This window comes from Morganella sp. Je.2.23 (assembly GCF_051129855.1).
In the GTDB taxonomy this organism is placed as follows: Bacteria; Pseudomonadota; Gammaproteobacteria; order Enterobacterales; family Enterobacteriaceae; genus Morganella; species Morganella sibonii.
On record NZ_JBCPSQ010000006.1, the window covers coordinates 173,014 to 226,822 of the forward strand.

The window sequence follows — 53,809 nt, forward strand, 5'->3', positions numbered from 1 at the left end:
GGCGCGGAAATGTTGTGCGTGATTACTTTGATAATTTATTGCCGGACAGTGAGGATATCCGCAGGCGTCTGGCGATGCGCTACAGGGCGGAGAGCCTGGAACCTTTTGATCTGCTGGCCGAACTGGGAAGAGATTGTGTCGGGGCAATTCAATTGCTGCATCCGGATGATGAACCGGCAGACTTATTTTCTGTCAATTACCGGCCGCTTTCGGAAGCGGATATTGCAGCGATACTGCGTAATACCACAACGTCAATTCCCGGTCGTCATAACAATGATGAAGAGTTGCGCTTGTCTATCGCCGGTGCGCAGGAAAAAACGGCTTTACTGTGGAATGATGGACAATGGTGTTTACCGGAAGGTAATACACCGACGACTCATATTTTCAAGCTACTGCTTGGCTTAGTCGGCAATATGAAGGCTGATATGAGCACATCAGTTGAAAATGAATGGCTGTGTTCGCTGATCCTTGAACACTATGGTATTCCTGTCGCAAAAACACAGATTGCGCAGTTTGAAGACCAGAAAGTCTTGATTGTTGATCGCTTTGACCGGCGCTGGTCAACTGACAGACAGTGGATTGTCCGTTTGCCGCAGGAGGACATGTGTCAGGCACTGGGTGTTTCACCTCTGCGGAAATATCAGGCTGATGGTGGCCCAGGTATCACAGATATCATGGGAATATTGAGTCATTCCGAGCAGGCAGAGCAGGACAGAGAAACCTTTTTTAAAGCACAGATTATTTTCTGGCTGATGGCCGCTACAGACGGGCATGCCAAAAACTTCAGTATTTCCATGGAACCGCAAAACCGTTACCGCCTGATGCCTTTGTATGATGTTCTATCTGCATGGCCGCTGATCGGTAATGGTAATAACCAGATTGCCTGGCAGAAATGCAAACTGGCAATGGCCGTCCGGGGCAGCAGTAACTATTACCTGATGAGCAAAATTCAGCGCCGCCATTGGATCAAACATGGTGAGGCTGTGGGATTTGAAAAACAACAAGTTGAAGCAATGCTGGATGAGATTATCGGCCGGACACCAGAAGTGATTGAGCGTGTGAGAGCGTTGTTGCCGGAAGGGTTTCCGATTGGGGTTGCGGAGAGGGTTTTTGAAGGAGTGACGAAAGTTACCAAACCTGTGTAGCTGTGAATAACAAACTTACTTATGAGCTGAGGCAATTAAAAAGATAATATATAGTTCATAACAAGATATATTTTATTTCCTCCAACCCCAGTTAGTTTATTATTATTTGGATTTATATTTTAAAATAATCTAAAAAACAGAGTTTTATTTTGATGAGGTGTGTCTAAATTAGGGTTCAAGTACAATTTTGTGAAGTGTATACTAAAATTCAATGATTTATATAAATAATAGTTACTATTTTAGTTTAAAAATAGTATTAATGAACTATTATTTAAACCTTATGTATTGGAAAAATTTTATAGGCACGTAAATGAGTTCAAAAATAAAAGAAATATCGTTTAAAGCAAAGTCACATTTGCTGAAACTACTAGGTGATGAGCTGATTGGTAATGACCAGTTGGCTATATTTGAGTTAGTAAAAAATGGATATGATGCAGATGCATCATACGTAGATGTCACATTAGATGTAACTTCGAAAGAACCAAGTATTATTGTCGAAGATATTGACGGAAACGGCATGACTTTTGATGATATAGAGAATAAATGGCTATTGATAGGTACTGATAGTAAGCGGGGAAAAAATAAAGTTAGGACGAAAAAATATAATAGAATGCCTCTAGGAGAAAAGGGTGTTGGTAGACTAGCTGTACATAAATTAGGTGAAAGTCTTCAATTAAATACTCGTTCAATAAATGAAAGAGAGTTGGAAATAAAAATTAATTGGCCGACTCTAATAAATGATGTTGAGTTCATAGATCAAACACAGGTTTCTATTAAAGAATTAGAAACACCTAAATTCTTCAAAGAGAACACAGGGACTAGAATTAAAATTTATGACTTATATAAAACAGAATGGAATAGGAATGACATCCGGAAATTAAAAAAGATGTTAGTAAGCTTAAACTCGCCTTTTTCTAAAAAAGAAACGTTTACAGTTAATTTTAATGTACCTGGGCGAGAGAGTGACTTGATTAATGTTTTAGATATTGAGGATATTTTAGAACTTGGGTTGTGGGAGTTTAAATTTCATATAGATGATAAAGGGATGTTAGAGTATGAATATATATTCAATCCACCATCATCATTCTCGCCAGTCAAAAAATCACATAGATATAAGACAGATAAGTTTCCAGTAACAAATAGAAATTATAATAAGGAAAATTCATCTGAACCTATTTTTTTAAAAGAAGCTGATTTGGATGGGATAGGTCCAATTTACGGTAGTTTCTATGTTTTTTCTCTACAAAAAAACATAATAGATGCAAAAAAAACAGGAGTGTCACAGCAATTAAGATCATATCTAAAAGAAAATGGAGGAATGAAGGTATTTAGAGATGGAATTAGGGTTTTCAATTATGGTGAACCAGGTGATGATTGGTTGCGATTAAACTCAGACCGAGTTAATAATCCAGGGAAAACAATAAGTAATAACACCATAATAGGTGAGATTGATTTGGATTTAGAAAGAAGCAGTGGGCTGATAGAGAAAACGAATAGGGAAGGGTTCACTGAAAATAACATATATGAAGTATTTCATTGGATATGTGAAAATATAATAGATGTTTTTTTGCAAATACATCAACCAGATAGAGATAAAATTAATGAATTTATTAAATCAGGACGAGTGTCTGATCCAAAAATAAAATTTGATGAAAATATAAACAAGATTAGAGAAGTAATAACTAAGAATGGATTAAATAAAGAGTTAGACGGTAGAGTTGATTCTTTAGAAAAAGAGTATAATCAGATGAGGAATGTTATGACATCCTCTGGGTTAAGCGGTCTAAATATATCAGTTATATTCCATGAGGTTGAGCGTGAAATAGATTCTCTTCATAGCATGATTATGCGACACGATAGTAATATAGAAAAAATTAGAGAGCGTTCTACTAATTTAATGACAATATTAGAGAGCTTTAGTACTTTATTGAAGAAAAGAAAATCTGAGAAATTTGAAGCTAAAGAGGTAATAAAAAAAGTTTTTGATCTTTGTGAGCATAGATTTAGATTTCATAAAACATCACTATCTGCACCAATTTTATCAGGAAATAATGAGGATGAAAATTTTTATTTAAATGCACCATTTGGCATTATACAGGCGGCTATAACTAATATTGTTAATAATTCACTTTATTGGTCTCAATATAAAAGAGAAATTTCTAATGATGACGGCTTTATACCCGGTGTCGGTATTTTTTGTCGTCAGAATTGGTATGAAGATGGTCCTGCCATTATTATTGCAGATAATGGTACAGGCTTTAGTCTTCCTCCGGAGAATGCTGTTCAGCCATTTATTGGAAGTCGTCCAGGAGGGATGGGACTTGGTTTATATTATGCGAAAACAGCAATGGAATCAATTGGTGGTAAGCTAATTATAGAATCATTTGAAAATATGGAGTTGCCACCAGCTTATAATGGAGCGGTTGTCTCATTAATTTTTAAAGGGAATAAATAATGTTACCTGAAACGTCTATAATATTAGTCGATAACGACCAAAGTGAACTTGATATTTTATCTTCTGCATTTTTTAAATCAGGGATTTCATGCCTACCATTATTATATGACTCAAAGACAGGTGTTAATTCATATAATTTAAAGCCAAGTGTAAATATTAGATGGTTATTTATGGATTTAAATCTTGAAGATTTACCTAGTAATGAAGCGGCATCATTTATCGGGCCTATAGTAAATGTTATTGAGAGTTTAGTATCAGGTGGAATGTATTCCTTGATATTTTGGTCTAAGCATGAATCTATCATAGACGATATTGTAGAGAGAATAAAAGTTGATAGTTACTTACATCAAAAAATACCTTGCCCAATACAAATATTGAAATTAGATAAAACTTCGTTTAAAGATTCTGATGATTTAAAAAATAGCCTATTAAAATATTTAGATTCCCCTCCGATGATAAAATCACTTTACCAATGGGAAGAGTTAACAAATAAATCTGTAGATAATGTAATTAATAAAATTCATAGCTTGGCCAATACAAATAAAACGTGGGATATTGAGTCTTTAAAAAGTAATATAAGCAATATTCTTAGTTTGTTGGCATATGAATCTACTGGGATTAAGATGGCTAATGATGAATCAAAGAAAAGTCTTAATAATGGACTTCTATCAATTGTTGAAGATGAGTATAATAATATTTCATCAGAAAATATATGGGATGATTACTGCTTGATTCCATATAAAAATCTTGATTTATCTGAATTATCAAAATCAAATTTAAATACGTATTTGTTTGTTGAAGATGTTGACTTTAATAATTTAAATGATAAAACCTTTGATAAAGGTGTTATGACATTTGTAAAAAATAATAGGGAGTTTATTAATGATTTTATTAATAATGAAAATTGTATAAATGAAGAGTTTTTTAATTATAATAGCAATGGTGATAAGTACATTGATGACTTAATTATTGGTTCTCTCGAGGTTTCTCCGGATTGCGATCATGCAAACAGAAAAGTAAAATTAAATAGATTTTTATTAGCGGCACTAATTCCTAAGGATAAATTTGAAGAGTTAAATAAAAATAATAAATATAATGATGGTGTTTTTGGAGAGTTGCCATATTTTATGTATAACAATAAGCAGTACAAACTAATGATATCATACAAGTATTTATTTTCTATCAGCAAAAATGATACTGCATTGTTAAGTTTGTTTGAAAGTAATGGTATTCGAATTAAAGAAAATATTTTATCAAAGGTAAGAAGCGAAATGTCAAGGCATATATCAAGGCTTGGGTATATGGCTATTCACTGAAGAAGATATCGCATAGAACTAGCCATTTAACTATAATGGCTAGTTTTAATAAAATTAATTAGATAGTCATTTTTTATAAATTTCATCTCAAAAGGTCAATAATATAGTCAGATACAGCTATGAAATATTATTATTAATATAAATCAATGGGGTATAGTTCACTGCGATTCCGGCCTTCGCACCATCGGAACATCAATAGACGTAAACGGACGTCTTTTTTTGTGCCTGAAATCCAGTATCTGCAAGGCTTTCCTCGCTTTTTCACTCCACCTAAGTCAACCTGATTCAATCTACAGTCATTACGCCCAGGGAACACCAGTGGATATTGCCCAGACATCACTTTTAGCTGCTGTACGATTTCCAGCGCTTGGGTAGAGAGGGGGACAAGATGAGGCCGTTTCATCTTCTTCCGCTCGGCAAGAATTTCCCACACCCTGTCGCACCAGCACTGGCGCGGCCTGAGCCACTTCATGCACCTGCATTAAAAGCGCCCCACGAAGCGGGCAGGCGTGGCGGGGAGAGCATTGAGCGCCAAAGTGTAATAATATAGTTTCAGCATTTTTTGACACCCCCATCTGCAGGATAGGTCACCACTTAACGTAGGGTTTTCCCAGGTTTCGATAAAACCATTTAGCATCAGGAGCTGATTTACTTAATATCGAACAATAAATATGAACCTTTCAGTGAAACCGTGTGGTATCAAACTCATAAATTAGCAAATGGGTAAAAGTGGGGATATGTGAGGGGTGTATGAGCTTTACTTATTGGGTTTAGTTGAAAATGGTGATTTAATGGCTCTTGAAATTTATCATTATTTAGCTAACCCTGAGGACTTATGGCAATTATTGATGAAAAGCGGCATTTGTACGAAGCCTTGCTGAGATATAATTACTTCCCCAATCAAAAAGGTTCGATAAGTGAAATTCCACCGTGCTTTTCTTCCAGAACATTCACACCAGAAATAGCGGAGTTAGTTTCATCTGACACATCAGGACGTAGAAACTTACAAGGTTATGATTGCATAGAGTATTACGCTACCAGATATAACAATTTCCCAAGAACACTCTCAATTATCCATCCAAAAGCGTACGCAAAATTAGCCAAGCATATACATGATAACTGGGAGGAAATACGGCTTATAAAACAAAATGAAAGCAGCATGATCAAACCAGATATGCATACTGATGGCCGTGTTATAATCATGAATTATGAGGATGCAGAAACTAAAACCGTAAGAGAACTGAATGATGGTTTTGGACGTCGATTTAAAGTTAACGCAGATATATCAGGTTGCTTTACTAACATCTACTCTCACTCTATTCCGTGGGCAGTTGTAGGTATTAATAATGCAAAAACAGCCTTAAATACTAAAGTAAAAAATCAAAATAAACACTGGAGCGACAAACTCGACTATTTTCAGCGTCAGACCAAGAGGAATGAAACACATGGTGTTCCTATCGGCCCTGCAACATCAAGTATTGTTTGCGAGATTATTTTAAGCGCTGTAGATAAACGACTGAGGGATGATGGATTTTTATTTAGACGTTATATAGATGATTATACATGTTATTGTAAAACACATGATGACGCCAAGGCTTTTTTACATTTACTGGGTGTGGAGCTTTCTAAGTATAAATTATCACTAAATTTACATAAAACTAAAATAACTAATCTCCCTGGGACTTTGAATGATAACTGGGTTTCTTTGCTTAATGTAAACTCACCAACAAAGAAACGTTTCACAGATCAGGAACTAAACACTCTAACTTCTTCAGAAGTAATTAACTTCTTAGATTATGCTGTGCAATTGAACACTCAAGTTGGTGGTGGGAGTATACTAAAATACGCTATTTCACTGGTTATAAATAATTTAGATGAGTATACAATCACCCAGGTGTATGACTATCTCCTGAACTTATCATGGCATTATCCAATGCTTATCCCATATCTGGGCGTTCTTATCAAACATATTTATTTAGATGATGGTGATGAGTATAAGAATAAATTCAATGAGATTTTGAGAATGTGTGCAGAGAATAAATACTCTGACGGTATGGCATGGACTCTTTATTTTTGCATCAAGAATAACATTGATATAGATGATGATGTTATAAAAATGATTGTATGTTTCGGTGACTGCTTGAGCTTATGCTTGCTAGATAGCATAGACATATATGAAGAAAAAATTAATGATTTTGTTACGGATATTATTAAATTAGATTATGAATATGATATAGACAGATATTGGCTCCTTTTTTATCAGCGATTCCTTAATGATAAAGCCCCAAGCCCTTATGATGACAAATGCTTTGACATTATGAAAGGTTATGGCGTTAACTTTATGCCAGATGAAAATTATAATACCAAAGCTGAGTCATACTGTCATGTCATCAATAACCCATTTCTCGAAGATGAGGATGAGATTGTAAGCTTTAACGATTATATGGCGTAGTTTTCAGGCCTCATTTCAGAGGCCTAAGTTTCTTGCATACCATTGAAGCATTTCTCTCCTTTTCTCAATGTATAGATCATGATTATAAGTTCCTCGTATACTATTTTTATCAACATGAGCCAGCTGTGTAAGTACCCCGCATAATCGTGTCATTCACACTTAGAGATCTTTCTACATACTCAACATTAACGACTTGAATATATCCCGAAGACTCTTTCTCAATAGGGTATTTGAATTCGTAGTATTCCTTTCTCGGTGGAAAGATCGGTATTTCATTGACTCGCGGATACCTTACAGCGTCCCATGACCACCAAGTGTCACCAAACTCCTGCTGATACCATTCCTCTTTTACAGCCCGGTGCTGTAAATAGTCCTCAGAATCACGCCCCCATACTTCCAGGGGAACAAAATCTGAACCATTGACATCTGTGAGTATGAAATCAGGATGGTACTGATCTTCGGCTGAGTCATAGATCAATGGCTTGGTAAACTGACGTCGTTCTTTAGCCAACTTTTCTTCAATAATCCCTTCGTAAGATGAATCGAGAGGGATCCATCGATCACTCACCATCATTAAAACAACCTGGCGAACACATGCGGAAAAATATACCCGGTTTGACTTCGCAGATTTCCTCTCCTCTGGCACGTCGGTAACAGCAATGGCGATAATTTTACCGCCATGCTGCCACCATGCTGCATCACGTGGAAATCTGGCTAAGGAACGTTCCCAGCGGGAGTTATCGATGGTCAGATATGGCATTCAGGCAGGGGGACTATTCTTCGTGGTTCCGGCCAAAGGGAGATTATTACCGGCAATCATAGCCGGAGACCATTCATTGAGTTCTGAGATGACAATCAGGCGACGACTGTTCGTGCAGGCGTAACTTACAGCCTTCTTATTGGCATGCTCATTCCCTTGTAGTAATAGAACATCTGACAGAACTGTACGGCCTTGTTTAATGTTACTGGCTTCTTTTTGCAAACGGCTCATGACTGTTATGAGCCTTCTTTTGCCTTCGAACCATGGAGCCCATTCATTTAATCCCGAGTTCTCCCAAAGCAAATGAAGCAGACCCAGCATTTTCATCTTCCCAAGGCGGTTAACTTGTTTTTTTTCCCTTGGAGGATACATTGCAGCCGGAGCTGCGCGTTCAGGATCAGCCGCTGATACGCGTAACGAAAAATCTAATCCGATACGCAGAGTACCATCTTCCTCTTCCCTGACAGCCGATGAGGAATATGATTTTGCACCACCATCTGTATTCAGGTGTGAGTGGTAAGAGCAGAAAGGTTTATGCCCGGGGCCGGTGTTTGGGTTACGACAGAGAGTAAATGGACCGGAACCTTTATTGCTTCTTATATACAGCTTAAGTTCCCGGGACGGGTCACAGCAGCAGGTTGCAATGTAATTGTGATTATCCCGGGCCAGTTTCAACGTATGTTGAAAAAAGGAGTCAGCAGTGGTTTTTTGCTGTTCTGGTCTAAAGTAATAAGGCTTATCTTTTTCAAGAAGATGTACGCAGACCTTGATTTGTTGCTTCCTTTTCATTGACCTTTCCTTTTTGTTTCTCTCTCAATCAATGTTTTACCGTATTAGTTGTGATTGTTCAAATTTCCGACAGTGAAATTATGGGTTATAGCTTTACATATTGCTGGCCTGTAATTTTATATCTTCAGATCAGATAGTTATGTATTAATGGTATAGAGCCAGTCTCATTTTTGGTGATTTATCAGACGCTGACGGTGGTGTCAGAGGTGTGATAAGTGGTATCTCACAAGGGCTGAGGGCAGTCTGTGCAGCGGCGTCACTTTCGCTGTGTAAAAGTGACGCCTGAGACTCATTGTGTCAGTCAGACATTTAACAGTATTGTTTTACTACATAGCGGGTCATTCGGAGGCATTTCTTGCTGGTTACGGGAAACATTGGCTTTGGCTGCTATCACTGACAGCGGAATTACGCATCCTTAAAATATCCGGAATAAGGTTGCTAATAATTCGTATCAGTAATTGTATTTTGGCTTTAAACGGTTTAAGGAGTAGATCGGGTGATTTAAATTTGAGGGGGATGTATGAAAAATTTCAAAACAACTTATGAAGATAAGATGATCTGTTTTTCAGAGCAAGAAGTGATGTTATTATGTAGTCGTAATAATAATTTTGGATAACGTGGTGGTATTTTTCATATTAAAGGACTTTTTTTATGGCATATCCTGTTTATTTGGTTTTAAGAGGTAAGAGTCAGGGGTTGATTTCTGCGGGATGTTCATCTGTTGATTCTATAGGGAATCGTCACCAAATTGGTCATGAGGATGAAATTCAGGTACTTAGCTTAACGAATGGTTCGTTTCGTACACAAAATGCCTCTTATCAGCCAATTACATTTACTAAACCGATAGATAAATCATCACCTTTACTTTCTGCTGCTCTGGATACTAATGAGATTTTAGAAGCTAAATTCATATTCTACAGAACGAGCCAGCATGGTCAGCTTGAAAGTTATTATGAGATTAAACTCACCGAAGTGTCACTGACTGAAGTATCTGAAATATATCCGGATTCAATTAATAATAACGAATCAATGCCATATCAGCGTATCCAAATGAAATTTGTATCTATCTCGAGGAATCATTTAAAGGGTAGTACATCCGGGTACAGTATTAACAGTGATATGATCAGGTAAATACACGCCTGCCTGTTTTTACAATGTTCATTTTTCGTTAGTGTACTTGATGAAACGTATTGACTATCTGGTGAGAACAGCAATTATCATCAGATAGTTAATAGCAAAATATATAGTTTATCTACACATGCTTTTTGAGATAACATATTCATTTGGAGAGAATATGGATTTTTTATCACAGGTAAGATAGCCTTTTGAGGTTAAGTTTACATTTATATAACCTGAAAAAAATAAACTAAAAACCATACCGGCTATCGCTATTCCCGCCAGGTATTTTGCGGTGGATATTGTTTTTTTTGTTGGTTTTATATTGCGGGATAAAATAAATCCGAAATATGCGAAGTAAATAATAAGGGGAGAACCAAAGCCAAACATTCCGGTCAGGAATGAGAACTCTATTTTATCCTTCATCAAAAAATAATCAAGATAATGAGTTATTGATACGTATATGCCATAGCTAGCCAAAAGAAGTAAAAATACAGATGAAAAAAGTAATTTAACAGGGGCTGTTTTAACCACGACTATATCTCCCTAACAACGTAAAAAATTGATCCGGATGGTAAGGTGTTTCAGGTTTTGGCGGTCTGTGAGATTTTAATGCTTTAATGATTGCTTCACTGATTCCGTATTCATCATCGAGTTTATAGAGAGCGTAGGCAATCAGTGCACCAACAACAAATACGCCAACCGCGACAGCGATAACACTGACCCCGGCTGCTAATGCCCCTGTTACAATACTTCCGGTTACTAAGGTTGTTACCTGAGTAGCAACAGCTAATTTTGCCATATCCATTGTGACATTAACAAAAAAATCAACCAGGGTATATTCTTCTTTGAATATCAATTCAACCACCCGGTAAGCTAATGAAAACACGATCGCAAACCGGGTTGCTCCCGCTGAGACTGCCCCCATTCCCTGAGTGCCTACGCCCATGTATAAAATGCGGGGATTATCAGCCAAATATCGGGTTGCATTCAGATAGGCTCTTACACCAGGGTGTCCTGATAACCGAATATAAGTATTACCATTCGGTCCGGTATACTCAATTGCTGTTATATTGAAATTCCTGAACTCATTTATTATTCTTGTAACCCTGTGTGCCTCATACAGGTTTCCGGAATAATTTGAAATAAAATCACCAATACCAAATAATGTATCTTCAGGGGATGTGAAAGGGGTCGGTGTGATTTGATTTTTTAAAACATACTCAGCTTCTTCAATAGTAATTACTGCCGCAACGTTATCATCATCTTCTGTCTCATCGAGTATTCTTTTGATTTGGCTGTAATTGATATATGCATTAGCTTTATCTCAATCAATTACATTCGTTTCGTAAATGTACCCCATTTCAACACCCTCTGAGATTAATTTGGGTTAGGGTAATAAAGTTTTCATTGATATGCAATTCTGAATACGTCGGTAATCCGAAGAAATGGCTGAAAGACTATTTCTAACTCAATATTTTTAATGTAATCAATCGATTAAGAATGGAATTGTTTTTGTTTTTTAAATATCGACGAGATAATTATGTTATATATGAAATAAATAGATTAATGAATAGTAAGTACCCCCTATAGTCGTGTCAGTCACTGCAGCGGTAATATTATTTCCTCACACCTTAAACACCTGCTTACGATGCCAACCGATGTATTTTTCTGCCGGCCATAAGGATTCATCATGCGGAAGATACAATAACTGTCCGTTTCGCTGCCAAAACAGGTTGTCGACGACAGGGCTGCGGCTGACACCGGCGGAGATGCGGATAGTCAGATTCTCATCTAATCCGAATGCGCCCATATCAAACGCATCGTGGTGAAGAGAGCATAACGCCAGGCCATTGTGTACCACACACGGGCCGCCGTAGGCTTTCCAGTGAATATGCGCGGCTTCAATACCCACCAGCGCACCATCCAGGCGGAGGTCATAACCGCAGAAAGCGCATCGGGAGTGATAAGCCCGCAGTATGATGTCTCTGAAATGCGGGTCGCGGTTTTTTGTCCGGTCAACAAAATCCAGGCCAAGTTGGTTGGCAAGTATCCGCTGAACACTTTCCGGAAAACGGTTTGTCAGAATCTGCTGGGCCAGTTTATCAATTAATTCCGGATGTTCACGTAATTGCCGGTAAGCGGCCTCATCAAAGCCACCGGATACGTGATTATCGATCAACTCTTTTTTTGTCGGCTGTGTGTTACCTCTGCGGGGTTTGCAACCTTCTGCATTGGTGATTTCCCAGAAGCCATCTCCCCTGAGCCGCCAGAAAGGCATATTAGGATAATCAGTGCGTCTCTTGGGGCCAAACTCTCTCAGCAGGCGGGTCAGTGGTTCGTGGATTTCCCGGCCATAATTAAACAAACGAGGATGGCCCGCCTTATACTGAGAAAGTACATACAACAGCAGTAACGGCTTATGTGGGGCGCATACGTCACCCTGGCGCCATACCGACACGTTGGCGATGGCGGATTGCAACGTTTCAATAGATATCATAAGGGAATGAACCGGGTAACTAATTTATATAACTGCGATCATGCTCGTAAAACCGGAGCATTTCAATGCTACATTCACACATGCACAAACATCAAACTCACCGACATTATAAGCGATATGTAAGCAGCCATAAGAATATAGGGTGTTATTAACAGGAGTGATAACAGAAACAATATAATACGTAAAAGCCGGTCGGATGAGATGGATGAAAGCCAGAGGATGAACAGGGAGGCGATAAAAATCACTGAGATATCAATGTGTTTGTATACAGAAAAAATAGTATCGGCCAATATAATTTCTCCCGGATGATTATTATTCCGTTGTCATCCTTAACATACTCAAAAATTGAAATTTTTCAATGTATTCAAAGCGTTCACTGTTACGAAAATAATAATAATTTCAATAGAATATTGATTATATTTACCGCATTGATATCTGCTGTAAACCAGACTTCCCTGAAAACAAAAAAGACGAAGATCCCTCTTCGTCCTTTTACTTACAGCACCTCACAGATTAAAAGCTGAAACGGTATCCGCCGTTAATCTGGTACTGATCAAACCGGTTGCCTGTTGAGCTGTCAGCCTCTGCATACAGGGTATGTTTTTTGCTGATATTGGCGCTGATACCCAGTCCGTTGTTCCACCAGTTTCCTTTGAAGCTGTGTGCTTCACGGGAGCCATTCAGTTTATAGTCCGTGTTGCCCTGAAACTCTCTGACAAAACCGGTTTTCAGGTAAACGTTGATCTGGCTGTCACCTGTGGTGGTTTCATAGCCGATCAGTGTACCGGCGCGTCCGATGGTGGAATCATAGCTGCCGAGGTCGATTTTCAGGCCATTACTGGCGTGAATACCGGTTGAGTCCTGATGGCTGTAAGTCAGCTGCGCCTGTGGTTCGATATAGAAACCATTACCGGTCTGGCTCAGGCTGAATTTCCGGCCTGCTTCCGCGGACACACTGACGCCTGTTGAGCTGCCGTCGCCGCTGACATTATTGTTCTGGCTGTCCGATACACTGAATTTATTTTTCAGCCTGGAGACCTTGGCAATACCATCAACATAGAAACCGTTATCCGCCATGTAAGTGGTGTAAAGCCCCAGATGGTATGAGCGGACAGTGCCGTCCCCGCCGCGATAGTCCGGTGACCCTTGTGTTAAGCCCGCAAAGGTACCGATATACAGCGGTGTATCCGGTGAGATACGTTTATCAAAGCCCAGCTGTGTACCGCCGTAGGTCATGTCGAATCCGCTCATTTTACCGCCGGCAAAGGAATTGAATTTACCGCCGAAGCCTCTCAGCCATGCATTATTATCTCCGCCGTTCTGACGCAGGTCGCCCATACGCTGCATCAGTGTCTGAGTCTCTGCGTAGTTGATCAGATATCCCACGTTCAGGAAGTTACCGCCTGCATCCGCTGTGGTGGTGATCGGTGGTTTTGGTTTTTCCGGTTCCGGCTCTGGTTCTGGTTCAGGATCGGGGTCCGGGACTACCGGTGGCGGGACATAAGCACCTGATGAGTACAGTTCCCAGTTATTACCGTTCTTGCGCACGTCATACAGATAACCGCCTAACTCGACTTCAGACGTTGACGTAAAATTCGCTGCGCCGTCTGCGGTTTCCACAACGGTCAGAATCTCATTACCGGTTGTTGCCAGGCTGCCGCGGTTTAACACTGTTAATGAATAATCACCGGCACTGGTGCCGGTTACCACCAGTTTGTCACCGGCGTTGTTGACACCATCGCCGTCACCGACAATATCGGTACGCAGTGTGAATGCGCCGTTGCCGCTGAGGTTGGCGATACTCAGTGTTGAGTAACCGGTATCGGACAATCTGTGCGATAAGTCGACAGCGGTATTATTCAGTATCAGATTATCCAGATTGGAATCATCTGTGACATTCCAGCGGCTGTTGTCCATAGTGACATTCAGCAGGCCGCCGTTGACGTTATCGCTGTAGGCGTTCCCGGTCCACTGTGAGCCGGAAGCCATATCCACATTGATCAGCCCGCCCCGTGACTGAATACCGCCGTTGATCAGCATTTTGCCTGTTGCATTAATCCGGCTGGCGGCATAGCCGTCATTGTGCTGAGTGGCGATCGCTATCTGATCCGCGGTTGCCATGTTAATGGTCAGGTCGCCGGTCAGATCAATCTGACTGTTGGTCATGGCATAGACACCACGCGTTCCGGCGGCACCTGTTACCGTGATATTTTCACCGGTCATGACGCCGCCGCCCAGTGCCCATAATCCCAGCGCCAGGCTTCCGTTACGATCAACGGTAATATCGGTGTTTTTCAGGTTGATTTTAGCACCGGAAAACTGTGCTGACGCACCGTAAGAGCCTCCGGAGAAAATGGTATTACGGTTATCCGCCGTACCGGTAAAGTTGATGGTCGTACCTGAGCCGTTGGTGACCAGACCACCGCCCAGTTCAGAATACATATGGCTGCCGGCACCGATATTGGCGGTTCCGCCGCGTACTTCCAGCGCGTTGGCATTGCTTCCGCGGGCGATCATTGTCAGGGCATCTGCTTTGATATCACCAAAGCTCCAGATACCGTGGGCGTTATCGCCGTTGGTCATAATTTTGCTGCCGGTACCCAGATCAACAATGGAGTTTCTCTGGATATTCATGCCGTATGCATTTGAACCCTGTGCATCGATAGTCAGGTTGGTGGCAGTAAAATAGGCGGGGCCATTGGATGCTGTGCCGTTCAGGCCGTCGATACGGATACCATAGCTTCCGCTGCCGTTGGTTTTAATTGTACTGCCTCTGCCCAGATTGACTTTACTGCCGTAGTCTGCGATGGACAGGCCTGTGCCGCTGTTACCTTTGGTTTCAATAGAGAGGCGATCGGCAGTCAGAACAGAGGCATTACTGACAACCACGCCGCTGGCCATACCATTAGCGGTTCCTTCCACTTTTACGCTGCTGCCGGTTCCCAGATTGGCTTCTGCTTTTTTACCGGACAGGTCAACACCGATGGCACTTTTACCGGTTACGTTCACGGATAAGCCATTGGCATTTAATATGCTGTTATTACCCTGGATAACCACGCCTTTGGCGTATTTGTCCGTATCTGTCACATTAACAGTCACGTTATTGCCGAGATTAATGGTTCCCGATGCATTGTTATAGGAGTTCAGAACACCATAGCGGTTTCCGGATGCATCCCCGGTATCACCGGTGATCAGGTCACCATCGTTAACCGTAATATTGGTGCCGCTCTGGCTGCCGATATCCGCAGCCTGCGCTGTCTGTAAACAGACCGCCGTACTCAGGCTGAGAAGCCCGGCAGCGGCTAACCAGCCTCTGAGCGAAAGGGCGGTAAATTCAGAATGAGGGGATCGCGGATATCCCCTGATAAACAGGTTAATATTCATAGCATTCCTTTCATAATTTTTATTTTCTAAAAACAGATAAAAATTATGTAAATAAGATATTTTTATTATCATTATTATTGATGTCAGGCGAAGGACAGGATGTATCTTCCTGATGCATAACAACAATAATTAACGGACTAATTGGCTGGTATTTACCAGTTCCCGGTGGTGTATTTGCTGAAAAAGTCATGCTCCGTATCAGATATACGGGTAAAAAATTCAGCAGGTGTTATATTAAATACAGCAAGTATATTAATGAGTGTTGATACCGATATTTCACTCGTGGCATTTTCATAGCGTGAGATCTGTTGCTGGCTGATTCCCAGTTCCGCGCCGAGATCAACGCCGCTCATTCTTTTTTCTTTACGTAACTTTCGGATCAGTGCGCCTACATCATGCAGTAATATCTGATTATTTTTCATAATAGATTCCACTCACCGGGCCATAACAGGATTCAGGTGTGATGTGTTTACTTATATGACAGCGGTGCTGATTCAGCAGGGAGCAATATTAATTAACGCAAAAACAAAAATCGCAATATCCTGTAATAAATTATTACAAATCCGGATGTAATAATATTAATTGCAGTTACCCGTCTGCTGCGTATAAATAATTACCATCTGGTAATGAAATATACAAGACATGTGAAAACATAAAAAATTGTTATTAACGATCGATACTTCACTTATGATAGATAAAAACTATCACCAATTGATTATTGATCGGTTTTAGCGATCTTTTACATATTGGCTGAGTAAGTAAATATCTCTGATTTATGTTTTTTATTTTAAGTTTTTTGTATTTAATTTAATAGGTTACTTTTATTTTGTGGATTTATCGTGAAACGAAAAGGAGACAAAACCACGGTTCGGGTTTTCCGGATCGCGTCCGGCAAAGTGTGATAGTTTTCACACAAATGCTTACACTTTTCTTTTTTGATTTGTCAGATCATTTATCTGTTGTTTCGCATATGTCGTGTTTTTTCTGGTGTCATTGGCTTTTTATATATCGATTGACAACATTCTTCACCATAACGGTACAAAATCCCGCTTCTTATGCCTTTCAGGGGGTGAAAGTCCTATTTAATGCGGTATTTATTCTGCTGGTAAAGTCTGTTTTCAGCGGAAAATAAATGATACCAGGATATTGTTTTTATTGTATTTTCTATGGGGTTTAAATGTGTTTTTTGCAGAGGGCTATAATAATAGTGGTGTGGTGGCAGTATGTCGGTGATACCGGTAATATAAAACTTTTCTTATTTTCAGAGATGTTTTTTTAACAGGAGTTGGAACTGTCTGTTGATATCATGTCAGGAATATATTTTTATATATTTACTTTTCTGTCAGCCAGTGGCTATGGGTATTTTCCGTTTGTGGTAATTCATCTTTCTGCGTTTGTTTTTCTGCCGGAGAAGTATTATGTGTATTTTCCGGTAATGGCATCAGCGTTGCCGTAACATATGTAACCCAGCCGACTCTGGCACTGGTTATCTGATATCCGGCACCGGCTTTTTCTGCCTGGCGGGCTATTTTGGCTTCTGCATCAGATAACGTATCTCCCCAGGCGGTAACCGTTTGTGCAAAACCGGAAGCGGAAATAAAAAACAGACCCGTGAATGTGATTATTTTCAGTGTGTTTTTTATCATTATTTCCTCTGCCGGATTGTTGTCAGAATTATATTACTGAGGAAACTGTACTGCGGATAAACGGTAAAAGAAAGTGCAGAAATGGCGGATACTGTATTTTTGCATCCGCCGTATAACAGGTGTGCTGCTGTTATTCTTCTGAGAAGGCAGCGGCAAATACCGGATTTAACGTCAGGCTGTCTAAATACCTTTTCATCACCGGAGAAATAGTAATTAAGTCATGTTTGGCCAGGAACATCAGGAAATAGCCGGTATACACATCAACGGCAGTCATGGTATTGCCGCATAGATACGGAGCAGCATCAGCCAGGCCGGTTTCCAGGCAGGCCATTACGCGGTCAAAGGAGCCGAACCCTGACATTTTCTGTTCTTCTTCTGTCAGTATCTGGCCCATCTCTTTGGCGGTGAAGGCCGCTTCAACCGGACCGGCGGTGAACAGAAACCAGCGGTAATAGGTGCCACGTTCCGGAGCATCAATCGCCGGTGCGAAGCCTTTTTCAATAAATTTATCGGCAAGATACATGCAGATAGCGGCTGTTTCAGTAATAATATGGTCGCCGTCGGTTAATGCGGGGACTTTGCCCATCGGGTTGATGGCCAGATAGTCCGGGGTATGCATATCGGCACCATAATCCAGCTCAATGCGCTGATACGGTACATCCAGAATTTTCAGAAATAAATCAACGGTATTCCCGCGTGACATTGCATTGGTATAAAGTGTCAGTCCGCTCATGATGTTCTCCTGTTTAGTGTGTTGAGCATCATCATAAGCGGGGGGAGTGTCAGAATCTGTCAGGAGGGATGCAGAGGACTTCTTTGCGCCAGCGGTCGAGCAGGTATTTTTTCGGGTACGGCAGTTTGTCGGTTAAAACTTCACAGGATTTGATCCGATCGAGCCGGAAATGCCGGTAACTTTGCCGTAATTCACACCAGGCGGCGAGAACCTGCACCTCTTTCATATAGCCGATGGCAACCGGCCAGATAATCCGGTGGCTGGTTTGTTCCTCTTTATCCTGATAATGCAGCTTAATTTTCAGCTCTTCCCGCAGACTGCGGCGTAAGTCCCCGGCGATATTATTATCAACCTGCGTCAGTTGTGAGGCGGGAACAAATAATGTGCTGTCGCTGAAAGCAGCGCGGGATTCATTTTTTACCACAGCATTAATTTTATTTGCCGCGCGGGCAGCGGAGGCTTTCAGTTCATCATCTGCATTACTTTGTACCCAGCGCAATCCGAGAATTAAGGCTTCCAGTTCATTGACATCAAATATCATCGGCGGCAGCAGTAATCCGGATTTCATCTGATAACCGAGACCGGCTTCACCGGTAATTTCTGCTCCCTGGCAGCGCAGGGTTTCAATATCCCGGTAAACGGAACGCACACTGATGTGTAATTGCGAAGCGAGGGAATCCGCCGTGACCGGATAACGGTTCTCTTTCAGGATCTGTAATAAGGTAAGTAAGCGTTGGGTGCGTGTCATAAGGTATCAGCCTGGCGCGATGGTTAATCCGGAGTCCGTAATACTGCCTGAAATGGCACTGCTCATCAGCCAGGTTTTTATTAATGTCAGCAGCATCGGGTCAGACAATTTTGTTTTTCCGGTCAGTGCACATTCCCAGATAATTAATGTCCGTAATCCCATACGATGCAGTTCTGCACTGTATTTTTTATCACGGTTTTTATTCTCTGATAATTTTTTTTGCCAGAACTCTGTCCGGGTGGCGGGGAGACGGAATTTTTCACAATCGTGCATATGCCAGAAACAGCCGTGAATAAAGATCGCTGTCCGCCATTTTGCCATCCATATATCGGGTTTTCCCGGCAGGTCTGCCGGATATAACCGGAAACGGAAGCCGTTATGGTGTAACAGCTTTCTGACATGATGTTCCGGTTTGGTATCCCGGTTGCGGATGGCGCGCATATTCCGGGAGCGGGTTTCTTGGTCATGTACATCCATCGGATTTTCTGCCGCTGATTTCAGGAATAAGCCAAGAGTACCTTATTTAGCCGGGAAAATATGCGGCACACCACCGGAAGATTATTTTTCCGGCGGTAATGCACCGGCCTGTACTAATGCAGCCGTGAGTTTTTCAGCGATAGCCTCCACAACAGTCATACAGACGGAGTTGCCGAACTGTTTATAGATCTGCCCCTGTGACACCGCATCAGTAATATAATTTTCCGGAAATCCCTGCAAACCGGCACATTCACGCGGGGTGAGTTTGCGCGGATTTTTACCCTCCCGCGACTGGTCAATCAGGATCTCCGAGCCGTCTTTATAATAGCGGGCGCTCAGGGTATTGGTATATTCGCTGTTTTTATCAAACAGGCAATATCCGAAGCCGTTACCTCTGGCTTTATGTTCTCTTTTGCGTTTCTGATGGCCGGCCCATAATTTATCGGAGATAGTAAAACGATCTTTTTTATAGCGCACCGCATCTTCTGCCAGTGCTTTTTTGCTCTGAAGAATATCGCCGAGGCGGGTGGGCTGATAAGTCGGTTCCGGCCAGGAAAATAAGGTATCAAAATCCGCATCCGGAAACTGGTCACGATCAAAACCGATAATAAAAATACGTTCACGGTTCTGCGGAATACCAAAATCGGCGGCACGCAGCACGCGGAAATCAACCCAGTAGTTCAGTTTTTCCGACAGCGCGCTGCGTGTCTCGTCACTCAGCGGAATATTATCCGGCACCGTCTGTTCGTACTCACCACGCAGAATATCGAGGATGGTCTGTAATGTCCGGCCGCCGTCATGACCGCGCAGCTGCTTGACGTTTTCCAGCAGAAACGCTTTCGGACGTTTCTCCGTCATGATGCGCTGAACTTCAAAGAACATGGTACCGCGGGTATCGTTGAACCCCTGACGTGACCCGGCCTGTGAAAATGCCTGGCACGGGAAACCGCCGAGAAGAATATCGTGATCCGGAATGTCTCTGGCTGCGATCCGGGTGATATCGCCGTCAGGCATCTCCCCGAAATTGGCAAAATAGGTGCGCTGGGCGAATTTATCCCACTCAGAGGTGAAAACACAGCGTCCGCCCTGTTTCTGAAACGGCAGGCGGATCCCGCCGATACCGGCGAAAAGATCGATAAACGTGAATCTGCAATGATCAGCAGGTGACTGCCGGAAAGGGGCGTCCTCTGGGTGTTTTTTCAAAATCATCTCCGGTTCGGTAAACAGCCGCCGGGCAGTGCGCCGGTTTTATCCCGGCACTATATCACTGCCCGGGGCTCCGGGAAACCGTGGCAGCGGCAGTATTTTTCTGTTTCATACCCTATGCTGTTTTTGCATAACAGGCAGTGACTATCACCGGTAGGATGATTTTGCAGCATAATTAATAACCATACAGCCACAATAACAATAATGAGGTGATCATGAATCACAAATCCGATGTACTGAAGATAGACGGAAAGACCTTACTGAATCATTTGCAGGAACTGGGGAATACCGGGGCGGACCCGGTAAAAGGCGGGCGGACGCGGACGGCGCTGACTGATGCGGAAAAGCAGGGGCGTGACCTGGTGGTCAGCTGGATGAAAGCACTGGATTTAGTGATCCGCATCGATCAGATCGGGAATATTTTCGGTACGCTGCCGTCTGTTTCCGGAAACAGTGATACTGCGCCGCTGATGATAGGGTCGCATATCGATACAGTGATTAACGCCGGGGCGCTGGATGGCTGCTACGGGGTACTCAGCGGTCTGGCGGTTGTCCGCGCCTTCCGTGAAGCAGGTGTGCTGCCGTCCCGTCCGATTACCGTGGCAGCGTTCACCAACGAAGAGGGTGTGCGTTTTCATCCGGATATGATGGGCTCGCTGGTGTATGCAGGCGGTTATCCGCTGGAGGATGCGCTGAATGCAGTCGCCACTGACGGGGCTGTATTGCGCGATGAACTGGAACGCGCCGGTTATGCGGGAAGTATGGTGCCGGGCAGTATCGTGCCGCATGAATATCTGGAACTGCATATTGAGCAGGGGCCGGTACTGGAAGCGGAAGGATTACAGATCGGTGTGGTGGAGAGTTTACAGGGTATCTCATGGCAGGAAATCACTATCACCGGCACGGCAAACCACGCCGGTACCACACCGACACGGCTGCGCCATGATGCCGGATATGCAGCGGCGAAACTGATCGCCTTTCTGCGTGAGGGGATTTCACAGAAAAATGGTGCCACATTAACCACGGTGGGGACGATTGCCTTTGAACCAAATGCGATTAACGTGATCCCGGGGTCGGCAAGGTTCACCATTGATATGCGTGATCCGGATGAGGAACGCCTGCAATGGGCGGAAGAGCAGATCCGCAGTTATCTGGCGGTGTTATCAGAGCAGGAGGGAGTAACTGTTTCTTCTCATCAGCTGGCACGTTTTCAGCCGGTGGTGTTTGATAAAACGCTGGTCAGTTGTGTGGAAACGGCCGCAAAGTCCGCCGGAACCGCATATCGTCGTATGCCGTCCGGAGCGGGACATGATGCCCAGATGATTGCGCGGATAGCCCCGGCGGCGATGATTTTTGTGCCGAGTAAAAACGGTATCAGCCATAACCCGGCTGAATATACCGAAGATGCCGATCTGATCCGCGGTGCACAGGTGTTGCTGGATACGGTAATACTGAGACTGGCTGAGCCGGTGTAAGTTATCCCGGAAAAACGGCGGCATCCGGACGGATACCGCCGGTAAATTATTTTACGGGCGCCGGTGCGGGCTGTTTTCCCCGGCTGACCAGCAGCCAGACCGCCACACAGACAATTAGTGCGCCGAGGAAGAAATTCGGGCTGAGTGTCTCATCAAGCACAAGATAACCCCACAAAATACCGAACGGCGGGATCATAAAGGTCACTGTCAGTGAGCGCATCGGGCCGATATCGGCAATCAGGCGGAAATAGAGAATATACGCCACGGCGGTACAGAGCAGCCCCACTGCAATCACACTGCCCCAGACCAGCGGCTGCGCCCAGTTAACCGCCGGGCCGGTCGTGACACTGAAACCGAAAAACGGCAGCAGAAAAAGGGTGGCACCGAGCTGACTGCCGAACGCGACCAGCCGGGCATCCAGGCCGCCTTTTTCACTGATCCAGCGCCGTGTCAGAAATCCTGCCAGCCCGTAACAGGCGGTGGCAATCAGACAGGCGGTCACGCCCCATAACAGATGGGCGGAAGACTGACTTTCCCCGACCGTGGTGATCACCACAATACCGGCCAGTCCCATCATCACACCCAGCCATTTGCGGGCGGTCAGGGTTTCGGCAAAGAAAGCAAAACCGATCAGGGCGCCCATCAGCGGGGTGGTGGCGTTGAGAATGGCAGAATAACCCGCCGGGAGCCACTGTGCGGCGAGGCAGTACATAAAAAAGGGGATCCCGGAGTTAATGACACCGAGTAATAATGCCGGTTTCAATTTTCCGTCGAACCGGAAAGTGCGGCGCATCACGAGGAGAATGACCAGCAGCCCCGCACAGCCAAAAAAGACACGCAGAAAGGCGGTATTAACCGCGCCGAACTGCGGGGAGGCCACCCGCATAAAAAGAAAGCTGGCACCCCAGATGGCCGCCAGCAGGATAAGCCGCAGATAATCCGCAGGTCGCATGGGATTCCTTATTTAAAAATCAGTGAGTTAAGAGAGTGATATCAGGTTCCTGTTGTCAGACAGGATGCGCTTCAACTATATCACAGTGAATAGTCACTCACTGAACATCAGATATTAAAAAGCAAGAGGTTAATATTTCTGCTTGTGATAATCATTCTCAGTCAATATTATCAGCGGCGTGATATTGAACTTCTTATTCTTACAGGAAAGATAACATGCGTATCCGCTCTCTTTGTCTTCTGACGCCCTGCCTGGCCCTTTTAATCACGCCGGAAGTCCTCGCCGCAGCCACCACTGATTCCGGTGAACCCATTGTGGTCTCTGCTTCGCGCAGCTACCGGACAGTCGCTGAAATGGCCCAGACCACCTGGGTCATTGATAATGCGGATATCGCGCAGCAGGCGGAAGGCGGCAAAGAGCTGAAAGATATCCTGGCGCAGCTGATCCCGGGGATGAGTGTCAGCGGCCAGGGCCGGACAAACTACGGCATGAATATGCGCGGGCGTTCAATGATTGTGATGGTGGACGGTGTGCGCCTGAATTCATCACGCAGTGACAGCCGTCAGCTGGATTCTATTGACCCGTTCAATATCAACCATATCGAAGTAATTTCCGGTGCGACCTCTCTGTACGGTGGCGGCAGCAGCGGTGGTCTGATTAATATCGTGACTAAAAAAGGTCAGGCGGAAAAACAGGCCGAGGTTCAAATCGGCGGTAAAAGCGGGTTCCGCAACGGTTCGGATCATGATGAAAACGTAGCAGCGGCGGTCAGCGGCGGTAATGATCAGGCTTACGGGCGTTTATCCGTGGCTTATCAGCGTTACGGCGGCTGGTATGACGGCAAAGGCCGCGAAGTACTGATCGACAACACCCAGACCGGACTTCAGTATTCTGATCGGCTGGATGTGATGGGCTCCGGAACACTGACGATTGATGATCACCAGTCGCTGGAACTGATGGCGCAATATTACAACAGTGAATCTGACGGCAAACACGGGATCGATCTCGGTAAAGATTTTGCGGCCGTCTTAGGAAAAGGCACCGCGCATAACAGTGATAAGCTGGATTCTGACCGTATTCCGGGCACCAAACGCCATATGGTCAATCTGCAATACAGCAACAGTGATCTGCTGGGGCAGGATCTGGTGGCTCAGGCGTATTACCGTGATGAAACCCAGACCTTCTATCCGTTCCCGGCGCTGGGCGGTAAAAAGCCGGATTACGTGGTCAGCAGTATCAGTGCATCAGAGCAGAAAACCGATTTCTACGGCGGTAAAGTCACTTTTAACAGCAAGCCGCTGGATAACCTGACGCTGACTTACGGCGCGGATGCCGAGCATGAAAAATTCAGTGCCAATCAGAAGTTCTTTAATCTGCAAAAAGCCAAAGAAAGTAACGGACTGACACTGGATTCCGCCTATAACACCGGGCGTTATCCGGGCTACACTACCACCACGATGGCGGCGTTTCTGCAAAGCAGTTATGACATCAACCCGCTGGTGACGCTGAGCGGCGGTGTGCGTTATCAGTACACGAAAAATAAAGTGGATGATTTCACCGGTTATCAGCAGCAACAGCTGATTGCCGAAGGTAAAGCCACTTCAGCGGATGCGGTACCGGGCGGGGAAACGGATTACAACAACCTGTTATTTAATGCCGGGGTGCTGCTCAATCTGACTGACACACAACAGACCTGGTTTAATTTCTCCCAGGGCTTTGAAATTCCCGATATCGCCAAATTCTACGGCACCGGCACTTACGGTTCGCCGGTCAATGGTCATTATCCGATGCTCAACAGTGTGAATATCAATGATACGCGGGTAAAAGGTATCAAAGTCAATTCCTTCGAGCTGGGCTGGCGTTACACCGGGGACAGCCTGCAAACTCAGCTGGCGGCGTACTATTCACTGTCTGACAGCAGCTACGACATCAATAAGAAAGATATGACTATCTTCCTGAAAGATGACAAACGCCGGATCTACGGCGTGGAAGGGGCGGCGGATTACGCGATCGCAGATACTGACTGGCGTGTCGGGACTAATTTCAACCTGATCAAATCCGAGACCAAAGCGGGCGATCAGTGGGAAAAATGGAGTGTGAAGTTTGCCAGCCCGTCAAAAGTTACCGCGTATGTGGCATGGGAGCCGTCGGACTGGACACTGCGTCTGCAAAGCCAGCAATCCTTCAGCCTGACCGATGCGGACGGAGAGAAACTGGACGGATATAACACCGTCGATTTCCTCGGCAGCTATCAGTTACCGGTGGGTAAAGTCAGCTTTGCGGTCGAAAACCTGCTGGATAAAGATTACACCACCGTGTGGGGGCAGCGCGCACCTATCCTGTACAGCCCGGCGTACGGTGCGCCGGACTTATACAGCTATAAAGGGCGCGGGCGGACATTCGCACTGAATTATCTGGTGACATTCTGAGGCCCGTTTTATGCGTATATTCCTGTTGATGATGACACTGCTGCTGAGCACGGGAGCCCGTGCTCAGACGCAGATTATCACTGATTTGCAGGGGCGGTCCGTGGCGGTGAACACGCCGGTTAAGCGGCTGTTTCTTGCGGATGCCCGCGATATTCTGGCGGTGGATATTGCCGCCGGTAAAACACATTTTGCGTCTCTCAGCGGGTGGAGTGATACCCTGACGCATTATGCCCCGGATCTGAAAGCGGCGTATCTGGACGCTGCGCCGGAACTGGCGCGGTTACCGGTTCTGCCGAAAAGCAAGGACGGCACATTTACAACAGAAAATCTGCTGACGTTGGCGCCGGATGCGGTGCTGATGCATAAATCGTCCTACGGGCTGATGAAAAGTTCGAATCTGCTGCCGCAACTGGAAGCGGCGGGTATTCCGGTGATTTTTATCGATTTCCGCAGTGAAATGACAGAAAACACGCCGAAAAGTATTCAGATTATCGGCGCGCTGTTTGAAACCGAAGGACGGGCAGCGGAGTTCTCGGAATATTACCGGACTAAGCTGGCCGCGCTGCGTCAGCGCCTGCCGGAACAAAAGCCATCCGTGCTGATTGAAAGCAGTGCGGGGATATTCGGCAATGACTGCTGCCGTTTATACGGACGTACCGGATTCGGGGAACTGGCGGATATTGCGGGTGGCGATAACCTGGTGCGTGACACGATACCGGCAAACGGTGCGGAAAGCAGCATTGAAAATATCCTGCATCTCAACCCGCAGTTCTATGTGCTGACCGGCGCGGACTGGAAACAGTATAACCGCCGTTCAGAGGCGGTCACGCTCGGGTACGGCGCACCGGCAGAACCGGCGCACAAAGAGATGATCGCGCTGATGAACCGGCAGGGATTATCCTCACTGGAGGCAGTAAAATCCGGGCGTGTGATGGCGGTTTACCATAATTTCTACAACAGCCCGCTGAATATTTTCGCCGCTGAAGCACTGGCTGCATTTTTCCATCCGCAGGCATTCCGTGACCTGAATCCGCAGGCAGAAATGATGTCATTCCATCAGCGGTTTACGGCGATCAGTGGTGCAGGAACGTTCTGGGTGACGATGCAGTAATTATCTGTCAGTCAGAAAAAACAGCGCAGAAGCCCGGCACAAAATAACGTTGCCGGGCTTCTGTTTTTTTATCACCGGTTAAAAATAAATCAATTTCGCCCTTCAGTTTGATCCGCCCCGCAAAGTGACGATTCAATACCCCCAAAAGTGTGATGAACATCTTATTTTCATCAGGAAAACTATGACTCAGGCCACATATTCAGCCCGGGAAATCAAAACAGAGATATTTCAGGTAAAAAGTAATTACATGAATTAACAGGATTATTTTTTGCTTTACACGATAAAGCGTTATTTCAGGCAAACGAGATCGTCCTCACATTCTTAAAACCGGAATGTGATCTTTGTCGCTATTTATTTAGCGATAAATAGGCCATCTTTAAAATAAGAAAAAATCACATCAGGAGTTCGGTTTTGGATATTCATTTTGAGAGCGGGCTGTTATCCCTGAATCAGAATTTTACGTCTCCGGAAGAGGGCATCCGCTATGCCGGTGAGTTACTGCAAAAATCAGGCGCCTGTACCCCTGATTATATTGAGGAAATGATCCGCGTATATCATGAATTCGGTCCGGTGATTGTACTGGATACCGGGGTGGCGATGCCGCATGCAAGACCGGAGAAAGGCGCACTGAAAACCGCGTTTTCGGTGGTGGTGACCGGGACACCGCTGGTGTTTCATCATGAGGAGTTTGATCCGGTCAATGTCATTATTGCTATCAGCGCGACAGATTCAGATACCCATATTCATCTGATTCAGACCGTGGCTGATCTGATTGAGAACAATATTACTGAGTTTGTAAAAGATAATAACAAAGAACAGATATTGCAATTTATCCGGACGTCGATAGAGAGGACAGCATGATTAAAATAAGAACTGTGTGCGGCAATGGTATCGGCAGCTCATTAATGGCCGCCAATAACGTGAAAAAAATTTGTGAGGAGATGGGCATAAAAGCCGATGTGGCGTCGGTGGATTTTGCGAATGCCGTCGGTGAGAGAGCGGATCTGTATGTCACGATTAAAGAGCTGGCATCACAATTTCCGCCGCAGTGTGAAGTGGCTGTGATCCGCAGTTATGTGCATAAAGCCAAAATTGCGGAAGATATTAAAGATGCTTTACTGAAACTGAGTCAATCCTGATAGTTCATTCTTGTTACAGGAATTAAATTATGGCTTATATTCTCTCATTCCTGACTGAGATATTCAGTCAGCCTGCCTTTCTTATGGGGATTATCTCCCTGGTGGGGTTGCTGGCATTACGGTCACCGGTCAATAAATTATTAACCGGGACATTAAAACCGATCCTCGGTTATTTAATGCTGAGTGCAGGTGCCGGTGTTATTGTGGCAAACCTGAATCCGCTCGGCGGTATTATTGAAGCCGGTTTTAATATCCGGGGTGTTATTCCGAATAACGAAGCGATTGTTTCTGTTGCCCAGAAATTACTGGGTGTGGAAACCATGAGTATTTTATTACTCGGCTTTATTTTCAACCTGGCGATTGCCCGCTTCACCAAATATAAATATATCTTTTTAACCGGTCACCACTCTTTCTTTTTAGCCTGCTTATTCTCGGCGGTATTACAGGCCGCGAATTTCAAAGGCTGGGAAATGGTGATTATCGGTGGTTTCCTGCTGGGGTCGTGGTCCGCTATTTCACCGGCAATCGGACAGCGTTATACCAAACGTGTAACGGAAGACGGCGGTATTGCCATGGGGCACTTTGGTTCCCTCGGTTATTATCTGTCAGCCTGGATTGCATCAAAAACCGGTAAAGCGGAAAACTCATTTGCGGATACTGAAATTTCTGAAAAATGGGGCTTCCTGCGCGATACCACGGTAACTACCGGTATTGTGATGGTGGTGATTTATCTGGTGTGCAGCATCGTTGCCGGTTCCGCTTATATCAGCACTATCACAGAGCAGAACATGGTGATTTTCTCCATCCTGACCGGTTTGCAGTTTGCGGTGGGTGTGGCGATTGTCTACAGCGGTGTGCGCTTAATCCTGGGTGACCTCGTACCTGCGTTCCAGGGTATCAGCCAGAAACTGATCCCGAACTCAATTCCGGCGGTTGACTGTGCAGTCTTCTTTACCTTCAGCCCGACAGCGGTGGTCATCGGCTTTATCAGCTCCTTTATCGGCGGCCTTGTCGGCATGCTGATGCTGGGCGGTCTGGGTATGGCGCTGATTATCCCGGGTATGGTGCCGCACTTCTTCTGCGGCGGTACATCCGGTGTCTTTGCGGACAAACTGGGCGGCAAAAAAGGCTGTATTATCGCATCCTTTATCGGCGGTATTTTCCTGGCCTTCTTACCGGCAATGTTGTTACCGGCACTGGGTAACCTGGGCTTCGAAAACAGTACCTTCGCAGACTTTGACTTCGCGGTATGGGGCATTGTTATCGGGGAAGCCTTTACCCACTTCGGTCAGATTGCGATTTACCTGATTTGTTTTGTTCTGGTTCTGGCATTACTGGCGCCGTTTGCCTTTAAATCAGTCAAAGTGGTGGGTGATACCCTGAGCTATGACGAGTTAATGGAAAAAGACCGCGCACATAAGTAAACATGATACTGACGAAAGGCTTTAAGGAGTTGTTATGGCAGTAATTTCTGTCGGTTTATCTTGCTTCGACCAGTTCTTCTTCCTTAACCGCTGGCCGGAGGAGAATACTAAAAATTTCTCCGGCGATTTTATTGAAAGCGGCGGCGGACCCTGTGCCAATGCAGCATGGTTACTGGGATTGTGGGGTGAGGATATTTATTTTACCGGACACCTTAACCACGATATTTATGGTCAGAAAATTATTGATGAGTTTCATGATGTGGGTGTGAATACCGATTACGTCATTTTTAACGATGAAATGATCACACCGCTGGCATCTGTATTAGTGAATCAGTTAAATGGTTCCCGGACAATTATTACGCGCAAACTGGTTTCACCGCCGCGCATGACATTCGAAGAGAAACTGAAAATTGATGAGCTGATTACCCGCCTGACACAGGAGGATAAAGGGGAAGTCATCACGGTATTAATCGATGGTCATGAACCGGAGCTGAGTGAATATATTCTGACCCGTCTGCCGGATGCCCGCGTCGTGATGGACGCGGGGTCCCTGCGGGAAAGTAATTTAAATCTGGCGAAATATACCGATTATCTGGTCGCCAGTGAAAACTTTGCCCGTGACCTGATTGAGATTGATAAATTCACCACCGATATTCAGTTGAAAACAGCATTAACAGAACTGAATAAACTGGCCAGGGGTGAGGCATTTATTACGCTGGGTGAGAAAGGCTGTGCGTATCTGCAAAACGGAATGCTGACAATATCACCGGCGTTTATTTGTAATGCGATTGATACAACCGGTGCCGGTGATATATTCCACGGCGCATTTACGTACGGGGTTCATTATAACTGGCATATCGAGAATATTATTTTATTTGCCAGTCTGTCAGCAGCGATCTCAATTGAGAAAAAAGGGGTGCGCGAATCAATGCCGGATTTGGCAGATGTTCATAATGCGGTGAATAAATACGAAAGAAACCTGAAGCACTATTTTGATTGATTCTGGTTTTTGATTAATTCTGGTTTCGATTAAATTCTGATTTTTAATTAAATTTCAGTTATACGCCAACAAGGGGAAATCCGATGTTAGTTTCGATGGAGAATATGCTCAATCGTGCCTTTGCACGCCAGTACGCCGTCGGCCAGTTTAATATTAATAACCTGGAGTGGACAGGAACAGTATTAAAAGTTGCACAGCAACTGCGTTCCCCGGTTATTTTAGGTGTCTCCGGCGGGACCATAAAACATATGCTCGGACTGAAATGTATTCACGATATTGTGGTGAATGCGATGGAGTTTCTGGAAATAGATGTACCGGTGGCACTGCATCTGGATCACGGCCAGTCTTACGAAGCCTGTGAAGCAGCGATTAAAGCCGGTTTCAGCTCAGTGATGTTCGACGGTTCACATATGCCGTTTGCCGAGAATCTGGCTATTACCAAACGTCTGGTGACATATGCTCACCGCCGTGGTGTGTCTGTGGAAGCCGAACTGGGTACGATTGCCGGCAGTGAGGATGGTATCGTTAACTCTCACGTAATTTATGCGGATCCGGCGGAGTGTCAGAAGCTGGTGGAAGAAACCGGTGTGGATTGTCTGGCGGCGGCGCTCGGCTCGACACACGGGCTGTATAAAGGCAAAGCGAAGCTCGGTTTTGCGGAAATGCAGCATATCGCGCAGCTGGTGAAAGTGCCGCTGGTACTGCACGGCGGTACCGGTATTTCAGATGAGGATATGAAGAAGGCGATTTCACTCGGTACGGCAAAAATCAACGTCAATACGGAAAATATGTATGCGTGGTGTTTGTCAGTGAAAGAACAGTTTGAGCAGCAGGGCGCGCATGATATTAACGACCCGCGCAAAGTGATTATGAAAGGATTACAGCCGGTCGCAGAGCGTGTGGAAGAGCGGATGCGTCTGTTCGGCTCTGCCGGGCAGTCTCTCTGAACCGTCAGATCCAGTGGTGGCCGCCGTTCAGGCGGTCACCGGGGATTGGGTCAGGTAATCTTTGGCGTTAGTAATAATGGCCTCTGAAATCCGCTGTAATGTGCCTGATTCCGGCTGGTAACGGTGCCAGTAAAGCTGTTTTTGCTGTACCAGTTCCGGCACCAGGTTAATCATCCGTCCGGATTCAAGCTCATGTTTAATCTGATGTTCCGCAATCATACAGCAGGCGGAATTTTGCAGTACCAGCTGAATATACGCTTCCGATGACGGCACGATATGGCTGTTCAGGCTTCCCGGCGTTAAACGGAAATACTCCTGCAAAAAGATATGGTGCATATCTGAGGAATGGTTAAAGGACACCACCGGTGCCCGCAGCAGGGCTTCTTTAGTCACCCCGTTACTGAAATATTTTTCCGCAAAAGCCGGGCTGGATACAAAGATATAATCCATCGCCCCCAGATAATCACAGGTTCCGCCGACAGCCGGCAGCGGCTGCATACTGATAGCTCCGACGGCTTCCCCTTTAAGCAGATAGTCGAGTGTCCGGCTCTCATCATCCACTTTAATATCCAGGCGAATGGCGCGGTCATCCAGGATTGGTTTGATAGCAGATAAAAACCAGGTCGCCAGGGAGTCAGCGTTGATGGAGATCGGGATGGTCACCACATGGTTACCGCTTTCATTATCAAAGGCATCATGCTCAATTAAATCAACATGATAAAGAAGACCCAGCAGTTTTTGGCCGAGTTCAGTCGGTTTTGGCGGCACGGTGCGTGTCAGCAGCAGGGAGCCGACCTGATTTTCCAGCTGTTTTACCCGCTGGGAAACTGCCGATTGTGTAATAAAGAGTTTCGCTGAGGCTTTTTCGAATCCCTGTTCTTTGATAATAAGATCGAGCAATCTCAGTGATTTATAATCGACATTCTTCATGGCGGCCCTGCGGTGATGGCGAAAAGTACGGCTATTCTACACGAAAAGGGCAGCAGGAGGAAAAGCGCCGGTACGGGAATACCGGCGCGTAAGCGGAGGTCAGTCGATGGTCATAATAATGGATATATTGCCGAAGAATGAACCGGGCTCTACCGGGCCGGTCGTTTCAAGCGTGCTTTTCAGCAGAGCGGTGTTCGGATAGCCCTCCCGGACGTAGATCGGTGCGCCGCCGCTGCGGGCATCAAGCAGATAGTTATTCAGTGTCAGCCGGGTATACAGGTTGTTTTTCAGTTTCAGCCGGGCACTTGAGTCAGTCACGGAATAAATCCGGACCGTCGTATCTTTACTGCACTTCATTGTCAGATACTCAGACGCCTGGTGACCATTAATGGCATCTTCCGGCACTTTCTGATGGTTTAAAACCGCGCCCGGGCGATCGAGGTCAAAACTGCATATTCCGCCGGGAGGCGGAGAAACACCACAAATAGCGCCGGGATACATATCACCGCTGCCGCCATTGGGCGTTGATGTCAGAAAAAGAGTGACGCACTCATTACGGATTGCGGTTCCGACGTGGTTGGTTGTACCGCTGTAGGGTAATCCGCCGAAGCAGTTATTATAAATATAGTTATAGACATCAAAGCCATCGCGCAGGGTATTTAAATCCATATTACGGCAGCGCTGGTTAAATGTTTGGTCATTACGACTTGCAATTCCGCCCTTGTCGCCGTTGACATGCCGGTGGTTAATATTGGCATAGCATTTGCCGGACAGCCCGGCGACTTTACACGGGTGGGCACTGCCGCGCAGAGGCGGGGTCCAGGCTGAAATAGTGTAGAAATAATCGATATTCGTCGGTTTTCCTTCTGAGCGGGTAATATAACTGTAAAGGTCTGCACGGACGGGCAGCGAGAAAAATATGAGTGCAGTCAGCACACTGATATAACGGATAATCGTTGTCATACCGGCCTCAGAAATAATCGATAGTCAGAAAAGCGGTGGCGTTAAATGCACCGTACTTAATCGTTTTACCGGCTTTTGCTTTCGGATCGACCTGAAGAAAAGCCGTAAAACGAATGGTATTTTCGCCGTTTCCGGCAATGGTAATCGCATTGGAAAACTGATTCAGCGGGATCAGCGAAATATTATCTGTCCGGATACCGACAGAAAATCCGCCGGCATCACTGGACGGATCAAGCGCCAGATAGGACGGCATATCCGGGGGTGCGGTACCGGTGAATTTAATTTTAAACCGGTTCATATCGGTAATATCACAGTCAGACAGGATCAGGGAAAAGGATTTGCGCACCTCAATCCCCTCATACAGATCCGGCAGGGAAACATCACTGAAATCCACCAGCAGATCTTTATTCTCCGGTAATAATGTACAGGGATCGTTAAACAGCTCCCCGATCACCCGCAGGTTATCTGCGGCATGACCTGCCGGGATAAAGGCGGCGGAGAATACCAGAGCGCTGCTGAATAACAGACTGAAAGCAGAGAACCGGTTCATCAGAAATACTCCATTGTTACTGTACCGGTGCCGCTGAAAGTGCCCGGCGTGACGTTACCGTCCGGGTTTTTAGTCAGCACAATGGTAAATGTCAGATGGCGGTTGTTAATCAGTTGCGCTTTCCCCAAATCCAGTTTTACCCCGGCAAGCTCAACATTAAAGCCCAGATTGTTGCGGTTGGTTTTCAGCAGTTTGTTATTGAACGGCGACCGCGGCCCGTCAACGGTGAGATAATATTTAAAATTCTCAGATTCCTGCTCACAGACAAAAGGAATATCCACCTCTCTGCGGATATCGGATTTCTCCAGTGTTTTTATCTGGATACGCTGAAAATCAACCAGGATTTCCTCGTTATTGTTTACTTTGCAGGGCGGCGGCGGTACCAGTTTTCCGGAGATCCGGATATCCGCGGAGCTGTGTAATGCCGCAAACGCGTATCCCGGAATACAGGCCAGAAGCAGCATAGTGGTGAAAAATCGCATCACAACTCCTTATTCGTACTCAATATGGATAGTGGCGTTTGCACTGAAATCACCGGCAGGGAGTTTTGCCCCCGGCTTTTTGGCCAGTACGACACGAATATCCGGCTGAGCCGGGTACTGAACCGTAATTTTTTCATTCAGCGGCAGTAACCGGTTGTCAGCCTGAAATTTGACAGCCAGATCCCCGGCGCTGGTGGAAAGGTAGCGGCTGTCAACGGAGGATGAGGTGCCGCTGATATACATTCTTATCCCCCTGGCGCGGTTATCCTTACACTCGATCAGGTAATCGAGTTTTTCACTGTAATTGTCGTTATCAATCTTTGTGGTGATAACGTCTTTAAAATCCACCAGAATATTTTTTCCCTGATTTATCTTACAGGGAGCGGCGATAATTTCACCGGTGACATATACATCGATATAGGTATAAGAACCGCCGGAGACCATCAGCGGCAGGCTCAGCAGTGCCGCGCAGCCGGTACGGAAAAGTGTGGTCAGTGTCATCGGCGGTTCCCCCTGCAAATTACTGGCTGTCTGACTGTACGGTGCAGGTGTTACCGGCACAGCTGAATTTCAGCGGTTTGGTATCACCGTAGTCGTTAACATAATAAGCAACCGGCGCGTTACCCAGCGCAGGTGCGCTGAAAGAGGCGGAGGCTTTCGGTGATACCATCAGCGGCTCAAATTTAATTTCTTTTCCGCCGGTGGCATCCATGCGGGTGACCGACAGATGGTACGGTGTGGTATTTTCAATGGTGTACTGACCGCCATTCTGAGACAGACGGATACCTTCCGCGCCGGTGATTTTCTCCATCCGCTCCTGAACCTGAATCGCTTTCGGGCGGTAGAACAGTTTTATTTTGGTTTGCAGGGCAATTTGCAGCACGTTGCTTTTCTCTGCGGCCGGCGGGATCTCACGGACATTCAGATAAAAGACAGATTCGCGATCAGCCGGTAACGAGGCGGCTTCCGGAGAGAGCTGCACTTTAATCTGGCTTTTGCTGTTAGGCTCAATCCGCTGAACCGGCGGGGTCACAAACACCGGAGAGGTGACTTTCTGCCCTGCCGTGTTCTCAATCCAGGACTGCGCCAGATACGGTTTGCTGAGATGCTCATTGGTGACCGTCAGCGGTACGGCTTTGTCACCTTCATTATAAATAACACGGGTTCTGTCGAGTGCAATGGCCGCACCGGCCGTTACCGGAATAGCGGCCAGAGTCGTGAGTGCGGCGCAGAATAAAGTGGTCACTTTTCTCATGTTAAAGTTCCTTACGGATTCATTTGTTAATTCTGTGAAATACAAACCGGTACCGCCTGACTTACTGACAAGGCAGCAGCATATTAAACTGAACGTTATTATCCTTTATTTCCGGGATACGAACAGTACATTGTGTTTGTCCGCCCCAGGCCACTTTCAGCGTCTGACCTGACTGTATACCGGTCAGATAAGCCGAGCCGTTATCGGCAACGATACCGATCTCCGCATTTTTGTCATTAATGACAGAAGCGCCGAAAGGCGGGTGGGTATTATCATTCATGGCAATAATACCCATAATTTTATAGCCCTCGACAACATTAAATTTCCGGTAACCAATTGCACCGGAAGTCAGCGTTGCCTGCTGAACAGAGGTCAGTGCTTCTGCATTATCCGGCATCGCATCAAGATCAAGCGATAACTGTCCGCGCGAATAGGCGGTCGCCACCGGGATAACGGCTTTGCCGAACGTATTGGTCCGTACTGCTTTACCGGTGCCGCGCACATTAATATCCGCAGTACCGCTGGTGTCCGCCAGAATACGCGGCGCCATTGTGTTACCGCTGCGGTGGAATGCCGCACCTTCACCGGTCAGGGTAAAGCCGCCGCGTGACTGGCCGGATACCGTGATCACATTATCCTGAATGTAGGTTCCGCTCAGTGAAAGGTAATTATTTCCCCCCTCATTGGTATAGAAACCCGCCAGGTTTACTCTGCCGTCGCCTTCCCCGGCAGACAGTGAATAGTTACTTGAATTATCAATATCACTATAATAGTTCACGTTGTTACTGCGGGAATTCTTGGTATAACTGCCGCTGTAACTGAACATGCCTTTATTGTCATCGAGCGGAACAGACAAACTGGCGTACACGCCGTTATCTTTTGTCGAGTCTGACTCTGTCCGGTAGGCTGACATACTCAGGCTGAGATTCTTTTTCTCTCCCCAGTCAAAGTTGCGGGAAAGAGTCATGCTGTAGTTATTAATGCCCGGTTTATTCCAGAATGTCTGATGACTGTAATTCAGATAGACATTCATGCGCAGAGACGGGAACACCTTGTTAAAGATGATGTTATACATCTCTTTGCTGCTGTCAGTATTTCCGCCGCGGTAGCGCAGATCCACAAACTGGTTCATGGTCATATAACCCCGCTCTGAAAAGCGGTAACCGGCGAATGTCAGCTGGCTGTTAATGGCATCGAATTCTTTGGAATAAGTGATGCTGTAAGAGCCGCCGGCGCTATGTTGTTTACCGGAAAAATCACCCGTATTTGCCCGTGAATAAGAGACTTTCGCGGAAAAGACCCCGAACGGTGCGATATCCCGGCCAATCCCGAGAGACACGTTCTGGTAGTCTGTTGCCGCAAGTACCCCGCCGAACAGCGTGGTGTTGTTGCTCATCCCCCGCGAGAAACTGCCTGTACCGAACGCCGGTCCTTCAGTTTTGTGATCATCTGAGAGCGGTTTACCCGCCGCCAGTTTAAACAGAAACTGGCCGGGACGGATCAGCATGGAAAGGCGTGATGTTTCAATGGTGAAATGCTGCTTACTGCCATCCTGCTCTTTAACGGTGACATTCAGTGTGCCGTCGCCGATGTAGTTCATATCACGGATACGGAACGGCCCTTTGCTGACCTGTTCCTGATAAATGATACGTTCCCCCTGGCGGATAATCACAGTGGCGTTGGTGCGGGCAACCCCGGCAACTTCCGGAGCATAGCCGCGCAGCAGCGGCGGGAACATATTTTCATCTGTTTCCAGACTCAGGCCGGTGTAACGGAAGCCTTCGAACAGTTCTGAGGTCAGATACTGTTCACCGAACATCAGGCGGGCGCTGAGATCACGAATTGCCCGGTAAGCGTAAACCTGGTTCCAGCGCCAGCTTTTTGCATGTTCCGCACTGTCACCGCCGGTTGCCTGCCATTCCGCACGTACACGCCAGGCGCCGAGATTGACACCGGTATCACCATAGCTGATAACATCCGTTTTGCTGCTTTTATCGTTATCGCTGCCGGACTGGTAATTGCTGTGGGTAATGGTGGCATTATAGTCGAATATTATTCCGGCGATGCCGTCGTCCCAGCGTTCAGGCGGGTCCCATGACGGATCACTGTATGCCATGTAGGCCTGGGGGATCTGAATACTGAGTTTATTATCCGCAATATCACCAATAGTCTGCATCTCTGGTACGGTGCGGATATCAAGACACTGCAGTGTGTCCTGCTCTGTCCATCTGACTTTATCCTGCCATTCATTTTTCATGGCAAGCTGTTTAAATAATTCAGGTGTAATACAAGGGACTGTTATTTCCGGATCATAACCGGGAGTATAAAAAACAATATTTTCATCACCGGTAATAACATGGTTGTTCAGCTTTATGGCCAGAGGATAAGTGCCCGGCATAACATAATTAGCCCGGCTGAATTTAGAAAAATCAATTTCCTGACTGTCTGCATCCAGGAATGATGTATTAAAATTAACGGCTTCTTCAGCAAATACGTTATTTATCTGAATAGCTGCAATCACAGAAGCTGTCATTATTTTTATTGTTGTTCTGAGCTTCATGAAATATGCCTGCCACCGCTGACTTTATTATGCAGTGGCGGGCGCAGTCCTTGCAGACCACTGCATATACAAAAAATTATTCAGTAACGATCCTGTTATTGATAAAAAATCTGGAAGTTAACCGGGGTATCGAAATGACCGGTAGTTGCCTGTTCACCGGCAACTACAGACTGGTTACCTTTTACATATGCTGCAAAGTTCAGCGGAGTGATCTGATCTTTGCCGCCGTTCAGGGCGTATTTCTCAGCAGGGAAACGTGAACCCAGCTCGATAGCTTTACCGCCGCTGTCGGTCAGTGCGATACCGGCATTCTGGATTGAACCCAGGCCAACATATTTGGACGTTGCAGTACCGTCTTTCAGTTCAACTGTTGGTGCGGTAAATTGGATCTGTGCAGTTTTATAAGTGCTGGTATCACAGTTTTTCAGTTCGATATTAAATGATTTGCTATCTGTACGATAAGTACCGGTAGTCAGTTCATTACGGCTTATTTCACCGAAATCAACTGTCTGATCCAGGAATTTACTGTCGATAGAGCAAGGAACGTTATTAATAAAGCCTTTGAAATGTACAGTACCGAGGCCGCTTTTTACTTCTGGTGGCTGCACAGGATCTTCTGCCATAGCAGTACCTGCAGCAAATATAGATCCCAGAACAACTGAGAGTAATACTTTCTGAAGTTTCATGTTATTTCCTTTATCAGGGATATTTGTCAATATATAAGAATAATTTGTTTTGTTTTAATTATTAAAATAAAAAATCCCGCGAGGCTCTGGCCGGGATCAATTAATAATAATTATAAGCAATATTAGTTGAGTGCCGGAGTATTATCATAATTGTTTATTGGAGTGTCAATTATACGGTGCAGGGGGCTGTTTTTTTATATCGCGATAACATTTAAATTTAAATGTCACTGCACAGACAAGAAGTGCGATTATATATTGAAGATGAACAAAATTCTTTCACGGAAACGACTAAAAAACAGCGGTTTGTTTGGCATCAAAAACGCATCACCTTTTATGTATATTTGATTAAGTTATATTTACAGTGATAAAGTTCATTTAGTTGACATGTTGACCTACGTTTAACTACGGTTAGTAATCTTAATATGCTCATATTCGGATATAGTCACTATTTACAAAACGTGTTTGATTTTAATCAAATACAAAAGTGATTAGTTTTAGTGGTTAGTTTTATATTAATAATTAATAACAGGTGGTAGTTGGCTGTTATCAGAAACAGATAATCCAGTTTTATTTACTATTTTTGAGTTTTGTGATGCTGGTCATATGTCATACTCACCCTGAGACGACTGTTTTTTCTGTCTCTGGTCATATTACAGTATACATCACAGTTAAGTAAATTTTACTTATTCACTATTGGCATTGATATACCGGAATACTCTCATAGTGATGTGTTTTTTAAGTAATTATGTGTGAGCGAGAGCAAAATATTTTTGAGACAGGATGACACAGATTCCATTCAAAAAAATAAAATCACAATATCGTAACAATTTAGTAATGAAAATCCGCTAATCTGATATCGGCCTGCCACCTTTTCCTGAATTTCCTTCTGTTGCCGGAAAGACAGCCATCCGTGGTGTGTCAGTTGCGAAACCCATTCTGTACAGCACTGTTTCCCGGATTTCAGCTCAGAGAACCAGAAAAATAGTCAATATTGTGACCTCTGTCGATATTGATGAAATAGTGTGATCTATATCTGATTTATTCATGTTCTCTGCCACAACGGCCATTTTTTCCCGGTAGTCAATTATTTTGTCATAACGGTTATAGGTAGGCAGAATAAGATGTTCACGGCCGGTCTGATTGAATAAATTCAGTATTAAAACAGGGTTTTCATTATTATATAAAATCATTCTCATTAAAATAATCATGATGAAGAATTAAAAAAACAGGGTCTGGTTCACATTATTGGTTTATTTGAGAATCACTATTTTTATTTTAATAAAAACCAAGCACACTTATCGAATAATATTTTTTACAAAATTATATCATTTTGTATCTCATTGAAAACAGTGTAATTTTATATTAATTGGTAACCCGAAATAAGTGTCAGAGACAGGGTTAATTAATAAATATTAATTTATCAATTTATAGCATGCCTAAAAGGCATGGCTGAGGAATTTTCGGAATATTGTCAGGAAAACAGTCCCGCGGGTAGTATGAATATGGAAAGGGTACGTTTTTATATAAATACACATGAGTAATTCTCAATAACAATTCCTATAAAGGTAACACTATGGATATATTAAAAGATAGTAAGTTGCTTTTGGTCAGCTTATTTATCATTCTTCTTGCGGAAGCGATAGGGCAAATTAAAATCAGTCTGGTGATGGTTTTTCCGATGCTCTACTCCATGCTGATGGGTGGTATTATCAGTTTTCCGAAATTTAAAATCCTCAACGAAAAGAACATGGCACATGCGACCTCTATCATGAGTGTGGCACTGGTGATCCTGATCGCCAAGCTGAGTACTTCCGTCGGGGCATCCTGGGAAAAAATCATTCAGGCCGGCGGTGCGCTGGTTCTGCAGGAAGTGGGCCATTTTATCGGTACCATCATGCTGGGTCTGCCGCTGGCTATCATGTTAGGTATGGGCCGTGAAGCGGTTGGTGCCACCTACTCTGTCGGCCGTGAGCCGAACATCGCTATCATCGAAGCCAAATACGGCTTAAGTTCACCGGAAGGCCGTGGTGTGATGGCAATGTACATCTGCGGTACGCTGTACGGCGCTGTCTGGATGGGTATCCTTGCGAGTGTGATCGCCGGTCTGGATATTCTCAGTCCGCTCGCCCTGGCGATGGGGGCAGGGGTCGGCAGCGGATCTATGCTGGCGGCAGCGGTTGCACCTCTGCTGGAGCTCTACCCTGATCAGGCGGCGGATATTCAGGCGTTCTCGTCTTCCGCGAACCTGATGTCTTCCGTGTTAGGTCTGTACATCTATATCTTCTTCTCCTTACCGTTTGCGTCTTACCTGTACAACAAATTTAAAGGAAAACGCGCAACGGCGACTGCGGATACTAATAAGGATAATTAATCATGAAAAAGATGACAGAAATAGCCGTAATCCTGGTTCTGGTGGTGTTCTTTACCGCACTTGGTGATGCCGTCGGCGGGTCAATGTACGGCCGCGGTGAATTCGGACAGGTGTTCAGCGATACGCTGCTGGCCATGGCTCTGCTGGGCGGAATGTCTTTCGCGGCGTACCTGATTGCGATGATCCCGCCGTTAGGCAAACTGCCGGTAATCTTCTGGGTTTCCCTGATTGCTGCCGGTCTGTGTTCACCGCTGTTCCCGTATGACAAAGAAATGATTGCTATGACCGGTAAAGTCTCTATCGCGGTTATCAGTACCACCGTACTGGCTTTCGCGGGTCTTTCACTGGGTAAAGATATCGATAAATTCAAAGCGATTTCATGGCGCATTATCCCGGTCTCACTGGCCGTGTTCTCAGGGACATTCTTATTTGCCGCACTTATCGGCCAACTGACGCTCTCATGGAGTGGCGTTATCTGATCAGAGGGGAATATTCAGCATGACAATGACCAAAGAGCAACTGAAAGCCAAAGTCTGCGAAGCGATTGCCGCCCGCAAAGGTGACATTAAAAAACTGGCAGAGAATATCTGGGCAGAGCCTGAGCTGGGTTATAAAGAAACCCGCACAGCGAAGAAAGTCGAAGCAGCCTTTGATGCACTGGGCGTCAGCTACCGTAATCAGCTGGCTCTCACCGGCATCAAGGCCCGTCTGAAAGGCGGAAAAGGCAGTAAACGCAGTATCGCGGTGATCGGTGAGCTGGATGCGATTATCTGTGCTGAACACCCTGATGCGGATGACCAGACCGGCGCGGCTCACTGCTGCGGTCACAATGCGCAGATCGCCAATATGATGGCGGTCACTATGGGTCTGATTGATTCCGGGGCAATGGACTATCTGGCGGGGGACGTCGTGCCCTTCGCCGTTCCGGCTGAGGAATATGTTGAGCTGGCCTATCGTAACAAGCTGATCGAACAGGGTAAAATCAGTTATATCGGCGGTAAGCCGGAGCTGATTTCCCTCGGTGAGTTTGATGATGTCGATATGGCACTGCAAATCCACCTGACCAGCGTTAAGCCTGAGCGTGATAACGGGTTTATTGAAATCTCCACCACCACCAACGGCTTTATCGGCAAGCTGATTAATTATAAAGGCAAACCGGCACATGCGGCGGCGGCACCGCATATGGGGATTAACGCCCTGAACGCGGCAATGATGGGGATCATGGGTGTAAATGCTATCCGTGAAACCTTTCAGGAGAAAGATTATATCCGTTTCCACCCGATCATCACCCAGGGCGGTGATCTGGTCAACGTGACCCCGAGTGATGTGCGCATGGAAAGTTATGTCCGTGCCTCAAACGTACCGGCCATGATTGACGCCAACGAGCGCATTACCCGTGCGCTGGTGGCGGGCGCCATGTCTGTCGGTGCCGAAGTGGAAGTGAAAGATTTACCGGGCTATCTGCCGCTGTATAACAACGCGGTGCTGAATGATCTGTTACAGCAGAATGCGGAAGGTCTGATTGGTGATGAAAATGTCTGGGTTGCCGAGCATATGACCGGCAGCACTGATACCGGGGATCTGTCCCACATCATGCCGGTCAGTCATCCGTGGATTGGTTCAGTACGCGGCGGGCTGCACGGCAAAGATTATGTCGTTTTTGATGACGATATGGCCTATATCCGTCCGGCTCAGATGATGGCAATGACGATTATTGATTTGCTGTTTGATGACGCAGCCGGTGCAGAAGATCTGCTGGCACAGTATAAGCCGCTGATGAGTAAAGAAGAGTACCTCTCGTTTATCAGTTCCTTTAAGAACTGATCATCCCCCTGAAGGCCCGGAAACGGGCCTTTTTTTATCTCTTTCGCTTTCAGAATGACGGCAAAGATCTTTCCGGCCGCTGATGATAAAATAACCGCTGCATAACGTGATGCAGAGATTATTCAGGGACAGAATGACAACTTTATCATTTCCGTTATTAATCTGTCAGTCACAGCGCCGCAGGGATGATTACCGTCCGGATGATATGCGTTGCGGTGATTTTGACTTACTTCAGCTTCGTGATCTGTTGCGGCTGCATGATGTCTCCTCACAGGTCGACCCCTGGACCATGCAGAAAGCGGAAGCAGCGTCAGGCAGCCATCCTCAGCTGATGGGGCGTGATTACACGCCGCAGGTTTTTAACCTCGGGGCGAAAGCAGTCAGCCGGATATTGTTTGATGAAATGCGGCAGTTATCTTCACAGTTTTCCTGGTCCGGTGGTTATCCGGGCGTGCTGAAAAAGCTGATTACGCATATGCAGAATGCGGATGGCCGGCCGTATCGTGATCGCGCACTGGATTATGCTTTCCGGGATAATATCCTGGATCAGGATGCGCTCAATCCGTTACAGGGGGCGGTGAAAAAAATCATTACCGCACAGATTGACTGGCAGGCGGGGAAACTCTGTGAGGATGCTGATTTGGTGAACAGTCTCCGGGAAGGGCTGAATAAAACGCTGTTTCCGGCTTATAACCGCTGGCAGGATCTGAAAAAGCGCACGCCGGTGATATTCAATGATACCTGGGCGACAGAAGTCACCCTTGATTTCCTTCACATTAAAAATAATCACTTCACCGCACAACTGAGTTATCAGCTTCAGGGGCATTTTGGTCTGAGTACCGCGGATATGAAACGCTTCTGTGACAGCTCCCGTTTTTTCCGGATCTGGTATGTGCTGCAGCGCTATAAGAAATTTGCGTTTAAACCGTTTGTTATCAATATCAAAGCCACCACGGAAATCAAAGGAAAAGCGCCGGGCAGCAGGACAGAAAAGAAAGAAAACTAAAAAAGACCCGCAGAGGGTCTTTTTAGCGGATATTACCGCTGTTATTTCAGCGGCATAATATATTCGATAGCGCCGGATTTATTCGCCACCCAGTCATACAGACGCTGACCACGGGTATTGTCTTTGTGGGTGTGCCAGTAGAGACGGCCGCACGGGCGGGCCAGCGCCTGCTGCTGTACAAACTCAATCAGCTGTTTTCCGATATGCTGGCCGCGCAGCGACGGATCCACGTACAGATCTTCCAGATAACAGAACTCTTTTTCTGCCCAGGTTGAACGATGATAAAGATAATGCACAAACCCGGCGACTTTACCGTCCAGCCGTGCCACGGCGCAAAACACCGGTTCTTTTTCATCAAAGAAACGTGACCAGCTGGTCAGGGTGACGTCTTCCGGAAAGCTGACCTTATAAAATTCCTGATAAGCCAGCCAGTGCGGCAGCCAGCCCGCATAATCATTCTGTGTGGCAGGCGCCACTGTCACCAGATCCAGAGCGGATGATGTCATTGTATTATTCATGGTGTTTCCCTCATTATTCTGCATTCTGCTGTTGTGAAGAAAACGCGCGTTTTCCGTGATGTGAAGAGTACGTGTTATTTTGGTTCTTTATAAGATACACTTTTTGTATTTTTAACAGATCCACTTTTCAGGCAGATCACAATGCGAAAATCCGGCGCGGCAGCCTTCCCCGAATTACTGACCGGTAACGGGATCATCAAAGATCAGGTGTATCATGCTCTGCGTGAGGCGATCCTCAGCGGCCGCCTGCATGCGGGCAGCAAAGTGCCGTCCGGGCGTGCACTGGCAGAGATGATGGGGATTTCCCGTAACTCGGTGATTGCCGGGTTTGAGCGGTTGCAGGATGAGGGGTATCTCATTACCCGGCGCGGTGCGGGCACATTTGTGGCGGATAATCTGCCGGATCACGCCATCAGCGGGCCGGTGTCTTCCCCGGCGGATACGGCCGGAGAGCAAATAACCGCGAATATCAGCCCGCTGACAGAAGAGCTGCGGTCACAGCGTATTTCATCCGGGGTGCCATCTGATGCGCTGTTTATGGTCGGCACCGGATGTGTGGATCTGTTTCCGCATGATGTCTGGGGACGGCTGCTCGGTCGCGTCTGGCGTCAGTCCCGTTATGCGCTGCATGCGCACAGTGAGCCGCACGGCTACCCGCCGCTGCGCCGGGCAATCTGTCATTATGTCCGTGCCACCCGGGGATTGCAGTGCGATGAAGATCAGATCCTGATAGTGAACGGCACCCAGCAGGCGATTAATCTGACGGTACAGACACTATTACAGCCCGGGGATGAAGTCTGGCTCGATGACCCCGGTTATGACGGCGCGCGTGGCGCATTTTTATCACAGCGGCTGATCGTACGCCCGGTCCGGACGGATGAAGAGGGTATGGATGTGTATGACGGCCTGCGCCGCTGGCCGGATGCAAAACTGGTTTTTACTGCACCGTCGCATCAGTTTCCGTCGGGCGGCACACTCAGCCTGGCCCGGCGCTCAGCGCTGCTGTCGTGGGCGGCGAAGCACCATGTCTGGATCCTGGAGGATGATTATAACGGTGAGTTCCGTTATGCAGATCGCCCGCTTCAGGCATTGCAGGGACTGGACAGGCATCAGCGGGTCATTTATGCAGGCACCTTCTCCAAAATGCTTTATCCCGCTTTCCGGCTGGGATTTCTGGTGGTACCGAAAGCCCTGATCCCGGCGTTTGAGGTGACAAAATACTATGCGGATACCGGCTGCGGTTATCTGGAACAGGCCACACTGGCCCGGTTTATTAATGAAGGACATTATGCGCGCCATGTCCGCCGGGTGCGCAAAGCCTGTTATGAACGGCGGCAGGCGGTGACGGATGCAATCAATCACTATCTTCCCGCATTGCTGGATATTGTGCCGAGTGATTCGGGTATCCACCTGCTGTGCCGGATGAAAAACGGTGTTCCGGCACAAACGGTGATTCAGGCCGGACGTCAGTGTGCGATGGGGATGCAGCCGTTATCGCGTTACTGCCGCCCGGATGCACAGCAGGAGGGGGTTCTGTTCGGATTTGCCGCTTATCCGGCAGAGAAACTTACTGACGGCATCCGCCGCCTGGCCGGAATGCTGCGGGCACAGGGTGTGGTGACGGTTTAGAACAGATTCAGCATCATCATCACGGCACTGCACAGGATCAGAATCAGTGTGGCGTACTGAAAAGCACGATCCGGCATGCGGGTAAGCAGTATTTTGGTCAGCGGCATGCTGAGCAGTGAGCCGGCAAACAGCCACAACGCCAGGCGGACATCGGTATGCCCGTCCTGCATATAAGCAATAGCGGAAGAGGCGGAGAGCAGGGTGGTGACAAAAATCGAAGTACCGATTGCCTGACGGATATCCATCCTCGCATAACGCAGCAGCATCGGCAGAACCACAATGCCGCCGCCGACACCGGTTGCCCCCAGCACCACACCGGCGGTGATCCCCGGCAGCAGCAACTCCCGCACTGACATGGGTGTTTCAGCCGTATCCGCCGGTAATGGCGGCGGGAAAAACATCCGCTGAATAAACAGCCACAGTGAAAACAGAATGGCGGCCACCACCAGCAGATTAATACTTTTTTCTGTCAGAGCCTGCCAGGCCGGCACCGAGGCAAGCCATGTCACCAGCAGGCTGGCGCCGAAAGTGGCGGGCAGCATAATCCCCAGCACAATCATGGCACGCCGGAGCGGAATATTACCGAGCTTATAGTGCAGCCAGGAAGAGGTGATTTTCATCAGCCCGGAGAGAAGATTGGCGGTGGCGACAGCCATCAGGGCATTCATTCCGTAGAGATACGTGAGGATTGGCAGCACTATCACCCCGCCGCCGACACCGGTGGTGCTGATAATCAGCCCGGTTACGGCACCCGTGATCAGTGTGGTGATAATCGCCATTGTTTTTTTCCCTGAGCCGGAACAAACAGGGGAGTTATCATACCGTATGGCGGGCGGATTAATACACTTAAGGATAATTCCGGTCAGGATTTTTCGTTTTTTGCGCTATGATCCCCGTGTATTTCCGGTGATTAACTAAAGGATGAGTCATGAAAAGGGGTGTTATTTTATCTGTAATAATTGCATTACTGGCCGGATGTAAGGAAACCCCGCCGGCGTCACCGGACGGTTATTATGTGATTGATGCTATTACTGTCACTTATGATAACCCTAAGGATAATGCACCTGAAAACAGTGATCCGGATAAAAATGTCAAAGCCGCTATCCGCGATACCATGGTCAGCCTGAAAGACACGACATTCTTTTATTTTGAGCCGGACCGCGTCATTGTGGATAACAGCGGCAACCGTTTTGACAGTGAAATCCGCGGTAATACCTTTGATCTGAACGATATACAGACGACCTGGACATCGCCCGATAACGGACAAACCGTGTATCTGACCACAGAAAAAGAAGGGGCATGCGGATTTTTTAACTGCGAAATGAAAATGACGCTTTCCCGTGCCGACTACACGTCAGAAAAACTGGCTGGTATGAAAGCGGTATCTGACGCCAGAGCATCTTCTTATGAAGCGTATCTGGAGACACAGCGCCAATATTACAGACAACACGGTTTTCCGCCGGTTTCCGGTGACGCCGTCAGAATGACAAAAAATATCTCAGTGACCCTGCCGGAAATGATGGCTGTTAATCTGAAAAAACAGGAAGACGGCGACTATGTCCGGGATATCGGCGGCGTTCATATTGAAAGTGATGATAATACGGAGATTTACCGCTTCCGCGATCCGCTCAGTGACGCGGAAGGACGCATCCTCCTGGTGAAAATGCCGAAATACCGCTGGCGGTTTGATGAATGGCTGAATCAGCAGAAAGGTATTGTCTATCAGGAAGAAAACGGGGCGATTTATTACAACCGGTGGGGTAAACCGGAATGTACCTATTTCCGTTATGATCATAATGAACGGCGCTATGTGATTATTGTTGCGGAAACGGCCGATCAGACGATGATGCGACGAATGTACAGTATTGCGCGATCTGCCGGGAAAAATCCGCCATCGGAAGCGAAAAGCAGTCAGTAAATAAAAAAATGCCCGGCACAGCCGGGCATTTTCATAATGAGGAATTATGATTCTTTGGTGCTGATATAGATGTTTTTCACTTCGGTATACGCATCCAGCATCATTTTATGGGTTTCCCGCCCCAGCCCGGAGTTTTTATATCCCCCGAACGGGGCATGCGCAGGCAGCTCATGGTAGGTATTGACCCACATCCGGCCGGTTCTGACCGCTTTCGCCACACGCAGTGCACGGTTGATATCCTGTGTCCAGACCGCACCACCCAGCCCGTATTCGGAATCATTTGCCATCGCGACAACTTCATCCTCATCACTGAACGGGATCACCACCAGGACCGGCCCGAAAATTTCTTCGCGGGCAACCCGCATCTGGTTGGTGACATTGGTGATGATGGTCGGCTTCATAAAGAATCCGGCATCCAGCCCGTCACTGGTCAGACGCTCACCGCCGGTCAGGATGGTGGCACCCTCTTTTTTCGCCAGTTCCACATAGCTGAGGATAGTATCGAGCTGTCCCTGACTGACCTGGCTGCCCATTTGGGTGTCTTTCGCCATCGGATCACCGACTTTGACAGATTCAAAACGGGCTTTCAGTTTCTTCAGGAATTCATCATGGATATCTTTATGCAGGAACAGGCGTGAACCGGATTCACAAGCCTGACCCTGGTTCATCAGAATCGCGATCGCTGCATATTTGACCGCTTTTTCCATATTGGCATCCGGGAACACGATATTGGCGGATTTACCGCCCAGTTCCAGAGTGGCCGGGATCAGTTTTTTCGCCGCGGCTTCGGCAACGGTATAACCGACGCTGGTGGAGCCGGTGAAAGCCACTTTATCCACATCCGGATGGTCAAGAATAGCCTGGCCGACCACGGAACCGCGACCGGTAACAATATTAATGACACCGGCAGGCAGCACATCATTCATGATGCGGCCCAGTTCCAGCAGGGTCAGCGGCGTCAGGCTGGCCGGGTTGATCACCACGGTATCTCCGGCTGCAATGACCGGAGCCAGTTTCCAGGCGGCCATCAGCAGCGGGAAGTTCCACGGAATAATCTGGCCGACAACGCCGATAGGCTCGCGGATCACCAGACTCAGGGTGTTTTCATCCAGCACATCGGCCTGGTCGGAATGGGCGCGGATAGCCCCTGCAAAATAGCGGAAATGGTCGATGGCAGCCGGTAAATCGATAGAAATGGCTTCATTGTAAGGCTTGCCGTTATCGAGGGATTCCAGTGTGGCGAAGCGCTCTTTTTCCGCTTCCAGGCGATCGGCAATTTTCAGTAACAGTTGCTGACGTTCAGCGGGGGAGGTGTGGCGCCAGGTTTCAAAGGTTTTTTTGGCGGCGGCCACTGCGGTATTCACATCCTGCGCTGTACCGGCCGGGTAATCCGCTAATAATTCACCGGTGGCAGGGTTAAATGTCTGGCTTTTGGCGTGATCGCTGCTTTCGGTCCACTGACCGTTAATCAGCATTTTGTAGGATGGCTGAGGACGCAGAGCCTGTTCTATATCTTTCAACTTAATCATTATCTTCTCCGTTCTGTCCGGGTGACTGATGAGTGCCGGGACGGCCTCATCGGTACAACAAGGCATAAATACCCTGAAGCGTAGCTGACAAGTATTTATTAACGTCCTTAAACATTACCATATCAACCTGTTAACGTGGCAATGAATTTGGCTATAACTGCAAAAGGCAGCATTAATTACCAAATTTATTTTTTGCCATGTTAAATGAAGTTATGGTATACAGTAATCATATTTGATTACATTTGATGCGGGCGATAAACTGAAAAGAAAACATTGGGATGAAGGATGTTTGAACTTTCAGTGATTAAGGCAGCAGAAAAAGAGATCATGAAGCTGCCTGCAGGACTTAAAGCTGAGATGCTGACAGGGCTTGAAACCTTGCGCAAATATGGTGTGTTTCTGAAAGAACCGGTTGTCCGTGACCTTCATCGTGACGGGCTGAAGGAGCTGAGGATCCGTTCTCATGAAGGGTGTGCCAGAGGGATTTTCTTTTTCTGCCGGGGCAACCATATAATTATTGTGCATGTCTTTCAGAAAAAAACGCAGAAAACACCAAAGCAGGTGTTAGAGTTAGCAAATGAGAGAATGAAGGAAGTGATAAGGAGGCTGAAATGAATCGTAATGATGACTATGATTTAGTCCCTTTCGAAGAGCTGAAGAATAAATTACTTAAAGATCCTGAAGTCACTGATGCATTGGATGAAATTCAGGCACGAAAAGTATTGCTGGATACATTAAAAGCCGCAAGAAAAGCCCGGAAAATTACCCAGGCTGAAGTGGCTGAAAAAATGGCGACGCAAAAACAGAATATTTCCCGCCTGGAAAAAGGGGATTATGATCCGCAACTGGGAACATTGATTCGTTATGCAGATGCCATTGGCGGCCGGTTGTATTTTGATTTTCTGCCCGTGATTTCAGAGCCTGCCTGATAATACCGGCGTTATTCTGCCGTTATACCGCCAGCAAAAGGCGTCCGGCAAACAGCAGCAGAACGGCACCGATTACATTATCGAACAACCGGCTGTGTGCGAGGAAACGTTCGCGGATACGCTGGTGCGAAAACAGCACGGAGACGGCCATAAACCAGGCCGCATTCACGCCGCACATCCACACGCCGTAGAATAATTTTACGGATACCGGGGTGGACGGGCTGACCAGTGTGGTGAATATCGCCAGGAAAAAGAGCATGGCTTTCGGGTTAGTGGCGTTGGTCAGAAATCCCATCCAAAATGCCTTTCCGGCTGTTTGTGCCGGGCCGGGGTTATCCGGTGTGATCGTGGTTGTCACCCCTTTGCTGCGCAGAAACTGAATGCCCAGCCAGATAAGATAAGCCGCACCAATATATTTTGCCGTATCCATCAGCCACGGCGTGGCCTGCATCAGCGCTGTCACGCCAATCAGTGTGTACACCACATGAACAGAAATCCCGGCACCGATACCGAGTGCTGTCATCAGCCCGGCTTTGCGCCCGTGGTAAATGCTCTGGCGCAGGGTCACGGCAAAGTCAGGCCCGGGAGAGACGACAATGAAAAAATGGACGAGCGCAAGCGCCAGAAATTCACTCTGGTTAAACAGATTCATCATAACCTCATCAGGTCAGCAGGGGCGGCGGATGTACCGCCGCAGAGAGACAGACTCCGTCAGATGACGTCGTACTGAACGGACAGAATACCCTTTTTGGTTTTCAGGGATTTCAGCACCAGTGTGCCGATTTCACCGAGTGACTGCACATGCGTGCCGCCGCAGGGGTAAGGTTCAAAACCCGCAAACCGGATCTGAAACATGCCATCGTCATCCTGATAGTGATAACAGGGATGATCGGCATCGATCAGCGCCTGACAGTAACGGCGGACATCTTCCGGCTCAATAATCACCGGGGAGCCCGCAGGGATATACTGTATCCGCCCCTCATCCGGCCAGTGATGTCCTTTGGTCGGTTTCCAGCCGAACGTTTCCATGACATGAGAGAGCAGGTGCCCGCCGGTATGCAGCCGTGAGTGCAGCTGACGTTTTTCCGCATCGACATTCATCTGAACTTCACCGGGGGCGACCGGGATATCGGTGTAGTGAATGATACCTTCCGGTATAAATGCCGTGTGAATAACGGTGGCGTCACCGAGTGTGCCGGTATCTCCGGGCTGGCCGCCGCCCTGCGGGTGAAACAGGGTTTTATCCAGGATAACCGCATAGCGTCCGTCTTCTGCCGGACGGCATTCCAGGACAGTGGCGGTGCCCTGTAAGGCGCGGCTGGTCAGGTAGCATTTTTCTGTCATGGTGATGTGTGCCTCATTATTATTGTACCGGGTTGTCTGTCATTGTATTGCAGGCACTGTCATATGATAATACGGCAAAAATGCAAAGGATTTATTCCCTGTGATCACAAATGAAACCCTCGCATTACTCGAAGAAATGGCGGTATTTGCCAAGGTGGTGGAAACCGGCAGTTTCTCGGAAGCAGCCCGGCAACTGGGGGCGACTCCTTCCGCGATCAGCCGTGCGGTTTCCCGGCTGGAGCGCGCGCTGAATACCCGTTTATTGCAGCGTACGACCCGCAAACTGCGGCTGAATGAGAGCGGCAAAGCGGTGTATCAGCATTGTCAGGCGCTGGTGAACTCCGCGGGCGCCGTGATGAGTGCCAGCGGGCAGTTCAGTGAAACACCTTCCGGTCTGGTGCGGCTGGGGGCTCCGAAAGCACTGGGGTATTTTATGGTGCATCCGTTTATCAATGAATTTCTCGCAATGCATTCCGGTGTGAATGTAATGCTGCGCCTGGAAGATCGCTATATGGATCTGATCGATGAGGAGATCGATCTCGCTATCCGTATTACCAATGAACCGCCGCCCGGGCTTATCGGCAAACGTCTGTTTACGGTCAGTCATATTTTATGTGCCACACCGCAGTATCTGGCAGAGCACGGTACGCCGTCCCATCCGCAGGAACTGAAAGAGCACAGCTGTTTGTTCCTCAGTGAGGAAGCCGCGGATACCCGCTGGCGCTTTCAGCAGGGAAGTAAAGTGGTATCTGTGAATGTGCACGGACGTTATTCATCAAACCACAGCGGCGTGCGGCTCGGCGGGGTGAAATCACATCTCGGGATTGGCGGACTGCCGGTGTTTACAGCGCGAAAATCGCTGGAAAGCGGGGAGATTGTGCAGGTTCTGCCTGACTGGACCTTTAAAACCCGTTACAGCGGGGATGCCTGGCTGTTGTATCCGCCGTCGCGTTATCAGCCGCCGCATATGATGGTGTTTATTGATTATCTGGTGAAAAAACTGCGGACATAAAAAAAGCGCCTTCAAAGGCGCTTTTTTTGTATCTGTCTGATAAATCAGAATGCTTTGCTGTATTTTGCAATGATAGCAGCAGCACGGCTCAGATTAGAGAAGAAAGTTTTGATACTTTTCATAATGAACTCCTGCTTGTGAATTAGGTTAGTAAGCTGTTTTGCTTCGATGGGGGTATGATACCAGTTTTGTGATGTGGGTCAACATTAAATTCAACTATTTTTTAATGATTACAAAATCATTTTAATAACAAAAAAGCAGTGAAAAATAGCAAATGTGAACATCACAACCGGGATAAAACAGCGCGTTTCTGCTGGTTGTGATTTACTGAATTGATTTTGCAGGAATTTTTATGAGAGGCGCTGATGTTGAAAATGTTAGCGGGGCGTTATGACGGCAGCAAAAGCAGGAATTTTGCCTCTGTGCCGGTAAACCGCTTCAACTTTTGTTGAAAGCCGGATCGCAGGCAATAAAAAAGCGCCCTGAGGGCGCTTTTCTTAAATCTGTCTGATAAATCAGAATGCTTTGCTGTATTTTGCAATGATAGCAGCAGCACGGGTCAGATTAGAGAAGAAAGTTTTGATACTTTTCATAATGAACTCCTGCTTGTGAATTAGGTTAGTAAGCTGTTTTGCTTCGATGGAGGTATGATACCATTTTTGTGATGTGGGTCAACATTAAATTCAACTATTTTTTAATGATTACAAAATCATTTTAATAACAAAAAAGCAGTGAAAAATAGCAAATATGAACATCACAACCGGGATAAAACAGCGCGTTTCTGCTGGTGGTGATTTACTGAGTTGATTTTGCAGCAATTTTTATGAGAAGCGCTGATGTTGAAAATGTTAGCGGGGCGTTACGCCAGCTGCGAAAGCAGGGATTTTGCCTCTGTACTGGTAAGCTGCTTCAACTTTTGTTTAAAGCCGGATCGCAGGCAATAAAAAAGCGCCCTCAGGGCGCTTTTCTTAAATCTGTCTGATAAATCAGAATGCTTTGCTGTATTTTGCAATGATAGCAGCAGCACGGCTCAGATTAGAGAAGAAAGTTTTGATACTTTTCATAATGAACTCCTGCTTGTGAATTAGGTTAGTAAGCT

48 protein-coding genes and 1 pseudogene (1 of these 49 cut by a window edge) are annotated in these 53,809 nt (G+C 46.4%); 22 read left to right on the plus strand and 27 right to left on the minus strand.

Annotation, left to right across the window (positions count from 1 at the left end; translation table 11 throughout):
• The 3 genes from AAZR23_RS17315 to AAZR23_RS17325 all read left to right on the plus strand — a co-directional run.
• Positions 1-1,145 carry the 3' portion of a type II toxin-antitoxin system HipA family toxin gene (locus AAZR23_RS17315; RefSeq protein ID WP_434693993.1) on the plus strand. The gene continues 169 nt to the left of window position 1, outside the view, so 1,145 of the gene's 1,314 nt are visible here — the last part of the coding sequence; its start codon lies beyond the left edge, outside the window; its stop codon occupies positions 1,143-1,145.
• A gap of 310 nt (positions 1,146-1,455) precedes the next feature.
• Positions 1,456-3,600, plus strand: coding sequence for an ATP-binding protein (locus tag AAZR23_RS17320; protein WP_434693996.1), 2,145 nt, complete (start codon positions 1,456-1,458; stop codon positions 3,598-3,600).
• Positions 3,600-4,916 carry a hypothetical protein gene (locus tag AAZR23_RS17325; protein ID WP_434693999.1) on the plus strand — a complete coding sequence of 439 codons (1,317 nt, stop codon included), beginning with the start codon at positions 3,600-3,602 and terminating at the stop codon, positions 4,914-4,916. Before AAZR23_RS17320 ends, AAZR23_RS17325 begins: the two co-directional genes overlap by 1 nt.
• Positions 4,917-5,169: 253 nt before the next feature.
• Here AAZR23_RS17325 and AAZR23_RS17330 read toward each other — a convergent pair.
• A pseudogene (locus tag AAZR23_RS17330) lies at positions 5,170-5,349 on the minus strand (integrase); the annotation flags it as partial.
• A 402-nt stretch (positions 5,350-5,751) separates the two neighbouring features.
• On the opposite strand from AAZR23_RS17330, the gene drt4 reads away from it, so the two are divergent.
• The gene (gene drt4, locus AAZR23_RS17335) at positions 5,752-7,368 is read left to right on the plus strand and encodes an antiviral reverse transcriptase Drt4 (protein ID WP_434694002.1); all 1,617 of its coding nucleotides are present in this window, start codon (positions 5,752-5,754) and stop codon (positions 7,366-7,368) included.
• 109 nt (positions 7,369-7,477) lie between these two features.
• Here the strand turns inward: drt4 and AAZR23_RS17340 are convergent, their stop codons facing one another.
• Together AAZR23_RS17340 and AAZR23_RS17345 are read right to left on the minus strand one after the other, a co-directional pair.
• Positions 7,478-8,128, minus strand: coding sequence for a DUF1173 family protein (locus AAZR23_RS17340; protein ID WP_434694004.1), 651 nt, complete (start codon positions 8,126-8,128; stop codon positions 7,478-7,480).
• The gene (locus tag AAZR23_RS17345) at positions 8,129-8,917 is read right to left on the minus strand and encodes a DUF1173 family protein (RefSeq protein ID WP_434694007.1); all 789 of its coding nucleotides are present in this window, start codon (positions 8,915-8,917) and stop codon (positions 8,129-8,131) included. It abuts the gene before it with no gap.
• A gap of 651 nt (positions 8,918-9,568) precedes the next feature.
• Here AAZR23_RS17345 and AAZR23_RS17350 point away from each other — a divergent pair.
• A complete protein-coding gene (locus AAZR23_RS17350; protein ID WP_434694009.1) occupies positions 9,569-10,048 on the plus strand; it encodes an Hcp family type VI secretion system effector in 480 nt (159 codons plus the stop codon).
• A 117-nt stretch (positions 10,049-10,165) separates the two neighbouring features.
• On the opposite strand, the gene AAZR23_RS17355 is transcribed toward AAZR23_RS17350, so the two are convergent.
• The 10 genes from AAZR23_RS17355 to AAZR23_RS17400 all read right to left on the minus strand — a co-directional run bounded on the left by AAZR23_RS17355 (position 10,166) and on the right by AAZR23_RS17400 (position 20,724).
• The gene (locus AAZR23_RS17355) at positions 10,166-10,567 is read right to left on the minus strand and encodes a DUF1240 domain-containing protein (RefSeq protein ID WP_434694011.1); all 402 of its coding nucleotides are present in this window, start codon (positions 10,565-10,567) and stop codon (positions 10,166-10,168) included.
• The gene (locus AAZR23_RS17360) at positions 10,560-10,982 is read right to left on the minus strand and encodes a hypothetical protein (protein ID WP_434694013.1); all 423 of its coding nucleotides are present in this window, start codon (positions 10,980-10,982) and stop codon (positions 10,560-10,562) included. Before AAZR23_RS17360 ends, AAZR23_RS17355 begins: the two co-directional genes overlap by 8 nt.
• A 678-nt stretch (positions 10,983-11,660) precedes the next feature.
• Positions 11,661-12,533: a phosphorothioated DNA-binding restriction endonuclease gene (locus AAZR23_RS17365; protein ID WP_434694015.1), complete on the minus strand. Its 873-nt coding sequence runs from the start codon at positions 12,531-12,533 to the stop codon at positions 11,661-11,663.
• A 513-nt stretch (positions 12,534-13,046) separates the two neighbouring features.
• Positions 13,047-15,917, minus strand: coding sequence for an autotransporter outer membrane beta-barrel domain-containing protein (locus tag AAZR23_RS17370; RefSeq protein ID WP_434694018.1), 2,871 nt, complete (start codon positions 15,915-15,917; stop codon positions 13,047-13,049).
• A 152-nt stretch (positions 15,918-16,069) separates the two neighbouring features.
• Positions 16,070-16,339 carry a helix-turn-helix domain-containing protein gene (locus AAZR23_RS17375; RefSeq protein ID WP_107680596.1) on the minus strand — a complete coding sequence of 90 codons (270 nt, stop codon included), beginning with the start codon at positions 16,337-16,339 and terminating at the stop codon, positions 16,070-16,072.
• Between the two features lie 909 nt (positions 16,340-17,248).
• A complete protein-coding gene (locus tag AAZR23_RS17380) occupies positions 17,249-17,563 on the minus strand; it encodes a DUF1471 domain-containing protein (protein ID WP_434694021.1) in 315 nt (104 codons plus the stop codon).
• Positions 17,564-17,693: 130 nt separating this feature from the next.
• On the minus strand, positions 17,694-18,296 hold the full coding sequence (locus tag AAZR23_RS17385; protein WP_434694024.1) for a glutathione S-transferase family protein: 603 nt from the start codon (positions 18,294-18,296) through the stop codon (positions 17,694-17,696).
• Positions 18,297-18,345: 49 nt separating this feature from the next.
• A complete protein-coding gene (locus AAZR23_RS17390) occupies positions 18,346-19,044 on the minus strand; it encodes a helix-turn-helix transcriptional regulator (RefSeq protein WP_166708715.1) in 699 nt (232 codons plus the stop codon).
• Positions 19,045-19,050: 6 nt separating this feature from the next.
• Positions 19,051-19,521, minus strand: coding sequence for a very short patch repair endonuclease (locus AAZR23_RS17395; protein WP_434694028.1), 471 nt, complete (start codon positions 19,519-19,521; stop codon positions 19,051-19,053).
• A gap of 81 nt (positions 19,522-19,602) precedes the next feature.
• Complete coding sequence (locus AAZR23_RS17400; RefSeq protein WP_434694030.1) at positions 19,603-20,724, minus strand: DNA cytosine methyltransferase; 1,122 nt, start codon at positions 20,722-20,724, stop codon at positions 19,603-19,605.
• A 218-nt stretch (positions 20,725-20,942) separates the two neighbouring features.
• Here AAZR23_RS17400 and AAZR23_RS17405 point away from each other — a divergent pair, with 218 nt between their 5' ends.
• Positions 20,943-22,202, plus strand: coding sequence for a Zn-dependent hydrolase (locus AAZR23_RS17405; RefSeq protein ID WP_434694033.1), 1,260 nt, complete (start codon positions 20,943-20,945; stop codon positions 22,200-22,202).
• Positions 22,203-22,248: 46 nt separating this feature from the next.
• Here the strand turns inward: AAZR23_RS17405 and AAZR23_RS17410 are convergent, their stop codons facing one another.
• Positions 22,249-23,154 (minus strand): DMT family transporter, encoded by a 906-nt coding sequence (locus AAZR23_RS17410; protein WP_434694036.1) that lies wholly within the window; start codon positions 23,152-23,154, stop codon positions 22,249-22,251.
• Between the two features lie 215 nt (positions 23,155-23,369).
• Here AAZR23_RS17410 and AAZR23_RS17415 point away from each other — a divergent pair, with 215 nt between their 5' ends.
• The 7 genes from AAZR23_RS17415 to fba all read left to right on the plus strand — a co-directional run bounded on the left by AAZR23_RS17415 (position 23,370) and on the right by fba (position 31,204).
• Positions 23,370-25,583 (plus strand): TonB-dependent siderophore receptor, encoded by a 2,214-nt coding sequence (locus tag AAZR23_RS17415; RefSeq protein ID WP_434694038.1) that lies wholly within the window; start codon positions 23,370-23,372, stop codon positions 25,581-25,583.
• 10 nt (positions 25,584-25,593) lie between these two features.
• Positions 25,594-26,694 carry an ABC transporter substrate-binding protein gene (locus AAZR23_RS17420; RefSeq protein ID WP_054423896.1) on the plus strand — a complete coding sequence of 367 codons (1,101 nt, stop codon included), beginning with the start codon at positions 25,594-25,596 and terminating at the stop codon, positions 26,692-26,694.
• 411 nt (positions 26,695-27,105) lie between these two features.
• The gene (locus AAZR23_RS17425) at positions 27,106-27,555 is read left to right on the plus strand and encodes a PTS sugar transporter subunit IIA (RefSeq protein ID WP_046894326.1); all 450 of its coding nucleotides are present in this window, start codon (positions 27,106-27,108) and stop codon (positions 27,553-27,555) included.
• Positions 27,552-27,833: a PTS sugar transporter subunit IIB gene (locus AAZR23_RS17430; RefSeq protein WP_046894327.1), complete on the plus strand. Its 282-nt coding sequence runs from the start codon at positions 27,552-27,554 to the stop codon at positions 27,831-27,833. Before AAZR23_RS17425 ends, AAZR23_RS17430 begins: the two co-directional genes overlap by 4 nt.
• Before the next feature lie 29 nt (positions 27,834-27,862).
• Positions 27,863-29,257 carry a PTS ascorbate transporter subunit IIC gene (locus AAZR23_RS17435; RefSeq protein WP_046894328.1) on the plus strand — a complete coding sequence of 465 codons (1,395 nt, stop codon included), beginning with the start codon at positions 27,863-27,865 and terminating at the stop codon, positions 29,255-29,257.
• A 34-nt stretch (positions 29,258-29,291) separates the two neighbouring features.
• A complete protein-coding gene (locus AAZR23_RS17440) occupies positions 29,292-30,257 on the plus strand; it encodes a carbohydrate kinase family protein (RefSeq protein WP_004234690.1) in 966 nt (321 codons plus the stop codon).
• An 83-nt stretch (positions 30,258-30,340) separates the two neighbouring features.
• Complete coding sequence (fba, locus tag AAZR23_RS17445) at positions 30,341-31,204, plus strand: class II fructose-1,6-bisphosphate aldolase (protein WP_004241136.1); 864 nt, start codon at positions 30,341-30,343, stop codon at positions 31,202-31,204.
• 27 nt (positions 31,205-31,231) lie between these two features.
• Here fba and AAZR23_RS17450 read toward each other — a convergent pair whose 3' ends face one another.
• From AAZR23_RS17450 to AAZR23_RS17485, 8 genes are all read right to left on the minus strand, one after another.
• Complete coding sequence (locus AAZR23_RS17450) at positions 31,232-32,134, minus strand: LysR family transcriptional regulator ArgP (RefSeq protein WP_046894329.1); 903 nt, start codon at positions 32,132-32,134, stop codon at positions 31,232-31,234.
• Between the two features lie 99 nt (positions 32,135-32,233).
• Complete coding sequence (locus AAZR23_RS17455) at positions 32,234-33,097, minus strand: MrpH family fimbial adhesin (RefSeq protein WP_166708708.1); 864 nt, start codon at positions 33,095-33,097, stop codon at positions 32,234-32,236.
• A 7-nt stretch (positions 33,098-33,104) separates the two neighbouring features.
• Positions 33,105-33,647, minus strand: coding sequence for a fimbrial protein (locus AAZR23_RS17460; protein WP_434694046.1), 543 nt, complete (start codon positions 33,645-33,647; stop codon positions 33,105-33,107).
• Positions 33,647-34,129 (minus strand): fimbrial protein, encoded by a 483-nt coding sequence (locus tag AAZR23_RS17465; RefSeq protein ID WP_434694048.1) that lies wholly within the window; start codon positions 34,127-34,129, stop codon positions 33,647-33,649. Before AAZR23_RS17465 ends, AAZR23_RS17460 begins: the two co-directional genes overlap by 1 nt.
• 9 nt (positions 34,130-34,138) lie before the next feature.
• Complete coding sequence (locus tag AAZR23_RS17470; RefSeq protein WP_166708706.1) at positions 34,139-34,630, minus strand: fimbrial protein; 492 nt, start codon at positions 34,628-34,630, stop codon at positions 34,139-34,141.
• Positions 34,631-34,649: 19 nt separating this feature from the next.
• Entirely contained in the window at positions 34,650-35,384 is a 735-nt protein-coding gene (locus tag AAZR23_RS17475) for a fimbrial biogenesis chaperone (protein ID WP_434694051.1), read from the minus strand.
• A 61-nt stretch (positions 35,385-35,445) separates the two neighbouring features.
• A complete protein-coding gene (locus AAZR23_RS17480; protein WP_434694054.1) occupies positions 35,446-37,944 on the minus strand; it encodes a fimbria/pilus outer membrane usher protein in 2,499 nt (832 codons plus the stop codon).
• A gap of 95 nt (positions 37,945-38,039) precedes the next feature.
• Positions 38,040-38,630 (minus strand): fimbrial protein, encoded by a 591-nt coding sequence (locus AAZR23_RS17485; RefSeq protein ID WP_166708703.1) that lies wholly within the window; start codon positions 38,628-38,630, stop codon positions 38,040-38,042.
• A gap of 1,573 nt (positions 38,631-40,203) precedes the next feature.
• On the opposite strand from AAZR23_RS17485, the gene AAZR23_RS17490 reads away from it, so the two are divergent.
• The 4 genes from AAZR23_RS17490 (at position 40,204) to AAZR23_RS17505 (ending at position 43,831) form a co-directional block, all read left to right on the plus strand.
• Complete coding sequence (locus tag AAZR23_RS17490; protein ID WP_166708702.1) at positions 40,204-41,001, plus strand: DUF3100 domain-containing protein; 798 nt, start codon at positions 40,204-40,206, stop codon at positions 40,999-41,001.
• Between the two features lie 2 nt (positions 41,002-41,003).
• On the plus strand, positions 41,004-41,480 hold the full coding sequence (locus tag AAZR23_RS17495; RefSeq protein ID WP_046894338.1) for a hypothetical protein: 477 nt from the start codon (positions 41,004-41,006) through the stop codon (positions 41,478-41,480).
• Positions 41,481-41,499: 19 nt separating this feature from the next.
• On the plus strand, positions 41,500-42,825 hold the full coding sequence (locus tag AAZR23_RS17500) for an amidohydrolase (protein WP_166708701.1): 1,326 nt from the start codon (positions 41,500-41,502) through the stop codon (positions 42,823-42,825).
• A gap of 133 nt (positions 42,826-42,958) precedes the next feature.
• On the plus strand, positions 42,959-43,831 hold the full coding sequence (locus AAZR23_RS17505) for a DUF3289 family protein (RefSeq protein ID WP_434694060.1): 873 nt from the start codon (positions 42,959-42,961) through the stop codon (positions 43,829-43,831).
• 41 nt (positions 43,832-43,872) lie between these two features.
• Here AAZR23_RS17505 and AAZR23_RS17510 read toward each other — a convergent pair whose 3' ends face one another.
• Positions 43,873-44,349, minus strand: coding sequence for a GNAT family N-acetyltransferase (locus AAZR23_RS17510; RefSeq protein ID WP_370528735.1), 477 nt, complete (start codon positions 44,347-44,349; stop codon positions 43,873-43,875).
• 141 nt (positions 44,350-44,490) lie between these two features.
• On the opposite strand from AAZR23_RS17510, the gene AAZR23_RS17515 reads away from it, so the two are divergent.
• Positions 44,491-45,978: a PLP-dependent aminotransferase family protein gene (locus tag AAZR23_RS17515; protein WP_218426856.1), complete on the plus strand. Its 1,488-nt coding sequence runs from the start codon at positions 44,491-44,493 to the stop codon at positions 45,976-45,978.
• Here AAZR23_RS17515 and AAZR23_RS17520 read toward each other — a convergent pair.
• Positions 45,975-46,757, minus strand: a complete 783-nt coding sequence (locus AAZR23_RS17520; protein WP_218426854.1) for a sulfite exporter TauE/SafE family protein — start codon at positions 46,755-46,757, stop codon at positions 45,975-45,977. The genes AAZR23_RS17515 and AAZR23_RS17520 overlap by 4 nt on opposite strands.
• Positions 46,758-46,906: 149 nt before the next feature.
• Between AAZR23_RS17520 and AAZR23_RS17525 the strand changes: the two genes are divergently transcribed.
• A complete protein-coding gene (locus AAZR23_RS17525; protein ID WP_434694065.1) occupies positions 46,907-47,896 on the plus strand; it encodes a hypothetical protein in 990 nt (329 codons plus the stop codon).
• A gap of 44 nt (positions 47,897-47,940) precedes the next feature.
• Here the strand turns inward: AAZR23_RS17525 and AAZR23_RS17530 are convergent, their stop codons facing one another.
• Complete coding sequence (locus tag AAZR23_RS17530; protein ID WP_046894344.1) at positions 47,941-49,425, minus strand: aldehyde dehydrogenase family protein; 1,485 nt, start codon at positions 49,423-49,425, stop codon at positions 47,941-47,943.
• A 285-nt stretch (positions 49,426-49,710) separates the two neighbouring features.
• Here AAZR23_RS17530 and AAZR23_RS17535 point away from each other — a divergent pair, with 285 nt between their 5' ends.
• The gene (locus tag AAZR23_RS17535) at positions 49,711-50,040 is read left to right on the plus strand and encodes a type II toxin-antitoxin system RelE/ParE family toxin (protein ID WP_166708695.1); all 330 of its coding nucleotides are present in this window, start codon (positions 49,711-49,713) and stop codon (positions 50,038-50,040) included.
• Entirely contained in the window at positions 50,037-50,354 is a 318-nt protein-coding gene (locus AAZR23_RS17540) for a helix-turn-helix domain-containing protein (protein ID WP_166708694.1), read from the plus strand. Before AAZR23_RS17535 ends, AAZR23_RS17540 begins: the two co-directional genes overlap by 4 nt.
• Positions 50,355-50,376: 22 nt before the next feature.
• Here the strand turns inward: AAZR23_RS17540 and AAZR23_RS17545 are convergent, their stop codons facing one another.
• Entirely contained in the window at positions 50,377-51,009 is a 633-nt protein-coding gene (locus AAZR23_RS17545; protein WP_434694070.1) for a LysE family translocator, read from the minus strand.
• A gap of 56 nt (positions 51,010-51,065) precedes the next feature.
• The gene (locus AAZR23_RS17550; RefSeq protein ID WP_434694071.1) at positions 51,066-51,698 is read right to left on the minus strand and encodes a metal-dependent hydrolase; all 633 of its coding nucleotides are present in this window, start codon (positions 51,696-51,698) and stop codon (positions 51,066-51,068) included.
• Positions 51,699-51,798: 100 nt separating this feature from the next.
• Between AAZR23_RS17550 and AAZR23_RS17555 the strand changes: the two genes are divergently transcribed.
• A complete protein-coding gene (locus AAZR23_RS17555) occupies positions 51,799-52,710 on the plus strand; it encodes a LysR family transcriptional regulator (RefSeq protein ID WP_434694074.1) in 912 nt (303 codons plus the stop codon).
• Positions 52,711-53,809: the final 1,099 nt, after the last annotated feature.

Bases quoted from the DNA above. Each gene is read 5' to 3' on its own strand.
- AAZR23_RS17380 (WP_434694021.1), bottom strand. From the start codon at position 17,563: ATGATAAAAAACACACTGAAAATAATCACATTCACGGGTCTGTTTTTT.
- AAZR23_RS17340 (WP_434694004.1), bottom strand. From the start codon at position 8,128: ATGCCATATCTGACCATCGATAACTCCCGCTGGGAACGTTCCTTAGCC.
- AAZR23_RS17370 (WP_434694018.1), bottom strand. From the start codon at position 15,917: ATGAATATTAACCTGTTTATCAGGGGATATCCGCGATCCCCTCATTCT.
- AAZR23_RS17500 (WP_166708701.1), top strand. From the start codon at position 41,500: ATGACAATGACCAAAGAGCAACTGAAAGCCAAAGTCTGCGAAGCGATT.
- AAZR23_RS17450 (WP_046894329.1), bottom strand. From the start codon at position 32,134: ATGAAGAATGTCGATTATAAATCACTGAGATTGCTCGATCTTATTATC.
- AAZR23_RS17515 (WP_218426856.1), top strand. From the start codon at position 44,491: ATGCGAAAATCCGGCGCGGCAGCCTTCCCCGAATTACTGACCGGTAAC.
- AAZR23_RS17405 (WP_434694033.1), top strand. From the start codon at position 20,943: ATGAATCACAAATCCGATGTACTGAAGATAGACGGAAAGACCTTACTG.
- AAZR23_RS17410 (WP_434694036.1), bottom strand. From the start codon at position 23,154: ATGCGACCTGCGGATTATCTGCGGCTTATCCTGCTGGCGGCCATCTGG.
- AAZR23_RS17520 (WP_218426854.1), bottom strand. From the start codon at position 46,757: ATGGCGATTATCACCACACTGATCACGGGTGCCGTAACCGGGCTGATT.
- AAZR23_RS17485 (WP_166708703.1), bottom strand. From the start codon at position 38,630: ATGAAACTTCAGAAAGTATTACTCTCAGTTGTTCTGGGATCTATATTT.
- AAZR23_RS17460 (WP_434694046.1), bottom strand. From the start codon at position 33,647: ATGAACCGGTTCTCTGCTTTCAGTCTGTTATTCAGCAGCGCTCTGGTA.
- AAZR23_RS17345 (WP_434694007.1), bottom strand. From the start codon at position 8,917: ATGAAAAGGAAGCAACAAATCAAGGTCTGCGTACATCTTCTTGAAAAA.
- AAZR23_RS17320 (WP_434693996.1), top strand. From the start codon at position 1,456: ATGAGTTCAAAAATAAAAGAAATATCGTTTAAAGCAAAGTCACATTTG.
- AAZR23_RS17395 (WP_434694028.1), bottom strand. From the start codon at position 19,521: ATGGATGTACATGACCAAGAAACCCGCTCCCGGAATATGCGCGCCATC.
- AAZR23_RS17365 (WP_434694015.1), bottom strand. From the start codon at position 12,533: ATGATATCTATTGAAACGTTGCAATCCGCCATCGCCAACGTGTCGGTA.
- AAZR23_RS17325 (WP_434693999.1), top strand. From the start codon at position 3,600: ATGTTACCTGAAACGTCTATAATATTAGTCGATAACGACCAAAGTGAA.
- AAZR23_RS17375 (WP_107680596.1), bottom strand. From the start codon at position 16,339: ATGAAAAATAATCAGATATTACTGCATGATGTAGGCGCACTGATCCGA.
- AAZR23_RS17525 (WP_434694065.1), top strand. From the start codon at position 46,907: ATGAAAAGGGGTGTTATTTTATCTGTAATAATTGCATTACTGGCCGGA.
- AAZR23_RS17545 (WP_434694070.1), bottom strand. From the start codon at position 51,009: ATGATGAATCTGTTTAACCAGAGTGAATTTCTGGCGCTTGCGCTCGTC.
- AAZR23_RS17475 (WP_434694051.1), bottom strand. From the start codon at position 35,384: ATGAGAAAAGTGACCACTTTATTCTGCGCCGCACTCACGACTCTGGCC.
- AAZR23_RS17540 (WP_166708694.1), top strand. From the start codon at position 50,037: ATGAATCGTAATGATGACTATGATTTAGTCCCTTTCGAAGAGCTGAAG.
- AAZR23_RS17510 (WP_370528735.1), bottom strand. From the start codon at position 44,349: ATGAATAATACAATGACATCATCCGCTCTGGATCTGGTGACAGTGGCG.
- AAZR23_RS17420 (WP_054423896.1), top strand. From the start codon at position 25,594: ATGCGTATATTCCTGTTGATGATGACACTGCTGCTGAGCACGGGAGCC.
- AAZR23_RS17430 (WP_046894327.1), top strand. From the start codon at position 27,552: ATGATTAAAATAAGAACTGTGTGCGGCAATGGTATCGGCAGCTCATTA.
- AAZR23_RS17530 (WP_046894344.1), bottom strand. From the start codon at position 49,425: ATGATTAAGTTGAAAGATATAGAACAGGCTCTGCGTCCTCAGCCATCC.
- AAZR23_RS17480 (WP_434694054.1), bottom strand. From the start codon at position 37,944: ATGAAGCTCAGAACAACAATAAAAATAATGACAGCTTCTGTGATTGCA.
- AAZR23_RS17435 (WP_046894328.1), top strand. From the start codon at position 27,863: ATGGCTTATATTCTCTCATTCCTGACTGAGATATTCAGTCAGCCTGCC.
- drt4 (WP_434694002.1), top strand. From the start codon at position 5,752: ATGGCAATTATTGATGAAAAGCGGCATTTGTACGAAGCCTTGCTGAGA.
- AAZR23_RS17470 (WP_166708706.1), bottom strand. From the start codon at position 34,630: ATGACACTGACCACACTTTTCCGTACCGGCTGCGCGGCACTGCTGAGC.
- AAZR23_RS17385 (WP_434694024.1), bottom strand. From the start codon at position 18,296: ATGAGCGGACTGACACTTTATACCAATGCAATGTCACGCGGGAATACC.
- AAZR23_RS17390 (WP_166708715.1), bottom strand. From the start codon at position 19,044: ATGACACGCACCCAACGCTTACTTACCTTATTACAGATCCTGAAAGAG.
- AAZR23_RS17535 (WP_166708695.1), top strand. From the start codon at position 49,711: ATGTTTGAACTTTCAGTGATTAAGGCAGCAGAAAAAGAGATCATGAAG.
- AAZR23_RS17440 (WP_004234690.1), top strand. From the start codon at position 29,292: ATGGCAGTAATTTCTGTCGGTTTATCTTGCTTCGACCAGTTCTTCTTC.
- fba (WP_004241136.1), top strand. From the start codon at position 30,341: ATGTTAGTTTCGATGGAGAATATGCTCAATCGTGCCTTTGCACGCCAG.
- AAZR23_RS17465 (WP_434694048.1), bottom strand. From the start codon at position 34,129: ATGCGATTTTTCACCACTATGCTGCTTCTGGCCTGTATTCCGGGATAC.
- AAZR23_RS17550 (WP_434694071.1), bottom strand. From the start codon at position 51,698: ATGACAGAAAAATGCTACCTGACCAGCCGCGCCTTACAGGGCACCGCC.
- AAZR23_RS17495 (WP_046894338.1), top strand. From the start codon at position 41,004: ATGAAAAAGATGACAGAAATAGCCGTAATCCTGGTTCTGGTGGTGTTC.
- AAZR23_RS17350 (WP_434694009.1), top strand. From the start codon at position 9,569: ATGGCATATCCTGTTTATTTGGTTTTAAGAGGTAAGAGTCAGGGGTTG.
- AAZR23_RS17505 (WP_434694060.1), top strand. From the start codon at position 42,959: ATGACAACTTTATCATTTCCGTTATTAATCTGTCAGTCACAGCGCCGC.
- AAZR23_RS17455 (WP_166708708.1), bottom strand. From the start codon at position 33,097: ATGACAACGATTATCCGTTATATCAGTGTGCTGACTGCACTCATATTT.
- AAZR23_RS17415 (WP_434694038.1), top strand. From the start codon at position 23,370: ATGCGTATCCGCTCTCTTTGTCTTCTGACGCCCTGCCTGGCCCTTTTA.
- AAZR23_RS17360 (WP_434694013.1), bottom strand. From the start codon at position 10,982: ATGGGCGTAGGCACTCAGGGAATGGGGGCAGTCTCAGCGGGAGCAACC.
- AAZR23_RS17490 (WP_166708702.1), top strand. From the start codon at position 40,204: ATGGATATATTAAAAGATAGTAAGTTGCTTTTGGTCAGCTTATTTATC.